We start from the raw sequence: 56,522 nt of genomic DNA on the forward strand, positions 1-56,522 counted from the left end.
GCCCAAGCACGAGCACGCTTCACCACCGAAGCAACCGAAGCAACCGAAGCCACCGAAGCGCAAACACCGGGACCCGAACCCGAACCGCACTCGGGACCTGAACGAGACCCCGAACCGGCCTGCACCGCAACACGATCCGACCCCGGACCGCCCCCATTCTTACCCCGCCCGCCGCGGAAGGCACCCGCGGCGGGGGCCAGCACACACACGACACACCAACCCGAACCCCAAACGGGGATCGGGCCCCTCGCCATGCCCGCACCTGGCACACCACCCGGCCCGCCCCATCTCGCTCCGTCGTTTCCGCAGAGCCGGACCCACGCCACCTTGACGACCTACCATCGACCTCTGCCCGCCGCCTACCTCTCTATCGTTGACGGATTGAACCCCGCCCCGACAGGTCCGCAACCCAGCTGCCGACCCGACTCTCCCACCGGCCTTGTCGTCGCCGCCCGATTGAAGCCGGGCCCCAGCTCTCTCGCGACCCGGGATGGCACCCCGAGCCAATCTCTCACTACCTATGTCGGGTATTTGACACAAATGAGTATGAGAAGCGCAGCAGGGTGATCTTGCACTGAAACACCTGAGCTAGTTACAATCTGTGAGCATGACGGATAGCGACGATGCGAATCCTGGTCCACCCCCACTCATGGAGCTCGCGAGACAGCTCGTCTCAGAACGGACCCGGCCGCGCGACGGCTACCCGAAGGGGTACACCAAGACCGAGGTTCCCACGAACATCTGCTCTGCGAAGACCTTGACGCGCTTGGAATCCGGACGGTACCGGGGCCTCAAGGTCAATACCGTGCTCGGCCTCCTACGCTTCTATCAGACGCCCTATGAGCTGGCCGATCGCATCGCTAGCCTCGCGGAGGCCGCCCGGGCCCGTGACTGGTGCGGCCACTACGCCAGCGCTCTCGATGACGGGGGTTGGTTCTACCAGCAGTGCGAGGACAACGCGAATTACCTGGTATTTCACTCGTATTCGCTGTTCCCTTCGCTCATGCAGAGCCCGGCTTACTACCGAATGCTCAGGGACACCACACAAGTCGATTTCGAAGCGGATCCTGACTGGGTCAAGGGCCTCGAGTACCGGATGGCACGACGCCAGCGATGGATCGAGTCGCAACGACCAGCCATGTTCTTGCTCGGTGAAGCTGCGCTGACCATCAGCCTCGGGTCCGAACGAGACGAGATCTTGGCTGATCTCCGTGAGATCGCGGCTCTTCCATTCGCGGATGTGCAGGTCGTTCCCTTCGCCGCTGGTCGCTACGAGCTTCAACCCTGGACGCTCAGACTGCTGGAATACGATGACGGCGAAGAGACCGTGATCAACGTCGAGTCGCCACGAGGTTCGGGTTTCGTTCCGGTCGACTCGGCGCGAGGTAAGTTCTTCACCGGTGCTCTCAAGGTGGCATCGGGCAAATCGATCTCATTGGAGGACTTCCTAAAGTGACCAGAATCGGGCATTGGCGCAAATCAAGCCGGAGCGCGAATAACCAGAGCGACAACTGTGTCGAGGTGCGCCTCAGCGGCGACACCCCGCAGGTGTCCGACAGTAAACTGGCCGACGATCGCCCCATCCTCACCGTCAACGCCGAGACCTACAAGGGCCTGCTGGCGTGGGTGAAGGACGCCTCCGGACATCCGTAGTAACCGCAGCCCGGCGTGGAGGCCAGCGGGCTGCCGTACCAGCACAACAGGAACATCACGCGTCGGCGGCGGAACCCGAGAGCCCGCCGCCGTTCGCTTCCCCGAACAACCCCGAGCGATCCCAGAGGCGCCCATGAGCAAGCCAGTCCGAGAACATCCCCTCAAGGGGCAGTTCGACACCGCCTCGGCCCGCTGGGTACGCCCGCAGACCGATGACGGCACCCCTGGCGAGCTCGAGATCGGGTTCGCCGACAATGGCCTTGTCGCCATGCGCCGCGTCGACGACCCGGACGGCACAATCCTGATCTACACCCCCGAGGAGTGGGAGGCGTTCGTCGGCGGCGTGCGCGACGGCGAACTCGACCTCAGCGTCCTGGCAGTAGACGCCCGGAACGCGACCTCGCCCGAGGGCGAGTAACCGCCGCCCTTCGACGCCACCATTCCGGCACCACGCCTGGACTTCGCAGTGGACATTATGGCCCGTCGTTTTGTCCAGTCTGCTCGAATCACCCTGAAGTCCGGCATACCCGCCGGCCAGAACAAATTCTTGTCCCGGTGTTCTCCCTGCTCTTAGGCTTATCGCAAGACCTCGGCCGGAACTGTCGTCGTCTACAAACGACCAGTCAACGCCTTCGAGGGAGGACACGGCATGACGCGACGGCAGCAGACACCGCTGGAGCCGGGCCGGGTCTACGGCGAATTCGTCAACGCGGGCGGCACGACCTTCGTGCTGCGGGCCAGCGCGGGCGGCCACCGGATGGCCGTCCACCTCCACCACGACGAGGGCCCGCAGATCGCCGTCGTCTGCTGGCCACTGCATCCCGAGGACCGCATGGTCCGCTGGCAGGGGCGCCTCTGGTCGTCCAACCCCGCCGAGTGGAAGCAGGAGGTGAAGCGCCTCGCCTTCGCCGCCATCGACGCTTCCTGTGCCCGTCCCGGAGTGATCGGCCGGAAGGCGGTCGGGTCATGAGCGACTTCGGCGACTTCCTGGACCGCAGCGTGTTCGTGCTGCACCTCCCCCGCCCCACATCCACAGGCTCCGTCGTCCGCAAGAGCGGCGGCTACCGCGCCGTCGCGTTCTCTCAGCTTGATTCCGACACCCTCGACGGCCGGGGCCTGGTGGAACCCCGGCGCGGCGTCACGGTGTCATGCTGCCTCTGCCCCAGCGTGATCCGTCTCCTGGCCTTGGGATACGGGGAGATGGCGCGCCGGGTCGAGGCGGCCAGGTGGCATTACGCCCCGGGCCGTCACCTCCACGACCGCGCCTGGTGTCCGCGTTGCCGCCCTCACGCCGGGAAGGCCGTCGCTTGATCGCTCGACACGACAGCCGCCCGGCCGGACCGGTCGCCGCGCCTCGCACAGTTGACCCGTTGCGGCGGCCGGTCCGCTCCTCCTGCCTGATCGAGCTGGGACGCATCAAGGTCGACGGCCGCGAGGTCGAACTGGTGTGGTCGACGCTCTCCGACACGGTGCTGGCCGACTTCAGCGAAGTCGAGCCGAGGCGGATCGGCACGGCGGTCATCGGCGGTCCGGCAGAACCGGCCTTCATCGCCCAGCCCAACCACCTCGACTGGCTCGGCTATGAGGACCGCGAGGCCCGAATCCTCCGCGTCGCGGTCCGCCTATACCGTCAGCAGCCAGGAAACTAGCCGTCCGAGTCGTCAGGGGGCCTCGATGCTCACGTCCGCGTTGTAATCGGTCAGGTGGAGGGTGACCGTGGCGTCGCCTTGGGCGAATTCGGCCTTGACCACTTGGAGGGTCTCGGTGTCGAACCAGACGGTGGCCTCGTTCCATTCGCCGTCGGCCGGGATGAAGTCCTGGAAGGTCTCGGGGTCGAAGGTGATCCGGTAGCGGTAGGCGTCGGCGCCGTCGACCTCCTCGGCCTCCTGGGGCTCGGCGGAGTCGTAGGCGGCCAGGAGGGCGGCGATGCCGCGGTCCTCGGACAGGATCACGGTCGGGTCGTACGGGAGCTCGTCGCCGCCGACCTCGATCTGCTGGAAGCCGCCGGTGGGGCCCTTGACCCAGGCGTCCTCGCCGATGACCACGTAGGAGACCTCGACGTCCATCCCGAAGGCGGAGATGACGCCGTCGCCCTCGGCCGAGCCGTCGGCGGTGACGGTGCCTTGGGCCGAGGACACCTCCAGGCCCTCGACCTCCCCTTCGACGTCGAGAGCGAAGTGGACGTTCTCGACCTCGGACATGGCCTGGGCGGCATCGGGGATCGTCTCGTCGGCCGCGGGCGACTCCTCGCCTCCGGAGCAGGAGGCCAGCGCGAGGACGGCCGTTGCGGCAGCGGCGAGAAGTCTGAGTTTCATACTCCGATCTTATTGGAGTGGGGCCAGAAGCCGGGAGTAGTCTGGCGGGAACTGCTGTCACCTTGCGAGCCATGTGCTTCGAGAGGATTACCCCCTGATGAGCCGGACCACCCTCACCGCAAGTGTCATGAACGCCCTCCTCGCCCCCGCCGCGGGCGGGAGGAAGCGGCCGGAGGCCGCGTGGGAGAAGGCCGTCGCCGACCTCGAGCAGTCGACCGGCTGGTCGACCACCGGGGACGAGCAGTTCGCCGCCGACCTCGGATTCACTCTGAGCCGCCTGACCGAGATACCCGGGCTGACCCCCTTCGGTTGGCAGGCGTGCCTTCGGGACGCGAAGGAGCGCCTGGAGAACCGGCTGCGCGTCCGGAACCTGTTGGAGACGCGCCCCGAGATCGCCGACGAGAAGATCGTCGACCCGGTGTTCGTCGTCGGCCTGCCGCGCACCGCCACCACGCTGGCCCACAAGGTCCTCGCGGCCTCCGACGACCACCGCGGGCCGCTACTGTGGGAGATGGTCCGGGCCGACCTGGAGAACCCGGAGGCGGAGGCGAAGATCATCAAGGCGCTCGACGGCGGCGCGAAGATGGTCGCCAAGGTCGCGCCGTCGTGGGAGGTCATCCACCCGATCCGGTCCCGGCAGCCCGAGGAGACGATGTTCGTCCTGCCGCACGGCACCTACCACCTGATCCTGCGCGGGTCCATGCCCGGGTATCGGCGCTGGCTCGGCGAACGGGACACCCTGCCCGATTTCGAGTACCTCAAGCAGACTCTTCAGGTGCTCCAGCACGGACGCGAGCCGAAGCGCTGGATCCTCAAGTACCCGGCGCACCTGAACGACATGGACACCATCCGCGAGGTCTTCCCGGACGCCAGGTTCGTGTGGACCCACCGGGACCCGACCACCGCGATCGGTTCGCTGTGCAGCCTCATGGAGACGTCCTGGTCGATGTACCAGCGCCGCCCGGACCTGCGCCAGATCGGGCAGCTCGCCCTGGAGCTGCTGGTCGAGTCGGTCGAGAAGGGCCGGGCCTCGCGGCTGAACCTGCCGACCGACGCGATCGTCGACGTCCCCTACCACCGGCTCAACTCCGATCCGCACCGCGAGGTGCCCAAGCTCTACGAAGCACTGGGCGCCAAGTGGACCGGGAAGGACGCGATGAACCTGGCGAACGTCCTGGCCCGGCCGCAGACCGACCGCCGACACGAGTACGGCCTCTCGCGCTACGGGCTGGACCTGCCGACCGTGGAGTCCGCGTTCGGCGACTACGTGCGCCTGGTCGACAGCTTCAACACCAAATTAGAGTGAGGACCACCCCTGATGAGCCGCACCACCTTCACCGCATCCGTACTGAACGCCGTGCTCCGGCCCCTCTCGGGAGGCCGGAAGCGGCCGGAGGAGACCTGGGAGAAGACCGTCGCCGAGGTCGAGAAGTCGACCGGATGGTCCACCGCCGGCGACGAGCAGTTCGCCGCCGACCTGGGGTTCCTGCTGCGCTGCCTGGCCGCGCAGCCGGGAGTGGCCCCGTTCGGCTGGACGTCGACCCTCCAGGACGCGAAGTCGCGCGTGGAGAACCGGCTGCGCATCCGGCACCTGCTCGAGACGCGCCCCGAGATCGCCGATGAGAAGATCGTCGACCCGGTGTTCGTCGTCGGCCTGCCGCGCACCGCCACCACGCTGACGCACAAGGTCCTCGCGGCCTCCGACGACCACCGCGGCCCGATGCTCTGGGAGATGATGCACACCGACCTGGAGGGCTCCGCCGAAGCCGCCAAGACGATCAAGCGCCTCGAAGCCAGCGCGCGGCTGCTGACCAGGCTCGCGCCCTCCTGGGAGGTCATCCACCCCATCCGGGTCCGGCAGCCCGAGGAGTCGATCTTCATCCTCCCGCACGACACGTTCCAGCTGGCGCTGAGGACCGAGATGCCCGAGTACCGCGAGTGGCTGACCACGAGGGACTACAAGCCCGACTACGAGTATCTCAAGCAGGCGCTGCAGGTGCTCCAGCACGGACGCGAGCCGAAGCGCTGGATCCTCAAGCACCCGGGGCACCTCAACCACATGGACGTGATCCGCGAGGTCTTCCCGGACGCGTGCTTCGTGTGGACCCACCGCGACCCGATCACGGTGATGGGCTCCTCGTGCAGTCTGATGGAGACCTCGTGGTCGCTCTACCAGCGCCGCCCCGACCTGCACCAGATCGGAAAGCTCACACTGGAGCTGCAGGCCGAGTCGATCGAGAAGGGCCGCCGCTCGCGGCTGAACCTGCCGACCGAGGCGATCATCGACGTCCCCTACCACCGGCTCAACTCCGATCCCCACAACGAGGTCCCCAAGCTCTACGAGTCCCTGGGCGCCAAGTGGACCGACAAGGACGCCGGGAACCTCGAGAAGGTGCTGGCGCGGCCGCTGCCGGACCGCCGCCACGAGTACGGGCTCTCCCGCTACGGGCTGAACGCGCCGCAGGTCGAGGCCGCGTTCGGGGACTACGTGCGGCTGGTCGACAGCTTCAACTCCCGGTGAGCTCCCCGGCGGCGTGCTCGGCTTTCCCCTGGTCGCGCTCGTTCCACTGCTCGGACTGGGTCAGGTAGAACAGGTAGGCCAGGGCCGGACCGACCACGACCGCGGCGATGCCCACGGCCACCAGAAGCCCCTGGAGGGTCGCGCGCGCACCGGCGGCCTCGGCGACGGTGACCTCGTCGACCAGCAGCCACGGGTACTGCCCGAGGCCCCATCCGGCCACGACGGCCGCCACGGCGAGCACCGCGGTGCCCCGCGCCGGGCCGAAGCGGCGCCGGGCCAGCAGGACGAGCGTGGCCGCGCCGCCGAGCGCCGACGCCGCCACCAGCGGCAGAGCCCGCCCGGTGAGACCGGCCGCCAGGGTGGGCGCGTCGTGGTCGATCGGAGCGAGGGCGACGAACACCGCCGCGCCGACCACGACCCCGACGACGAGCGTCCGCGCCCGCAGCCGCGCGGCCAGCTCCGACTTCCCGGCACGGGCCGCGTCGTGGGTCAGGAACGTCCCGGAGACGAACGCGCAGGTGCCGACCGCTATCGCACCGGTCAGCAGCGAGGTCGGATTGATCCACGACCCCCACGGGTCGCCGTGCCCGGCGGCAGGGACGCGCCCGGAGGCGATCGCCCCGGCGACGGTGCCCAGGAAGAACGGGGCGAGGACCGAGGAGGTGGCGAAGACCGCGCCGAACAGCCGGGCCTGGCCGAGGGTCTCGGCGTACTTGCGGAAGGCGAAGCTCGCTCCGCGCAGCACGATCCCCAGCAGCGCCAGCACCAGCGGCACGAACAGCGTGGTCATCGCCGCGGCGAAGGACTCGGGGAAGCCGGTCCACCAGGTGACCAGGATGTAGACGAGCCAGACGTGGTTGGCCTCCCACACCGGGCCGATGCTGGAGTCGATGAGGGTCCGCAGCGGGGCGCCGCGCCGGGTGCCGCCGGCGGTCAGGTCCCAGAAGCCCGAGCCGAAATCGGCGCCGCCGAGGACGGCGTAGGCGATGACCCCGGCGAACAGGGCGCAGGCGACGGCCAGTTCGAGCGTCATCGGGTGGCCTCCTCCTCTTGACGAAGCTTGCGAGCCATAGATTGGCACTCTTGACGAAGCTTGCGAGTCATAAATTGGCAAGGCGGTCGGGCCCGTAGGGGCTGGGCAGGTCGGTCTCGCCCTCCCGCCAGCGCCGCGCCATCGACCGCAGCACCACGATCGCGCCGACGGTCATGGTGCCGTAGACGACCGTGGAGGCGCCCAGGATCCACCACAGCCCCGCGGAGTGCTCGCCGGCGGCCTCGGTGGTGCGCATGACGCCGTAGACGATCCACGGCTGCCTGCCGACCTCGGTGGCGATCCATCCGGCCTGGAGGGCGACCACCGCCAGGGGCCCGCAGACTGCGGCGAACCGCAGAAACCACCGGTTCCGCAGCAGATCGGTGCGCCGCCATCGGAAGAACCAGTACATGACGACGCCGAGCATCAGCAGCAGTCCGATGCCGATCATGGTCTGGAAGGCCCAGTGGGTGAGGTTGACCGGCGGCTCGTCCTCGTCCCGAATCCGGTCGAGGCCGGGCACCGGCTCGCTGAGCGAGCCCATCGAGATGAGCGAGCCGAGGTACGGGATCTCCAGGGCGCCCTTGACCTCGCCGTCGATGAGCACGCCGCCGATGCGCAGCGGCGAGGCGCCGTCGTCGGTGGTCTCGGCCAGCTCGAAGGCGGCCAGCTTGGCGGGCTGGCGCTCGTCGAGGCCGTCGCCGAGGACGTGGCCGACGAAGGGCTGGGCGAGGGCGGCGACGGTGGCGAACACGAACGGGACCGTGAAGCCGAGCCGGTGGTGGCGGTCGCGCCTGCCGCGCAGCATCCCGACCGCGTAGACCCCGGCGATCGAGAACCCGACGACCATGTAGGCGGCGACCCACATGTGCGCGAACTGGAGCGCGGTGTGCTCGTTGAACAGCACCGCCCACGGCCGGATGTCGACGACCTCGCCGTCGACCACGTTGAAGCCGGTCGGGTTGTTCATCCAGGCGTTGACCGCCAGGACGCAGTAGGTGCCGATGACGCCGGTGACCGCCATGGGCGCCACCATGAACAGGTGGACCTTCGGCGGCATGCGGCCCCAGCCGTAGAGGTAGATGCCAAGGAAGATCGCCTCCAGGAAGAACGCGAGCCCTTCGAAGGCGAACGGCAGGCCCAGCACGTCGCCGAAGGTGCCCATCAGGCCCGGCCACAGCAGGCCCATCTCGAAGCTGAGGACGGTGCCGGAGACCACGCCGATGGCGAACAGGACGGCCGAGACCTTGGCCCAGCGCTTGGCCAGTCCGAGCGCGACCGGGTCGTCGCGGCGGATCCCCCGCAGGTGCATCACGAAGATGATCGCGGGGAAGGCCACGCCGAAGCAGGCCAGGATGATGTGCCATCCGAGCGAGAGCGCCATCTGCTGGCGGGCCGGAAGCAGTCCGGCCGGTTCGGCTGAGGCCAGCGTCGAGGTGGCCACATCGGATAGTTGCGTTGCGAGGTCGGCGGGCGACATGCCTTGAACGTACGCGGGCGCCCCGTCCTCCGACAGGTTCTTGTGAAAGCTTTCACAAGCCGTTTCAGGACTCGGAAACTGAACGGAACCCGCAGGTGAGAGCGCCCGCCGTGGTCAGCGGCGCCGTCTAAACTTGAACACGTTCAGTCCTCATCTCGGTCCAGGAAACCGAGGACGTGCCGCAGTCCGCGCTCGCCGGTGCGCTGCTCGGCCGGGAGGATGTAGGCGCGGGCCCCGATCGAGGCCGCGCCGCCGTCGCGGGCGGGGTTGTCGCCGACCATGAGCGCGGCCCGCGGGTCGACGCCGAGCCGGTCGCAGGCGGCCCTGAAGATCTCCGGCGACGGCTTCTCGGCCCCCACCTCGTAGGAGAGGATCCGGGCCGCGACCAGGTCGTCGAGCCCGAAGTGCTTGAGGTGCACGCCCAGGTCCCAGGCGAAGTCGCTGACGATCGCCACCGGCAGGCCCCGCCGGGCCAGCTCCCGCAGCACCGGCTCGGTGTCGGCGTACGGCACCCAGGCGTCCGGGGCGCTGAGCTGCTCGTAGGCCGCCCGTTCGCGGCCGCGCAGGAAGTCGACGCGACGCCACCATTCGAAGGTGGCCTCCCAGTGCCGCCGCGGGTCCAGATCGCGCCCGGCCTGGGCGGCGGCGACCTCGGGAAGGGCGCCGGTCTGCTCGATCTGCGCGATCGTGTCCTCGAAGAAGTCCTCGCGCTCGGTCTCGGCGGCCCGCCCGGTGGCGGCGGCGACGCGCCGCAGCCACATCCGGGCGTCGATCATGCGGAACAGGGTGTTGGAGAAGTCGAAGAGCACCGCCTCGACCGGCGGCACCGGTGCGGCGGCCTGCGCCTCGTCGATCCGGTAGGCCGCGGGTGTGTCGTAGAGTCCTCGCACCCGGCAAGGGTAGCCGCGGATGCCCACCGGGCTCCCGACCCGGTGGGGCCGGGAGCCCCCCTCCCCGCTCGGGAGGCTACTGCTCGGACTCGAACAGGGTCTCGGCCTCGATGAAGAACCGTTCGGCGGCCTCGGCCGTGGTCATCTCCTCGTACTGGACCTGCTCGTGGATCTCCAGGTACTTGGACTCGATGGCGCCGGCGGCCGCGGGCGGGGCCGCGGGCGGCGCCTCCAGGTAGTCGGCGATGCTCTCCTCGTAGTCCATGACCGCCTGCGAGTACTCGTCGAGCTCGATGTTGTCCAGCCCGGACCGGGTTGACGGGACGCCGCGGTTGGTACCGAGGATCGCCACGGCATCGGGGTCGTTGAGCAGGAAGTCGACGAGCTTCGCCGACTCCTCGGGGTACTCGGAGTTGGCGGCGATGACCCACTGCATCGACGGTTTCAGGAAGGTCCCCAGGTTGCCGGGGTCGGACGTGGGCGGGGCGGTGAGCGCCAGGGTCCCGCCGATCTCCTCGACGGTCGGGGCGATGCCGCCCAGGATGCTGTCCCAGCGGATCATCGTGCCCATCACACCCTCGGTCACACCGTCCGACTCCAGTTCGGAGGCGGCGGAGGGCTCGGGCACGTGTCCCGCCTCGACCAGCGGGAAGACCATCTCCCAGTACTCGATGAGCTCCGCCTCGGTGAAGCCGAGCTGATTGGCCTCCACGTCGTAGAAGGCCAGGCCCCTCTGGCGCAGCCACAGCTCCAGGAACAGGTAGGAGTGGGTCCAGTCCTCGGCGCCCCAGAACTCGTCGCCCATCTCGGTGCTCAGCTGAGTGACCAGGTCGGCGTAGTCGTCCCACGAGTAGCCCGCTTCGGGGACCTCGATGCCGAACTGGTCGAACAGGTCGGAGCGGTAGACCAGGCCGAGGGTGTTGGCCGCGACCGGCACGGCGACCAGGTCGCCGTCGATCCTGCCGGTGTCAAGCAGGCTCTGCTCGCGGAAGGCGCCGGTGTCGATCAGGTCGTCGAGCGGGGTGAGCAGTCCGGTGCCGCCGAACTGGCGCAGGCGCGGGTAGTCCATCTGGAAGACGTCCGGCAGGCTCTGCGAGGCCATCCGGCCGGTCAGGCCCTCCCAGTAGGGACCGTAGTCCGCGAAGCTGGTCTGGACGGTGATGCCCTCGTTCTTCTCCTCGAACAGGTCGATGGCTTCTTGGGTGATGTCGGCTCGGACGTCGTTGCCCCACCATTCGAACCCGATCTCGATCGGGTCGTCGGCGGTGCCGGAGGGCCCGTCGTCGCCGCAGGCGGCCGCGGCTCCGAGCGCCGCCGCCGCGGACGCGCCCGTCAGCAGGGTGCGGCGCCTGGCGCGGTGCGGGTGTCTGATCATCGTCGATCTGCTCCTTCGCTGTGAGGGGTCCCGCTCGCGCGGGCCACAGGATCTATTCGGTTGTTCCCTGGAGCGGCCGAGGGATGATGCCGGTGCCGGCCCGCAGAGACTTAAATCGTTTTAACACTTGATTTCGCCACCATAGAACGCGTTTTCCAAAGCTGTCAAGCTCGGCGCGGGCTTTCGGTCCGGGCCCGTCTGCCCGCCGGGGTCGATCCGGCGGGCGGACGGGGTTCGATCAGTAGGTGATGTCGGGCCGCGGCGGGGCGTCCATGTCCCAGCCGAGGAAGTAGTCGACGTGGTGGGACTGCATGTAGCCCTTGACGGTCATGTCGTTGCGGTAGGCCGGGTTGTGCGCGAGGGTGTAGAGCCCGATGTCGGTAGGCCGATCGGTGGTGAAGATGATCAGCTCGTTGCTGTCACCGTCGGGCATGATGACCTCTTCGCGCCAGTCGCCGAACACGTCGGCGATGAGGCCCGGCTGGCCGCGCGGCCCGGTGGACGCGCCGTAGTTCCAGGTGGACTCCAGTCGCGGCAGGCTGTTGCTGGGGCTGGGGTTGTTCCAGTCCCATTTCTCGATCTTGCCGTCGTTGAACAGCTCCATGCCGATGTCGCCGTCCCACCACAGGCCCATCTGCGGCCACGGGTAGAGCGAGGTGTTGGGTTCGGCCAGCTGGTTGGACGGGCCGTTGTAGACCCCGTCGAACGTCCAGACCTCCATGCCCGGGAAGCGCGGGTCGATGTCGCCGGCCATGCCGCGCCCCAGGTCGGTCACGGCGCCGTAGTGCTCCCAGATCATCTCGCCGGTGGCGGCGTCGTAGTAGTACTCGCGCAGTCCGCTCTGGTTGTTCTGCTGGATCCCGTAGCCCTCCAGGCCCGGCCGGCTCGGGTCGATGTCGGCGATGTGCCAGCGGTCGCCGTGCACGACGCCCTCGTCGCCCAGGGAGTACTTCACGGAGCCGTCGCCTTCGAGCACGAACCCGATCTCGGCGAACTCGTCGTCGCCGTCGCCGTCGACGTCGAGGCAGCGGCTGTTGTGCCCGTCCGGGTAGTTCCCGTTGCGCAGCCACTTCCACTGCATGTCGACGCTGCTGCCGTCGAAGTCCCAGGCGCTGACCATGAGGTTGAACCCGCCGTTGCCGACCCGGTTCTTCATGTAGGTCACCAGGCTCGGCGTCTCGCCATCGAGGTAGCAGGCGGCCATCCGGGCGTACATCGGCCCGTCGGAGATGTAGTCGGTCGGCACCATCGCCGCGTCCTCGAGCGCGCCGGTCCGGCCGTCGAGCATGGCGATGAACTGCTCGGTGTTGTTGCCGTGGTTGAAGGTCTGCCCGTCGCCGAAGGTGACGCCGTTGGCGATGCGGACCGCGACCTCGGAGCGTCCGTCGCCGTCGAAGTCGTAGACGGTGACCCCGTCGTTGTGGCCGACGTCGATGGTGGACGAGCCGCCCTCGATGTTGTTCTGATCGGTGCTGTTGTGGCCCATGTCGACCTCCCACAGGAAGTCGCCCTCGCTGGAGTAGGCCTCGATCGACTGCGGGGAGGTCTGCCGGTCCACCACGTAGTCGTAGGCGCCGTCGCCGTCGAGGTCGCCGACCCACACGAATTGGATCGTGCCGCCGTCGCGCAGCGGAATGCGGACGACCGGCTCGACCGCGTTGTTCGCGTCGAGCGTGAACTCACCGCGCGCGGCCTGCTCCTGGCCGTCGATGACCGGCCTGACCCGGTAGGTGTTGTCCTGGGAGAGGTCCGCGCCGGAGTCGGTGAAGTTGGTCGCTCCGGTCACGACCTGGTTGTTGATCCTGGTCTCCGAACCGCCTCCGGTGGAGCGGTAGACGTTGAAGCCGATGCCGTCCGGGTCGAGCCCGAGCAGACGCCAGCTGACCAGCACGTCGCTGCCGCTGGAGCGGACCGCCACGACCCCGCGGTCGAGGTCCTCCATCTGCCGGTCGCCCGGCGTCGGGGGGTCGTCGTCATCGTCATCGTCGTCGTCATCGTCGACGGGGATGAGGCGCCATTGCTGGTTGGCGCCGCCGTTGGAGTCGTACTGGGAGATGCGGCCGCCGACCTCGGTCGACTGTTCCCACACGTCCATGGTCTTCCCGGAGAAGCGGTTGACGAAGGTGGCGTACCCGCCGGACTCGTTGATCTCCCACTGCTGGTTGGTCCCGTCCAGGTCGTCGTACTGGGCGATCGTGGCGCCGTTGTCTTCGTTCCACTCCCACACGTCCAGGACCATCCCGGAGTGGCGGGCCTGGATCCGGTAGTAGCCGTCGCCGGAGTCGAGGAACCGGAACTGCTGGGCCTCCGAGTCGTTGGAGGTCCACTGGACCAGCTCGGCCCCCGCCGCGGTCGAGCCGCCGCTGATGTTGAGGACGAGACCGGAGTGCCGGGATTCGATGGTGTACCACGTGCCGGTCTCGAACGCCTCGGCCTTGGAGGCGCCGGCGACGCTGAGCGTGACCGCCGTCAGTGCGGCGACCGCGAGCGTGACGACGGTCAGGAGCGCGCGTCCGCGCCGGGTTGGAGTGCCGGGCGAATGCCCTCGGTATCGATCTTTAGGAAGCGTTTTCATTGTTCCTCCATGTCTGCCGTTGAACGGAAGAGCTGAACGGTTCGAACCCGCCTCGATCCGCCGAGTGCCGGAGACGGCGGAGCCGATAGCGGGCGGCGGCTCCGGGGCCGGGCGGAGCAGGAGCGCCTTTCCCCATATTTGAACATAGATAATCATGAATGGCAATGACTGTTAAAGCGATTTAACCGGCGGCGTCAGCCTCCCTTGATATGACCGCGCCCGGGCCCCGGGCCGAACCGACGCGCCGCGCCCGCGGCGGTGATCCGGCGCCCGGCTTCGGGACCGACCGGATCACCGCCGCTCGGCCGGGGTCAGTCGTGCTCCTCGCCAGGAGCGTGGGTGTGGTCGTGCTCCTCGGCCGGGCTCTCCTCGTCGTCCGCATCGGAGGGCGCCTGGCTATCGGACGGGGTCTCGCCGGTCGGCTCGTCGGTGCCCATCTCCTCGTCACCGTGATCGTGGTCGTGGCCGTCCCCGCCGCCGTGTCCGCCTTCCTCGCCGTGGCTGTGGCTGTGTTCGAGGGCGCTCACCGAGCCCTGCGCGCCCGCCGCCCCGAAGGCGAGGAACGCGACGACCACCGCCGCCCAGTAGCCGGCCGCCGCGACCCTGCCTTCGCGCTCGCGCGGCAGCAGCGACAGCGACAGGCCCGCCACGACGGCGATCTCGAGAGCGGCGGCCAGCAGGTCGGCGACGCCGACCGCCTCGGGGACGCCCGCCGCGGGACCGAAGGGCATCCCCTGGGCCCGGCTGAGGGCCCACACGCCGAGGAACCCGAGGTTCGCCAGCAGGCCGACGACCCGGATGAAGAGGTTGCCGAACCTGAGGGCGACCAGGCCCCAGACGATCTGGAAGGCCGCGGTCCCGGCGAAGAACAGCCCGGCCATCAGCCACTCCCCCCAGTGGGGCGGTGTGGCGGCGATGTGGATGGCGCCGGCGGCAAGGCTGGCGATCGCCGCGACGGTCCGCAGGAGCGAGGCGTCGGTCCGCCGGCGCCCCTGGGGCTCCGGTTCCTCGGCCTCACCCGGTCCGGGCGGGCGGGGCGGCGTGAGCGGCCGACCGGACTCGGTCGCGCCCAGCGATTCGAGGTAGTCGGCCATCTCGACGTCCACGCGGCGCAGTTGCATGGTCTCGTCGTCCACGCCGCCGGAGGTCGACCGCGGGGCGGACATGCCGGAGGGCGGCCTCCCGGCGGATGGTCGGGGTAGGCCGTTCGGGGATGAATTCATGTGCTTCCTCGGCTTCAGGTCGGGTTGCGGCGCGCGGCGCCGCAGGGGGGTCATGACTCGCGGGGCCGCCTCGGGGAGGCGCGGAATCTAGACCCGGTTGATCTGAAGCACGGTCACGGGATCGGGCGGCGAGCGGCTGTTGCCGACATCGGCGCGGGTGTCACGGCCGACCGACTCGGTCGACTCGGGAAGCGCCCAGGACCCCACCGCGACGTCGGCGGCGGTCTCGCCGGAGTCGGGAGGCAGTACCTGGCCGCAGATCTCGTCGTGATCCCGGTGGCCCGGCTGGTCCCCAGCGGGGGCGTCATGGCCGCCGTGTGCGGCGTGATCGTGATGGGCGGTCTCGAATCCGCCGAACTCGCCGTGCGGATCGAGGAGGTGACCCAGGGCCATGAGGCTGGCGAGGCAGGCGAGCAGTAGTGCCGCTCGCCTGCGATTCTGCACGGGGGTATGCACCTCTCGTCCGGGGGTTGGACCGCTGTCACCTGCGGCGACGATAGCATGCGACGCGAGGGGGGCACACGATTCGTGTCCACCGAGGAACCGAGCCGAGGAGGGGCGTGCGCGCGCCTCGATCCGAAAGCGCTTACCATCGAAGGTACAGGTTGCCGATGAAGGGACTCACCCCCATGGACCGACCCGATGCACGGCCCGCCCCGAAACCGCTCGTCGTCAACGACAACGCCGCGTGGTGCTGGTTTCAGGACGAGCGAGCGCTCGTCGACCCGAAGACGCGGACGCTCGTCGTCGGGTCGATGGCGGTGGCCGAAGGGCCGGGCGGCCACGCCCGCTCGGGCAACGTCGAAGTGGCGGTGGTCGACCTGCGGACGGGCGCGAGCCGCGTCGTCGTGTTGCACGAGCGGCTCGAACCGGACGACCACGACGTGCCGGCACTGTGGCTTCGCGCCGACGGCCGCTGGCTGGCCATGTACACCAGGCACAAGAGCGACGACCTCACTCGCTGGCGGATCAGCGAACCGGGCGACCCCACGCGGTGGGGCCCGGAGCGGACCTTCGACTGGAGCGAGCACACCGGGGGCCGCGGCGTCACCTACTCCAACCTCCACGCCATGGGCGGCCGCCTGTACTGCTTCGCGAGGGCCGTCAACGACGACCAGTGCGCGCTCGTCTCCGACGACGACGGCGACACCTGGTCGTACGCGGGCAAGCTCTTCACCCGGCCCAAGGTCGGCTACGTCAACGGCTACACCCGCTACGCCTCCGGCGGCGGCCGCATCGACCTGGTCACCACCGACCACCACCCCCGCGACTACAACAACTCGATCTACCACGGCTACTTGGAGAACGGCGCGCTGCATCGCAGCGACGGAAGCGTCCTCGACCCCGCCGCGCTCAACGGCGAGTCGCCCTCCCAAGCCGACCTCACCACCGTCCTGGCCGCGGACTCGCGATGGGGCGAGCGCTGGGCCGCCCACTGCTGGACGACCGACATCCGCCGCTCCGGCGACGGCACCCTGGCCGCGATCCTGACCGCACGGGCGGTCGACGCCCCCGCCGGAGACGGCCTCTACGGGCAAGGACCATGGCCCGACCTGCGGTTCTTCTACGCCCGCCTCGCCTTCGGAGGCGAGTGGGAGGTCCACCCGCTGGCGAAGGCGGGCCCGGCGCTGCTGACCCACGAGGAGGACTACACCGGTCTGGTCGCGATCGACCCCTACGACCTCGACTCGGTGTACGTCTCCACCCCGGTCGACCCGCGCGACGGCACCGAGCTGGCGCGTCGCGAGATCTTCAATGGTCGAACCTCCAATGGCGGCGCGACCTGGCGGTGGACGCCCGTCACCGAGGACTCCGAGGTCGACAACATGCGCCCGATAGTGGCACCCGGCGACCCGGACCGGATCCCGCTGCTGTGGTTCCGGGGCGCGATGACCGCCTCGCAGCACTACGACTGCGAGGCCGTCCTGCTCGACCTCCCGCGCCGATAACCGTCCACAGGCCGACGCCCCGGCGCCGGCCGGCCGCAGACGACGAACGGTCCGAACCATCACCGGTTCGGACCGTTTTCCATGCGCTGCAATACCAACTGGCGCCCCCGACAGGATTCGAACCTGCGACACCTGGTCCCGGAAACCAGTGCTCTATCCCCTGAGCTACGGAGGCGAGGACGATGCTACCAGGCTTCAGGTCTGGCAGCGCGGCAGGTTTGGACGTGAGGATCACACCTTCGGGCGGGTCGGCGGTTTCTCGGCCGAAGTGTCGCACCGGGCGCATAGGCTGGCGTCCCGGAAACCCCCGAGCCTAGCGGACACGCTGCGGTTTCACCGCGAGAAACACCACAAAAACTCAACATCTTGGGTCGACCCCGCGAGCCGACCACAACATGTATGATTTCCCGTTGTCGGGTCGACCACCGCCGCCGTCGGCCGCCCACCGCGGTCCGCGGCCGATAGGCCCTCCGGCACACGCCACAGCACAACACGAGGGGATGCAGAGATGACCGGGCTCGCCACCACGCCATCCGCCACCACCACCGCTCCGGCGCAGCGGGGCAATCCAACCGGCGGCGACATCGCCGCGTCCATCGCCGAGAAGGTCCGGCACCACGCTTCCGGCCTCGCCGACGTCGACACCGAGAAGGTGATCGCCCAGATCCAGGGCGGCATCTGGCCCGGCGCGACCCTTCCCGAGCTCCGCGAGCGCGCCATCGAGCTCACCTCGTCCTCGGTCGCCTCCGAGCCGACCTACTCCAAGCTCGCCGCCCGGCTGCTGGCCGAGCACATAGCCGACGAGACCGCCTCCGAGGGCGTGGTGTCCTTCACCACCTCGATCGCGGCCTGCCGGGACAACGGGCTGCTCTCCGAGGACCTGGTCTCCTTCGTCGACGCCCACGGCGCCGAGCTCGACGCCGTCATCGACGAGACCGCCGACGACCGCTTCGAGTACTTCGGGCTGCGGACGGTCTACGACCGCTACCTGCTGCGCCACCCCGAGCACCGCACCGTGCTCGAACGCCCGCAGCACTTCATGCTCCGCGTGGCGTGCGGCCTGAGCCAGTCGGTCGAGGAGGCCGCCGAACTCTACCGCCTGCTGTCGCAACTGGCGTACCTGCCCTCCTCCCCCACGCTGTTCAACTCCGGCACCCGCCGCCCGCAGCTGTCCTCGTGCTTCCTGCTCGACTCGCCCAAGGACGAGCTCGACTCGATCTACGAGCGCTACAGCCAGGTCGCGCGCCTGTCGAAGTACGCCGGGGGCATCGGGATCGCCTGGTCCCGGGTCCGCTCACGCGGCTCGCTCATCCGCGGCACCAACGGCCACTCGAACGGGATCGTGCCGTGGCTGCGCACCCTCGACTCGTCCGTGGCCGCGGTCAACCAGGGCGGGCGGCGCAAGGGAGCCGCCTGCGTGTACCTGGCCACCTGGCACGCCGACATCGAGGAGTTCCTGGAGCTCCGCGACAACACCGGCTCCGAGGACCGCCGCACCCACAACCTCAACCTGGCCAACTGGGTGCCCGACGAGTTCATGCGCCGCGTCGAGGCCGACGCCGACTGGTCCCTGTTCGACCCCAAGGAGACCCCCGAGCTGGTCGACTCCTGGGGCGAGCACTTCGACGCCGCCTACCGGGCCGCCGAGGCCGCCGGGAAGGCCCGCAAGACCATCCCGGCCCGCGAGCTCTACGGCCGCATGATGCGGACCCTGGCGCAGACCGGCAACGGCTGGATGACCTTCTCCGACACCGCCAACCGGACCTCGAACCAGACCGCCAGGCGCGAGAACGTCATCCACCTGTCGAACCTGTGCACCGAGATCCTCGAGGTCACCAGCGACGCCGAGACCGCCGTTTGCAACCTCGGCAGCGTCAACCTCGCCGAGCACTGCACCCCCGACGGCTTCGACTTCGAGCGGCTGCGCCGCACCGTCCGCACCGCCGTCAAGTTCCTCGACCGCACCATCGACCTGGGCTTCTACCCGACCGCCGAGGCCGAGAAGGCCAACCGCAAGTGGCGGCCGATCGGCCTGGGCTGCATGGGACTGGCCGACGTGTTCTTCAAGCTGAAGCTCCCGTTCGACTCGCCCGAGGCCCTCGCGCTGTCGACCGAGATCTCCGAGCACATCGCCCTGGCGGCCTACGAGACCTCCGCCGACCTGGCCGAGCGGCTCGGCGCCCACCCGAACTTCGACGAGACCCGCGCCGCCCAGGGGGACCTGCACCTCGACCACTACGAGCAGGCGCGCGTCACCCGGCCCGAGCGCTGGGCGGCGGTGCGCGAGCGGATCGCCGAGACCGGGCTGCGCAACTCGCTGATGATCGCGATCGCCCCGACCGCGACGATCGCCTCGATCGCCGGCTGCGCCGAGTGCATCGAGCCGGTCGTGTCCAACGTGTTCAAGCGCGAGACGCTTTCGGGTGAGTTCCTTCAGGTCAACCGGCACCTGATCATCGAGCTCAAGGAACGCGGCCTGTGGAACGAGCGGCTGCGGCAGGACATCGTGGTCGCCGAGGGCTCGGTCCAGGACGTCGAGGGCATCCCCGAGGACATCAAGCACCGCTACCGCACTGCCTGGGAGCTGCCGCAGAAGGCCCTGATCGACCTGGCCGCCGCGCGCACGCCGTTCATCGACCAGGCCCAGTCGCTGAACCTGTTCCAGGCCAGCCCCACCATCGGGAAGCTCTCCTCGATGTACCGCTACGCCTGGAAGCAGGGCCTGAAGACGACCTACTACCTGCGCAGCCGCCCGGCCACGCGCATCAACCAGACCACGGTGAGCCGGCAGGCCGAGACGCAGGAGACGCCGCAGACCTCCCCGGAGGCGCTGCCGGTCGTGTCCGAGGACGTGGCCTGCTCGCTGGAGAACCCCGAGACCTGCGAAGCCTGCCAGTAGCGGCCGTGCGGGGAGCGGCCCGAGGGCCGCTCCCCGCTATCCCGCCCCTCGAAAGCCACCGTTCCAATCCAGAGAGGACCGCACCGATGCTGCTCGACCCGGGCATGGACCTGACGCTGCGACCGATGAAATACCCGGACTTCTACGACCAGTACCGGGCCGCCATCAAGAACACCTGGACCGTCGAGGAGGTCGATCTCGCCTCCGACCTGACCGACCTGGCGAAGTTCACGCCGCAGGAACAGCACCTGATCCACCGGCTGGTCGCCTTCTTCGCCACCGGCGACACGATCGTGGCCAACAACCTGGTGCTCAACCTCTACCAGCACGTCAACTCCCCGGAGGGCCGCCTGTACCTGTCGCGGCAGCTGTTCGAGGAGGCCGTGCACGTCCAGTTCTATCTGACGCTGCTGGACACCTACCTGCCCGACCCGGACGAGCGCGCCAAGGCGTTCGACGCGGTCAACAACATCCCCTCGATCAAGCGCAAGGCCGACTTCTGCTTCAAGTGGATCGACTCGATCTTCGAGATCCGGGAGCTGAACTCCGCCGCCGACCGCCGGACGTTCCTGCTCAACCTGATCTGCTTCGCCGCCTGCATCGAGGGCCTGTTCTTCTACGGCGCCTTCGCGTACGTGTACTGGCTGCGCAGCCGCGGCCTGCTCGACGGGCTGGCCACCGGCACCAACTGGGTCTTCCGCGACGAGTCGTGCCACATGAACTTCGCGTTCAGCGTCGTCGACGTGGTCCGCGCCGAGGAGCCGGAGCTGTTCGACGAGGAGATGCGTCGGCAGGTCACGGACATGCTGGAGGAGGCCGTGGAGGCCGAGCTCCAGTTCGCCGAGGACCTCATCGGCGAGGGCATGCCGGGCATGACCGTCAACGACATGAAGTCCTACCTGGAGAACGTCGCCGACCAGCGCCTGGAGCGGCTCGGGATGCCCAAGCGCTTCGGCTCGGAGAACCCGTTCCCGTTCATGGCGCTCCAGGACGTGCAGGAGCTGACGAACTTCTTCGAGCGCAGGCCGACCGCCTATCAGACCGCCGTGGAGGGCAAGGTCGACCTCGACGAGGAATTCTGAGGGGAAGCCTGGCCGCTTTCTCCCCGGAAGGGGAACGGGCCCGGCGCGGAGCGACTCCGCGCCGGGCCCGTTCCCCTATGTCGGGGTGCCGCCTGCTCAGGTGGCGCGGGCGAAGGTGACGCCCTCGACCGAGCTGCCGTCGGCCATCTGCGCCACGCACATGAACGTGCCGTCGCCCGGCAGGTGCAGGTCGGTGGTCCAGTCGACGGCGTCGCCGCCGATCAGCTGCGACAGCGGACCGTCCTCGCGCTGCCCGTTCAGGCAGGCCGAGGCGATGACCTCGTTCTCGCGAGCGGCGTCGAGGTCGCCGTCGGAGACGCCCTCGGGGAGCGCTCCGGTCGCGTAGGCCTCCCACTGGTGGGTCCCGGCGCACTCGGCCGGGCTCAGCGCGTCGATGGCGCCGGTGAAGCAGGTCGGGTCGGGGACGCAGTCGGCGTCCTGCTGTTTGAGCGAGCATTCCTTGACGAACTCGTCGGCCAGGGACTGCTCGGCGAGGTCGGCCGAGTCGTCGTCACCGCCGCCGAACAGGGCGATCCCGCCCCACACCAGCAGGCCGAGGATGACGGCTCCGGCGATGAGCATGCCGACCAGGCGGCCCATGCCGGATGAGTCGTCCTCTTGGAGGCGCCGCTCCCGGCGGGTCGTGACCGGCTCGGGTTCGGCGGCCGGGACCGGCAGCCGCGGGTCGTCGCGCTCGAGCTCGCCGCCGGCGCTGAACGCCCTCCACTGCTCGGTCGGCGCCGCCTCCGGCACCGGTTCGGGCCCCGCCTCGAGAAGCGGCTCCTCGATCTCCTGACGGGCGCGCGGGGGTGCCAGGCGCACCGTCGAGGGATGGTCGGGGGCCTCGGGCGGCGCCGGTGCGGGCACCGTGGCCACCGCGGCCGCGCGGACCGGCTCCGGCTTCCGGGGCCGCTCGCCGCGGCGCGCCCGCGCCGGGGCCAGGCGCAGCGTCGAAGGCGTGTCGGGGACGGTCGCCCGCTCGGGCATCTGGCTCAGGTCCGGTTCGGACGGCTGCGAGTAGGCCGAGAACGTGCCGGCCGGGGAGACGGGGGCGCCCTGGTGCGCCGGCTCGGCGACCTTGGGGATGTACCCGGTCGAGGCCTCGGGGATGCTGACCAGGAACTCGCGGAACTCCTCGGCGGTCGGCCGGCCGTCGGGATTGTTGATCAGGGCCGCGCGCAGCATCTCGAGCAGCAGCGGAGATACGCCGGGAATCTCCGGGACCGGCTGGTTCAGCAGGCCGACGACCTCGTTGATGTCGCGCACGCCCCCGTCGGGGAACCGGGGCGGGGTGCCGCTGAGCATCGTGTAGAGGGTCGCGGCCAGGGAGTAGATGTCGGCGCTGGGGCCGACCTCGCGCATCTGGAAGACCTCCAGGGGCGCGAACGCGGGGGTGGCCGTGGTCGCGATGGGCTCGCCCGGCTGCGGGTCCGCCAGCAGGCAGGAGATGCCGAAGTCCGACAGGACGGCGCGGCCGTACTCGTCGATCAGGATGTTGGCGGGTTTGATGTCGCGGTGGACGATCCCCATCGAGTGGGCGGCCGCGAGCGCCTCTGAGAGGCGGATGCCGATCTCGATGGTGCGCTGGGGCGAGACGACGCCCTGCCGGTCGATCAGTTCGGCGACCGAACCGCGGCAGCGCTCCATGACGATGTACGGGTGGGCCTGCCGGGTGAGCCCGGCGGCGAGCATGCGCACCACGCACGGGTGGTCGGTCAGTCTGACGGCGGTCTCGATGTCGTGGCGGAAGCGCTGCCGCCGGGCCTCGTCGGTCAGCGGTCTGGACTCGATCTTGACCGCGACCTCGGCACCGTCGTCGAAGCGGGTGGCGCTGTACACCACCGAATAGGCACCGCGGTCGATCTCTTTGAAACCGGTGAGACGCTCGATCCCGGCCATGAGGGCCTCGGGGTCGAGTTCGGCCGGAGGAGGGGATACGGGGGCGGTGTGGGAGGGGAATTGACCGGTGGGGGCACCGAAAGCGGCGATGGTGTCCACTAGTTACAGCCTCCTGTCTCGGCGGACTTGCGGGGCGCAGGTCCGTCTAGCCTCAGCGAGCTTCACCAGCCGTGGTTCGGCCTGGGGTCTTCCTTTTGATCGGGGCGGAGTGTGGGTCAGCGGCCGCTGCGCTCCGCCCGGCGATGTCGTCTTCCTACTCGGTCGTAGGACCATTCGGGCGATAACGTTACGGCACCATCTCTCAGAATCTGTATACGCCTGGACGAAAAGCCAGTCACAACTGACCGAACGGATGATGTGTTGCTTCCCGAGTGCGTTGCGGCGGTAGCTCATAGTGAACTCATCCCCCGTGTGGCGCGCGGGCGGCCGGGCGGGCCGGCGACGGTTCAAGGGCCCGCTCGGCCGACCGCCGTCGCCCACTGTGATCCGCGGTCCCGAAGGTGCATTCACGCCAGATAATCCTCGGCCCAGGCCGTGGCCGCCGGGTCCTCGCCGAACGACTTCAGCGCAGCCTGCGCCCACTTGCGGGCCTCCTCGGTCTGGCCGTCCTCGTCGAGCAGCTCGGCGTAGCGGGCCACGATCGCCCGCCGCGGCCGGCCCAGGGCCGGCTCGTCGAAGTGCTCGGCCACCATCGACAGCCGTTGCAGGGCCTCGCGCCGGTCCCCGCGCGCGGCCGCGACCTCGGCGATCAGGGCCTCCCCGGCCGCCCGGCCCGGCTCCAGCACGTCGTCGGTGGCGTGGTCGAGCGCCAGCCGCGCCTCCGACTCGGCCACAAAGGCGTCGCCGGCGGCCAGCGCGCAGCGGCCGCGCAGGTTGTGCGCGAGGCTGACCAGCAGCGGATGCCCGGTCGACTCGGCGTACTCCACGGCCGAGTCGGACAGGTCCGTGGCGTGGGCGAGCGCGCCGATGCGCAGCGCGGCCAGGGCCCGCACGTACTTCGCGAAGCCGCGGCCCCAGTCGTCGTCGATCCGGTCGAAGTCGCGGAAGGACTTGCGCGCCAAAGCGTCGGCGCCGTCGGGACGGCCCAGCCCGATCGAGGCGGCCGCGCTCGTGGCGCGCAGCAGCCCGACCGCGAAGACGTCGCCCGAGCGCTCCCCGATCGGCAGGAACACGTCCGATAGCCGCTTCGCCTCGCTGTAGCGCCCGGCCATGAGCACGGTGAACGCCGAGACGCCGCGCACCCAGGCGCGACCGACCAGGTCCCGTTCGCGCGCGAACGCCTTGGCGGCCTCGCGCAGCACCTCGTCGGCGCCGTCGAAGTCACCGCGGGCGACCAGCACCCAGGCGCGGTGCTGGAGGGCCCAGGCGACGCGCCTGTCGTCGCCGACGCCGACGGCGGTGTCGTAGGCGTCCAGGAACCGCGACTCGGCCTTGGAGAGGTTCCCGGCCAGGTAGTCGAGCAGGCCGATGCGGCACTGGGCGTCGCAGCGGGGCCCGGCCAGGCCCTCGCGGCGGGCCAGCGCCAGCGCGGCCGTCCAAGCGGCGCGCGCCGAGTCGATCTGGCCCTTGTAGCGGTGGAGTCGCCCCCTGAGCAGCAGCAGCTGGGACACCAGCTCGGCCTCGGACTCGGGGAAGTCGTCGCCGAACAACTGGCCCGAGGGGTGCTCCTCGTGCTCGTCGCCGGGCACGACCAGCCCGATGTCGATCGCCAGGTGCTCGATCTCGGCCTCGGCCTCGGCGGTGCGGCCCAGCCGGGTGAGGGCGCGCCCGCGCAGCAGCCGGTCGGCCGCGGTCAGGGACGTGAGCGCCTCGATGCCGTTGAGCAGGGAGACCGCCCGCTCGGGCTCGGAGGTGTCCATGGCGCGCACGGCCTGCTTGCGGACCGCCTCCAACGCCAGCGGGAGGACGTTCCAGACCTCGTCGACCGCCTCGATCTCGACCTCGCGGGCGAGGTTGACCGCGCGCTCGGCGTGGTAGACGACCAGGTCATCGGCGCTCTGGCCCTCCAACTCGGTCTCGGCGGCCCAGCGGGCGATCTCGGCGTGCGCGTGGGCCGCGTCGGCCTTCCCGATGGGCGCGTACGCGGCCTGCCGCAGCAGCGGCGTGACGAACCGGTAGCCGCCGTAGGAGCGACGGCGCAGCATACGCCGGTCCAGCAGCTCCTGGAGGGCCCGCTCGAACTCGCCGGGCACCTCCTTCTCCAGCAGCTGCGAGCCCTCGGGCGGGACGGCGTCGCCGAAGATCGAGGCCGCGCGCAGCAGCTGCCGGGCCGCGGCGCTGAGCGCGTCGATGCGGGCGCCGAGGACCTGCGCGAGGTCGCGCGAGAGGACCCGGCCGGTCAGGGAGCCGGCGGCCAGCTTCCAGTCGTCGCCGTGGTGGGTCAGCAGGCCCTGCTCGGTGAGCAGCGTGACCAGCTCGGCCAGGTAGTAGGGGTTGCCCTGGGCGAAGCCCAGCAGGCGCTCCTCGTCGGGCTTGGGCAGCCGCCCGCCGCCGAGGAAGGCCCGCAGGAGCCGGGCCGCGTCGGCGCCGGCCAGCGGCGGCAGCGGGTGGACCTCCGCCTCGGAGATGCGGGTGAGCACCCCCGAGGAGCGGGTCAGCTCGGGGCGGCCGTAGAGCAGCACCAGCACCGGCCCGGAGACCTTGGACAGGGCCATGCCGAGCGCGTCGATGCCGTCGGCGCTGGCGGTGTGCAGGTCGTCGATGTTGAGCACGAGGGGCCGCTGCGCGGCCATGTGGGTCAGCAGCTCGGAGACCGCCAGCGGGATGGTGTACGCCTCGGACTGGCGGCCGGTGAAGCCGCCGGGCCGGTCGGTCGCGCCGGGGCGCCCGTGCCCGAGCAGGCCGAGCAGGACCTCGACGTTCAGGCCGCACTCGTCGTGGTCGCCGTGGCCGTCGACGATGCGCCGCAGCTTGGACTCGGCGGTGCCGCGGTCGTCGTCGAACTTGAGGCCGGCGGCCTTGCGGACCATGTCCGCCAGGGGCCCGAAGCGGCGGCCCTCCCCGTAGGGGGCGGCGCGCACCGAGAGCACGCGGGCGCCGCGCTCGACGGCGAGGGTGCGGACCTCGCGGGCGAAGCGGGTCTTGCCCATGCCGGCCTCGGCGGTGTGGATGAGGACCAGCGGCTCGGCGCGGTCGATGACGGCGTCGAGGCGGCCGGTGACGCGCCCGATCTCGGCGCCGCGGCCGATGAACGGCGCGGTGTCGCCGAGACTGGCCCGCGTGCCGGGCTCGTCCTCGAGGCCGAGGAGCTGGTAGACCTCGACCGGTTCGCGCTTGCCCTTGAGCCTCACCGGCGCCAGCCGCCTCCAGGCGGCGGCGTGCTCGGTGGCCTTCATGGTCTCCTCGCCGGCCCAGACGGTGCCGACGGCGGCGACGTCGCACAGCCGCGCGGCGGTGTTGACCGTGTCGCCGATGACGGTGTACTCGAGGTCCGCCTGCATCCCGGCCACGACCAGGCCCGAGCGCAACCCGATGCGCAGCCCGATCGGAAGCCCGGAGCCGGACTCGGCTTTGAGCAGGGCCCGGACGCGCTTCTGCATGGCCTGCGCGGCGCGCACGGCCCGCTCGGCGTCGTCCTCGTGCGACAGCGGCGCGCCGAACACGGCCATGAGCCCGTCGCCTGTGAGCTTGTCGACGTGCCCGCCGAACTCGTTGACCGCGCTGACGCACTCGGCCAGCAGCCGGTCGGTCACCGATGAGACGCGCTCGGGGTCGAGGCTCTCCGACCAGGTGGTGAAGTCGGAGAGGTCGCCGAACAGCACCGTGACGTAGCGCCGCTCGGTTTGAGGGGAGCTGGCCTCCGGAGACAGGGGCGCGCCGCAGTGGTGGCAGTAGCGCGCGCCGGGGACGGTCGGCGTGGAACAGAACGGGCAGGTCACAGCAGCACCAACACCGAACCGGGGGTGTGTTGTTCCCCACTCCTTCCGGGAACCGCGGCAATCGTGGCGTTCACGCTCGCAAGGATACGTGTCCTAGCTGACAGATACCTGTGCCCCAGAGCACAACTTCCCGAGATCCCCCGAACGGGAACCGGACGGCAAGCGCTCCCCAGCGGAACCCGCACAGACTGCGAGCGACGATACGATGAGGCGGAACGGCCCCAGAACCGAAGAGAACACCCATGCCCCCAGAAGCCCCCGCCCCACGGGGCAACCCTGAAAACGACCCGCCCCAGCCGCGGGGCCGAATCGACGGCGAACCCCAGCCGGAGGAACTCACGATTCGGTGGAAACGGCACTGGTTCATCAACAAGAAGAGCCAAGTCGGGATCGGCAGCGGCGTCGTGCTTTCCGTGATCGGCGCGTTCCTTCCTCCGATGATGGGCCCTGCCTTGGCCGCAGTGCCTCTGATCCTCAGCTTCGATCCCCAGGCCCCGGCGACCCGCCGATACTTCGCCTACCACCGAATCAGCCGAACGATCACGGCCGTGAACAATTGGGGCCGGTGGACGCAGTACCCGCGCAGACCTGGTTCGCGACTCGCGCTGCGGGAGCACACCGGCGAACTGTTCGAGCTCCGCCCGGACGGCGAGAAGAAGCCGCTGCCCATCAAGCGCAAACTCGCCAACCCCGAAGACTGGAACGCCTTCACGGCCCGCTTCCGGCGGGACCACCCGCACGGCCTTCGCTCACCGGACCCGTTCAGGGAAGGAGCGTGGGCGCCTCGCCATGGGAGGGCCGGACAATGCTGAAATGACGGTGGTCGATCGTGGCGAATTCGCTGACGCCGAGGCGCTCGGCCAGATCGCCGCGACCAGATGAGAACGACCCGATCCACTCGGGCAGATCGGCAACGGAACGGGCGGGATCAGGCATGGCGTAGCGGGCCCGAATCCAAGTGAGCGCCTCGGCCGCCTGCGGCTCACCAAGGTCCTCGACCAGACGGTGCAGCAACTCCTTGGTCGTCATGTCGGTTCCTCCCCGACTGTGCCTGATTCAAAAGTACGGCCTTCAAGGTCGGTGGTCTCGTCTCCGGCCCTGAATACGGGCCGCGGGGTCCGGCGCGCTCTGCGTGCCGGACCCCGCGGGTTCTGGGCTTTGTCAGACGGTCACCAGGCCGGCCCGCTGGAATTCCTTGACCGTGGTGTAGCCGGTCTTGGCCATGGCCCTCCGCAGGCCCCCGAAGAGGTTCTGGCTGCCGTCGCTCGAGTTCGACGGGCCGTAGAGGATCGCCTCCAGGTCCGGGACCTCCACGTCGCCCGAGTCTCCGGGGCGGAAACGGCCCCTCGGGAGCTTCGGGTGGGAGGCCGCCGAGTGCCACCACGCGCCCTGGGCGGGCGATTCGGCGGCGTCGGCCAGGATCGAGCCGAGCATGACCGCGTCGGCGCCGCAGGCGATGGCCTTCGCGATCGCGCCCGAGCCGGTGATCTCGCCGTCGGCGATCAGGTGGACGTAGCGCCCGCCGGTCTCGTCGAGGTAGTCGCGGCGGGCCGCTGCGGCCTCCACGACCGCCGAGGCCATCGGGACGTCGATGCCCAGGACCGAGTCGGTGGTCGACCAGTCGTCCGAGCCGACGCCGACGATGACGCCGGCCGCGCCGGTGCGCATCAGGTGCATCGCGGTCTTGTAGTTGGTGGCCCCACCGACCACGACCGGAACGTCCAGGTCGGCGATGAACTGCTTGAGGTTGAGCACGTCGCCGGTGCTGGAGACGTGCTCGGCCGAGACGATCGTGCCCTGGATGACCAGCAGGTCCACCCCGGCCTCGACGGCCAAGGGCGCCAGCTCGGCGGTGTGCTGCGGGCTCACCCGCACCGCCGTGGTCACCTCGCCGGCGCGGATCTCGGCGATCCGCTCGGCGATCAACTCGGGCTTGACCGGCTCGGAGTAGATCTCCTGGAGCCGCTCGATCGCGGTCTCCGCCGGCGTGTCGGCCAGCTCCTTCAGCAGCGACGTCGGGTCCACGTAGCGGCACCACAGGCCCTCGGCGTTCAGCACGCCGAGCCCGCCGAGCCGTCCGGTCTCGATGACCGAGGCCGGGCTCATCGTCGCGTCCGACGGGTGCCCCATCGCCGGAATCTCGAACCGGTAGGCGTCCAACTGCCACTCGGTGGAGACGTCGTCGATGTCTCTGGTGCGCCGACTGGGCACGAGCGCCACTTCCTCCAGCCGCCAGCCGCGCGCGACGATCTTGCCGGGGCCGATCTCGACCAGTTCCCGCACAGGTCCTCCTCTGGTTCCCACTACCGCGTGTGGTAGTTGGGCGCTTCCACGGTCATCTGAATGTCGTGCGGGTGACTCTCCTTGAGTCCCGCCGCGGTGATCCTGACCAGACGTCCGCGCTCGTGCATCGCCTCGATCGTACCGGCTCCGGTGTAGCCCATAGCACTGCGCAGTCCGCCGACGAGCTGGTAGACCACCTGTGCGAGGGTTCCTCGATACGGAACCTGACCCTCGACGCCCTCGGGCACGAGCTTGTCGTTGGACTCGACGCCGCCCTGGAAGTAGCGGTCCTTGGAGAAGGACTTGGCCTCGCCGCGGGACTGCATGGCGCCCAGCGAACCCATGCCGCGGTAGGACTTGAACTGCTTGCCGTTCATGTAGATCAGCTCGCCGGGGCTCTCGGCGCAGCCGGCGAACAGCTGGCCCATCATGACCGAGGAGGCGCCCGCGACGATCGCCTTGGCGATGTCGCCGGAGTACTGGACGCCGCCGTCGGCGATGGCCGGGACGCCGCGCTCGCGGGCGACGCGGACGGTGTCCATGATCGCCGAGACCTGCGGGGCGCCCACGCCCGCGACCACCCGCGTGGTGCAGATGGCGCCGGGCCCGACCCCGACCTTGACGCCGTCGGCGCCCGCGTCGATCATGGCGTTCGCGGCCTCGGCGGTCACGATGTTGCCGCCGATGATGTCGACCTTGTCGCCGAAGTCCTTGGAGACGCGCGCGATCATGTCGAGCACGCCGCGCGAGTGGCCGTGGGCCGAGTCGACCGAGAGGACGTCGATCCCGGCCTCGACGAGCTGCCCGGCGCGCGCGTACTGGTCGTCGCCGACGCCGATCGCGCCACCGACGCGCAGCCGCCCGGAACCGTCCTTGGACGCGTCCGGGAACTCCTCGCGCTTGGAGAAGTCCTTGACGGTGATCAGGCCCCGCAGGTGACCGTCGCCGTCGACGATCGGGAGCTTCTCGATCTTGTTGCGCTTGAGCAGCTCCAGGGCTTCCTCGCTGGAGACGCCCTCAGGGGCGGTCACCAGGTCGCGGGAGGTCATGACGGAGGCCACCGTGACCGACATGTCGCTCTCGAAGCGCATGTCGCGGTTGGTGACGATGCCGATGAGCTTGCCGTCCTCGTCGGTGACCGGCAGCCCCGAGATGCGGTAGCGGCCGCACAGCTTGTCGACCTGCTCCAGCGTGTCGCGCGGGGAGCAGGTGACCGGGTCGGCCACCATGCCCGACTCCGAGCGCTTGACCAGGTCGACCTGCTGAGCCTGGTCCTCGGCGGACATGTTGCGGTGCAGGATGCCGAGGCCGCCCAGGCGCGCCATGGCGATCGCCATGCGGGCCTCGGTGACGGTGTCCATCGCGGCCGTCAGCAGCGGCACCGCGACGCGAATGTTGCGTGTGAGCTGCGTAGACGTATCGGCCTCGGACGGGACCACGTCGGATTCGCCGGGCAGCAGCAGCACGTCGTCGTAAGTCAGGCCGAGCGGGATCGCGCCGACCGAGCCCAGCGGCACCGTGGTGCCCCCCACTCGGCCGCCGTGTTGGCCCTCGAGCCCTGAAATTCCGAAATCCCCAGAGAACGCCATGCGCCAATGGTAGTGCCGTTACCTGCGTCTCCCCGAATCGCACACGGCTCCGCGCGGTGTGATTCGGGACGGCTACTCGAGCAGCTCTCCGGCCTCGTCGGAAACGGTGTCCCATGCCTCGGAGGACTCCTCGCCCACGGTCTCCCAGACCTCGGCGGCCTCCTCGGGCAGCGCCCCGAGAACGTCCTCGGTGACCTCGGCGCCCCAGTCCACGGCGCTCTCGGCGAACTCGTCCATCGCTGTCTCCTGATGTCGGCAATCGGCTTGAAGCTCATGTTAAGGCGCGCCGGCAAGCCCGCCGCGGCGTGACGGGGGTGGTGATCAGGCGCGCGAGCGATAGTCTGGAGGGGTGCATGAGGAGCCTCGCGACCCGTTCGCCGACGACCCCGAGCACATGGACCGATCCATGGTGTTCGAGCCTGAACTGGACGACGCCGACCGCGCCGACCTCCTGGAGGACCTCCACGAACTCGAGATGTTCGAAAGGGTCCTCGAGCCCGAGGGCTACCGCGGTGTGGTGGTGGACTGCGCCGACTGCGACGAGCCGCACTACTTCACTTGGGGCCTGCTGATGTCGAATCTGCGCGCCCTGTTGAAGGACAACAGCGCGCAGGTCCACGAGCCGGCCTACGACCCCGACCCGACCCACTACGTGACCTGGGACTACGCCCGCGGTTTCTCGGACTGCTGGCTGCGTCGGCACGGTGGAGAAGCCGAGCGGCACGCGACCTAGGGGACCGCTACCGGTTGTCCCGGAGAGTGTCCCGTCCTTCAGGACGGAAGCGAATCCGGGGCGATTGCTTGCTCGCGGTCCTCCGTCAGCGGGACTGCGCTGGGCGGGGCGCTGTTGCCCTTCGATGTACTCGCGTACCACGTTCAGGGGCGCGCCCCGGCGCTGGCCGCGAAGTACGAGCCCAACTACGGCCGCTTAGCCCCAAGTGGCGTTCCAAAGCTGGGAGCTCACGGCGCAGCCTGCGCGAGGAGACACCTATTTTAGAATCCTTACGTGCTCTTGCGGTACCGGTACCGGATCTACCCGACCCGCCCCCAGCGCACCACGCTGGCGGGCGCGTTCGGTTGCGCCCGCGTGGTGTTCAACGACGCCGTGGCCGCGCGGAGGGACGCGCACCGCGAGGGTCTTCCGTATCCGACCACGGCGCGGTTGTCGAAGGCGTTGATCACCGATGCGAAACGCACCTCGAGACGGTCCTGGCTCGCCTCGGTGTCGGCCGTGGTGCTCCAGCAGGCTCTGGCCGACGCCGACCGGGCGTATCGCAACTTCTTCGCTTCCCTGAGCGGGAGACGCGCAGGGGCGCGCATGGGGCCGCCCCGGTTCAAGCGTCGCACGGGCACCCAGGCGATCCGCTTCACCCGCAACGCCCGCTTCAAGGTCCTCGATAATGGCCGGTTGCACCTGCCCAAAATCGGCGACCTCAAGGTCGCCTGGTCGCGGGCACTGCCGGCCGGTCCTTCCTCGGTCACGGTCATCAAGACCGCAACCGGGAAGTACTACGCGAGCTTCGTGGTCGCGGTCGACGAGGACGCCGAGTTGGCCGAGCCGCTGGCCGACCCCGACGCCGAGACCGGAATCGACCTCGGGCTCAAAGACTTCGCGGTCCTGCGCAGCGGCAAGGCCATCGAGTCCCCGAAGTTCTTCCGAAAACTTGAACGCAAGCTCAAGAAAGCCCAACGGGCACTGAGCCGGAAAGCGAAAGGATCGGCCAACCGGGCGAAGGCCCGTGTCAAGGTCGCCAAGATCCACGAGAAGATCAAAGACACCCGCTCAGACTGGGTGAACAAGCAGGTCAAGACGATCGTTGCCGAGAACCAAGGCATCTATGTCGAAGACCTCAACGTTCGCGGGCTCAGTCGCGGCCGGGCAGCCAAGTCGATACAGGACGCGGCGTTCGGGATGTTCCTGACCCGATTGGAGTCGAAGGCGAACCGTGCGGGCCGCACGTTCGCAAAGGTCGACCGGTACTTCCCCTCCACCCGCCTGTGCTCATCGTGCGGTGCTTTGACCGGGCCGACCGGGCTCGACGGTCTCAGCATCCGCCGGTGGCGTTGCGGGTGCGGGGCGGTCCACGACCGCGACGCCAACGCCGAGATCAACATCAGGCGCGAAGGCCAGCGCCTGGTGGCCGCAGGGCATGCGGACACCAGATAAACGCCTGCGGAGGGCTGGTAAGACCAGGCACGCCTGGCTCGGCCCGTCGAAACAGGAAACCACCCGTAACCGGGACGCTTCACGCGGACCGCAAACCGGGGATCCCTGTCCTTCAGGGCATGGAGTATGTCAATGTGGGGCGGTGACCGACCCGTTCGTTGACTGGATCCCCGTCGCCGAGCCCGACATCGCCGCGGCCGGGCCCCTCGCGGGCCTGCGGCTGGCCGTCAAGGACCTGTTCGACGTCGCCGGGATGCCCACCGGCGCGGGCAATCCGCGCTGGCTGGAGACGCACGAGGTCCCGGACTCGGACGCCGCGGCCGTGGCGCGGCTGCTCGCGGCCGGGGCCGGGCTGGTCGGCAAGACCATCACCGACGAACTGGCCTGGAGCCTCAACGGCACCAACGCCCACTACGGCGCGCCCGACAACCCGGCAGCGCCGGGCCGGATGCCCGGAGGCTCGTCGGCCGGGTCGGCCTCGGCGGTGGCGCTCGGGCTCGCCGACATCGGACTCGGCACCGACACCGGCGGCTCGATTCGCGTGCCCGCCTCCTACTGCGGCCTCTACGGGCTGCGCCCCACGCACGGCCGCGTCCCCATGGACGGGGTCGTGCCGCTGGCGCCCACGTTCGACACCGCGGGCGTCCTCGCCCGCGACGCGGCCACGCTCGGCGCGGCGATGCGCGTCCTGCTGGATCCGCCCGCCGAACAGGCGGCTCCGATCACGAGCCTGTATGCGCCCCAGGACATCTGGGACGACCAGACCGCCGAGGTGCGGCGGGCGCTGGAGCCCGCGCTCGAACGGTTCGGCCTCGGAATCGACCGCACGCCGCTGTTCGAGGACATCGGCGAGCTCGAGGCGGCGCGCGTCGCCTACGCGATCCTCCAGGCGCACGAGGCTTGGCTGACCCACGGCGAGTGGATCAGAGCGGCCGAACCCGAGTTCGGGCCCGGTGTGGCGGCGCGGTTCGCGCGCGCGGCCGAGATCGGCCCCGAGGAGCTGGCGCCCGCCGAGCAGCGGCGCGGGCGCCTCTCCCTGCTTCTCTCCGACAGGCTCGCCGACGGCGTCGCCCTCGCGATCCCCGCGGCCCCGGGTCCCTCACCAAGACTCGGCGACCAGCCCGATCGCGAAGCGATCGTCCGACTGACCTGTCCGGCCGGCCTCTCCGGCGCCCCTGCGCTCGCCGTGCCTGCGGGCGAGATCGCGGGTCTGCCGGTCGGTCTGCAGCTCGTCGCCTCCCCTGGCCGCGACGAGGCCCTGCTGGGGCTAGCAGACCAGGCCTGAGCGGAACGCCTCGGCGACCGCGTGCGCCCGGTCCCGGGCGCCGAGCTTGCGGAACATCCTCCTCGCGTGGGTCTTGACGGTGTCCTCGGAGACGAACAGGTCGCGTCCGATCTCGGCGTTGGACTTGCCCTCGCTCATCCCCCGCAGGACCTGGAGCTCGCGCTCGGTCAGCTTCATGCCCGCCAGCTGCGAGCGCTGCCGCGGCAGCACCTCCCCGGGCGGCTTCGGCATCGCCGGCGTGGCGAACATGATCGCCTGCGCCAGCGCGACCAGCAGGTCGTCGGAGTTGTTGCTGGGACTGCGGACGACGCCGCGCGCTCCGGCGGCGACGACCATGGCGGCGGTCCGGGGGTCGGTGGCGCCGGACAGGAGGACTCCGGTGCGGGGGGAGCGGACGCGGACGGTCTTGGTGAACTTGACGGGATCGGGGGCGGCCAGTCCCACGTCGATCAGGACCACGTCGACCTGGCGGCGGCCGAGTTCGACGAACAGCTCGGTGGCCCCTTCGACGCTCTTGACCGACTGGGCCAGACCCATCCGGGTCGCACAGGCCGAGATCTTCTGCCCCGCTTGAGGAGTCTTAACACAGACCAGTATGGTTCTCACGTTGTTCTACCTTTCATGCGGCAGGCCGAGTGTGTGTCTCTCGGTTTGAGAACGCGGCCGCTTCGCCGCCATGACGCGACTTGCGCCAAATTTTTCGAGTGACTTTTCGAGGTTTCCGGGAATGAGGGGCATGCCATACGCTCCAGCCGCGGGTCCGAGCGACCCGGCTGCGCCAATGGGAGACTGGGCGCATGGCACAGCGAAGAGGCGGACGGCACGACAAGACCGAGTACCGCGCGAATGATGATCATCGTTCATATCCACCTCGCCATGACCTGTCTAACGAACTAACGGGCCTGGAGGGTGCGAGTTACGGCCGATACAAATCGTTGCGTGGCAAATGGTGGACATCGGATGCGCTGCTCGAGATCGCGAAGGTGCAGTCTGACCCATTTGCCCCGCCGAGCCGGGTCGAACTGCGCTTCGACCGCGACCAGGCCGATCTCCTCGACTACTGGTACGCCACCGAGGCGAGGCGGCGCGCGATCGCGGTGCTGCTCGCCAAGCGCTTCCGGCGCGCCTGCCGCACTCGGGACCTCCGCATCGACGCCGGCGGCCAGGAGATCCTGCGACGGTCCTCTTGCGAGGTCGGCTCGGACGGCGCGGTCGTGTTCCGGCTCGGCGCCCAGTTGCCGGGCCGCGGGCGGCGCATCGCCGGGCGAGCGGCGGCCCGGCTGCTGTGCGAGGACCTGCCGGACGCGGCCGACCGGGCCCTCAGAGTGGCCGAGGACGAGGCCGAACGGTGGGTCCGCCACGCCGACGACGTCGAGGCCCTCCGAGCGGCCGTGGCCGAGCGCGGCCTGGTCGCCTTCGTGGCCGACGGCTCGATGCTGGCCCGCCGCTCGGGAGTCGACGACCGCCCCATGGACGACGGCGTCCCGTTCACCAGCCCCGACTCGATGGCCGTGACGATCGACCTGCCGAACGCCGGGCCGGTGCGCGGCATGGGCATCGGCCCCGGCGTCACCCTCATCGTCGGCGGCGGCTTCCACGGCAAGTCGACCCTGCTGCGCGCCTTGGAGACCGGAGTGTGGGACCACGTTCCCGGCGACGGCCGCGAACTGGTCGTCGCCGACCCCGCCGCGACCAAGATCCGCGCCGAGGACGGGCGGGCGGCCACCGGAGTCGACGTCCACGCCTTCGTCGACCACCTGCCCTCCGGCGACGACACCCGGCACTTCAGCACCGAGAACGCCTCGGGGTCGACCTCGCAGGCCGCCGCGATCGTGGAGTCCCTGGAGGCCGGTTCGCGACTGCTGCTGATCGACGAGGACACCGCCGCGACCAACCTGATGATCCGCGACGCGCGCATGCAGGAGCTGGTGGCCAAGGACCGCGAGCCGCTGACCCCGCTGGTCGACCTGATCCGCTCCATGGCCGACGACCACGGCGTGGCCACCATCCTGGTCATGGGGGGCTCCGGCGACTACATGGACGTGGCCGACCGGGTCGTGATGATGGACGCCTACCGGCCCGCCGACGTCACCGATCGGGCGCGGACGCTGGCCGCCAAGCCGACCGGGCGCGTGGCCGAGGCCGACTCGTTCGCGATGCCGCACCCGCGCGTGATCGACCCCGGCTCGGTCTCGTCGGAGGCGCGCGGCAAGCAGAAGATCAAGGCCGCCGGCACCGACGGGCTGCGGTTCGGCGAGGCCGACGTCGACGTGCGGGCGGTCGAGCAGATCACCGACCCGTCCATGACCGCCGGGATCGGCCTGGCCGTGGAGGCGGCGGTCCGGCGCGGCTGGATCGACGGCGAGGCGACCGTGGCCGAATCGCTCGACCGGCTCGAGAGGGTGCTGGAGGAGCGCGGCGTGGCCGAGCTGTTGAAGGTGCGGAACGCCGACTTCGCGGTGCCGCGGCGCCACGAGGTGGCGGCGACGCTGAACCGTATGCGGCAGTTGCGGGTCCGCCAGTACGGGGAGTTACGAGCGGGAAAGAAAAGTGCCTTCGCGGCTCCGATCCCCAAAGGCCGCGAAGGCACTTGAACTCTATCGGGTTCCCGACATCGGAGCGAGGAAGTGTCGGGATTTTGACACTTGCCGGTCGCGAAGCGGTCCGGCGAGCGGAAGCGCGGCCCGGCCGCCGGCCGGGGACGCGCCCCGGTCCGGGTACGCGACAGGGCCGCCGACGTGCGTCGGCGGCCCTGTTCGTGCCTTCAAGACCGGCTAGAAGCCCGGTCCGTGCTGGTGGGCGTGGCCGTGTCCATGGCTGTGGCCATGGCCGTCCTCGTCCTCATCCTCAGGCTTTTCGACGATCGTCACCTCGGTGGTGAGCGTCATGCCGACGATCGAACCGGCGTTCAGCAGCGCGTTGCGCGTGACCTTCACCGGGTCGATGATGCCGGCCGCGACCAGGTCCTCGTAGACGCCGGTGAGGGCGTTCCAGCCCTCGCGGGCGCTGGACTTGGCCGCCACGGCCTCCACGATCACGTCGCCGGAGGCGCCGGAGTTGATCGCGATGCGGCGCAGCGGCTCGGTCAGGGCCTCCTTGACGATCTTGAGGCCAACGCGGGCCTCGGGGTCGTCGAGCTCGACCTTGTCGAGCGCCGCGAGCGCGTGGACGAAGGCCGCGCCGCCGCCGGCGACGATGCCCTCCTCGACCGCGGCCTTGGTCGCCGAGACGGCGTCCTCGATGCGGTGCTTGCGCTCCTTGAGCTCGACCTCGGTGGCCGCGCCGACCTGGATGACCGCGACGCCGCCGGAGAGCTTCGCGAGGCGCTCTTCGAGCTTCTCGCGGTCCCAGGAGGAGTCGGTCTGGTCGATCTGGGTCTTGATCTGCGAGATGCGGCCGTCGACCTCTTCCCTGGATCCGGCGCCGTCGACGACGGTGGTCGAGTCCTTGGTGACCGTGATGCGGCGGGCCGAGCCCAGGTGCGACAGGTCGGCGCTCTTGATGTCGAGGCCGACCTCCGAGGAGATCACCTCGGCACCGGTCAGGGCCGCCAGGTCGCCCAGGATGGCCTTGCGGCGGTCGCCGAAGGCCGGGGCCTTGACGGCGCAGACCTTCAGGGTCCCGCGCAGGGCGTTCACCGACAACGTGGCCAGAGCCTGGCCGTCGACGTCCTCGGCGACGATCAGCAGCGGCTTGGAGGCGTCGATGACCTTCTCCAGCACCGGCAGCAGGTCCTCGACCGAGGAGATCTTGGAGTCGACGATGAGGATGTAAGGGTCCTCGAAGACCGTCTCGCGGGCCTCGGAGTCGGTGACGAAGTTCGGCGAGATGTAGCCCTTGTCGAACTGCATGCCCTCGGTCACCTCGAGCACGGTCTCCAGGCTGGAGCCGTCCTCGATCGAGATGACGCCCTCGGCACCGACCACGTCCATGGCCTTGGCGATGAGCTCCCCGATCTCCGGGTCCTGCGCCGAGATCGAGGCGACCTGGGCGATGCTCTCGTGGTCGGAGATCTCGATGGACTGGCCCAGGAGCTCGTCGGAGACCGCCTGGGTGGCGACCTCGATGCCCTTGCGGATCGCGACCGGGTTGCCCCCGGCGGCGACGGCCCGGACGCCGGCCCGGCTCATCTTCTGGGCCAGCACCGTGGCGGTGGTGGTCCCGTCACCGGCGACGTCGTTGGTCTTGGTGGCGACCTCCTTCACCAGCTGGGCGCCCAGGTTGGCGTACGGGTCCTTGAGCTCGATCTCCTTGGCGATGGTGACGCCGTCGTTGGTGATGATCGGCGCGCCGAAGGATCGTTCGAGGACCACGTTGCGGCCCTTGGGGCCGAGCGTGACCTTGACGGTGTCGGCGAGTTCGTCGATGCCGCGCAGCAGTGCGCCGCGCGCCTCTTCGGCGAAGTTGAGAATCTTCGGCATGGTTTCCCTTCCTACTCGAGCGAGAACACGGATGGGCCCCTTGAGTCAGGGGCCCAGGTAGCGCTACTGCTCGACGACGGCGAGAACGTCGCGGGACGAGAGCACCAGGTACTCCTCGCCGGCGTACTTGACTTCGGTGCCGCCGTACTTGGAGTAGATGACCACGTCGCCGACGTTGACGTCGACGGGGATGCGGTTGCCCTTGTCGTCGAAGTTGCCCGGGCCCACGGCCAGGACGGTCCCCTCCTGGGGCTTCTCCTTGGCGGTGTCGGGAATGACGATGCCGGAAGCGGTGGTGGTCTCGGCCTCGTTGGTCTGGACCACGATGCGGTCGCCGAGCGGCTTGATAGCAGCCTTGCTCACTTGGTCTCTCCTTGCGTTACCGTTCTTTGGTGTGAACCGCCACGACGGCACGGGTCTCGTCGTCGCGGGTGCCGAGGCACCGGCCCGTGGCTTCTGGCACTCTCACGATGAGAGTGCCAAGCTGATTCTAACGCTTAGCAATCTCGACGTGCGAGTGCTAAGGGAAAGGTTAGTTCGCCCAGGTGGGAGCGTCAACGGCGGGGTCTGTGAACTCATAGGGAATCATGGGTGGCGTGGATACCAGCCTGTTCGAGGCGCTGCGAGCCGACAAGCCCCTGCAAGAGCGAGCGGCGGCGGCGCTGGCCGAGAAGGGCGACAGGGCGGCCCTGGAACTGCGCAAGGACGGCACCGCCCCGGAACTTGCGGCGGCGGCGCTGACGCTGGCGGAACTGCGCGAGAAGGCGAAGGCGAAATTCGGCGCCCGCGCGGCGCGCCTCTACTTCACCAGGCCGACCCTGGAGCAGGCCACGAGATGGCCGGTGGCCGAGCGCCGGGCGGCGAGGCTGGCCCGGCACGCCGACGAGGTGACGGACTTGTGCTGCGGCCTCGGCACGGACGCGCTGGCCTTCGCGGAGGCGGGCTTGAAGGTGACGGCCGTGGACGCGGACGAGGAGACGGCCGCGCTGGCAAGAGCCAATGCCGAATCCCTGGGATTGGACATCGATATCCGAGTAGGCGACGCCCTGCAATCGAGACTCGCAGGAGCGGTCTTCGCCGACCCGGCCCGCCGCTCAGGAGGCACGAGGGCCTTCAACCCGGCCGACTACTCACCGCCCCTGGACGCCCTGCTGGATCGCCTGAAGGGAACCGAATCGGCGGCGGTGAAGCTGGGCCCGGGAATCAAGCACGATTGGCTGCCGGAGGGAGCCGAGGCCGAATGGGTATCGGTGGACCGGGACGTGGTCGAGGCATGCCTGTGGCTGGGGAAGACTGCGGAAGTGCCGCGCCGGGCGAGTGTGTGCAAGGAAGGCCGGTGGCACGAACTGAAGGGCGACGGAAAGGCCCGAACCGAGACCGGCGAGGTGGCGGCCTACCTGTACGAACCGGACGGAGCGGTGATCAGAGCGGGACTGGTGGCCGACCTGGCGACCCGGTTGGACGCCCGCACGGCCCACCCGGACATCGCCTACCTCTATACCGACCGATTGACAGAAACCCCGTTCGCAAGGGCCTGGAAGGTGGAAGAGGTCTGGCCCCTCCACCCGAAGAAGCTCCGCGCGCTCCTGGCCGAACGAGAAATTGGCAACCTCACGATCAAGCAGAGAGGAACTGGCGTAGACCCAGCCGAACTCCGCAAGAAACTCAAACTCAAGGGCCCGAACAAGGCAACGATGGTGGCGACCCGAATCAGAGAAGCCCACGCGGCGATTCTCTGCCAAGAGGTCTAGGCAGCCGCGAACGGCTTGATCCGACTTAGGTCGTTCCCGAGGCGGTCGCGCTCGATTTCGAGGTCGTAGCGGTTCTGGAGGTTCATCCAGAACCGGTCCGAGGTGCCGAAGTACCGTGCGAGTCTGAGCGCGGTGTCGGCGCTGATGCGCCGCTTGCCGTGCACGATCTCGTTGATCCGCCGCGGCGGGGCCCCGAGCGCCATCGCGAGCCGGTACTGCGAAATACCCAAGGGCTCCAGGAACTCTTCAGCGAGGATCTCTCCCGGATGCATCGGTGGTATCAAGACTTCCACCTTCCACTCCACTTCCCGAGACCCGACAATCGCGGTATAAGCCCTCGTCCCGGTCCCGAATCGCGTCCGCCGTGCGCCTGATGACGCCGAAGATGAGTTCCTCCAGTGATACCCCTTGACGCTTTGCGGCTCCGGCGAGGAGCACTAGGTCTTCATCCTCGATATCTATGCCGATTCGCCGCTTAGCCACAGGTACCATCCATAAGCTCAAAGCTCGATCGCGACGACACCCGGAAGCGAACCGAAGCCCGCGCGCTTGTCGAGCGTCACGACCACCCTGCTGGTGGCAAGGGATGTCGCCGCGATGATGAGGTCGAGTTCGCCCCTCGGTTTCCCGATCTTGCGACAATGAACCTGCAGTTCAGCGTGATACTCACTGGTCGCATCAGTGAAGTTCTCGACCACACACAGTTCCCGAGCTGCTCTAACCGCAGCTTCACGGCCGGGGCGCTTATCAGAGTCAGCCAGTTTCACCCCCATCAGGAGTTCCGAGAGCGTCACCGCCGAAATCGCGACATCATCGTCGGGCTGAAGAATCGACGCGGGCTCAATCGCCCTGCGCTCGAACCCGATGAGCACCCCGGTGTCGAGAATCAGTCGTCTAGCCACGGATCCCGCGCCTCCACCGGCGTGTTCATCTGCTCATGCACCTCTTCGAGCACGTCGGCGAAGTCCTCGTCGGGCTCCCGCGCGGCGTAAGCCGCGATAATCGCGGCACCGTTGGCGTGGTGCGGCGGCATGATCGTCGCGACGTGCTGGCCGCCGCGCATGACCTCGAATACCTTGCCATGCAGCGATTCGTCCAGCACCCACGAGAAGCGCCTTGCAGCCTCGGTTGCAGTAATCATGGTCATGCCATCATAGTAGCCGGAAAATCATACACCGAGCTAGGTCTGATTATCGGATCCAATCAGATCCTTGCCGGGTTACGAATCATTCGCGTGTATCACACGTGGAGGCGGGCGGTGAGGTCTACTTCCACTCGTTGGTCCCTGTAGCCGAGGGCGGTCACTCCTACTACCGTGCTCGCCGCCTTGAAGGCCGGGCCGAGCTCCTGGTGGTCGGCCAGTTTGTGCCAGGTTCGGCCTACCTCCCCGCTGTCGGTGCTGACCACGTAGACCACCGAGCGGACCGCATCCTCCGGGGTCGCTCCCACCGAGGCCAGGGCCGCCAGGCAGTTGGCCGCCACCTGTTCGATCTGGCGGTCCAGGTCGCCTACGCCGACCACGTTCTCCTCGGCGTCGAGCGGGCACTGCCCGGCCAGGTAGGCGGTCGGACCGGCCTCGACCACGGTCACGTGCTCGTATCCCGCCGTGGGGTGCAAGGGTTCGCTCATGCGCCGAGGCTATTCGGCGGCCGGGTCCGACGCGACCGGTTTTCACCGAGCCCGCCGCCGGGCTCCTGGTCAGTGCGTGAGCTTGTAGCGCAGGTTCGCGTCCTTCTCCGAGACCATGCGCTCCAGGTCGACCTGGTAGTTGGCCATCTTGTCCCGCAGGGCCTCGTCGCTGGCACCGAGGATGCGGACGGCCAGCAGCCCCGCGTTGCGGGCGCCGCCGATCGAGACCGTGGCGACCGGGACACCCGCGGGCATCTGGGCGATCGAGAGCAGGGAGTCCATCCCGTCCAGGTGCTTCAGCGGCACCGGGACCCCGATCACAGGGAGAGGGGTCGCGCTCGCGACCATGCCCGGCAGGTGCGCCGCGCCCCCGGCTCCGGCGATGATGACCTGGATGCCCCTGGAGGCGGCCGAACCGGCATAACTCAGCATGCTGTGGGGGGTGCGGTGGGCCGAGACCACCCGGACCTCGAAGGAGATCCCGAACTCCTCGAGCGCCCCAGTGGCGGGCTCCATGGTCGGCCAGTCCGAATCGGAACCCATGATCACGCCGACATGGGCGCGTTCGTTGTCACTCATGCCGACAGACTACTTGCCTTCCGTGAGCCGACGGGCCGCTCGCCGGGCGCGTTCACGCAGTTCGGCCACGTCGTCGCCGCACACGGTCACGTGCCCGATCTTGCGGCCGGGCCGAACGGCCTTGCCGTAGAGGTGGACGCGCGCGGCCGTGTCGTCGGCCATCAGGTGCTGGAGCCGCTCGTCGAGGCGCGGGCCTCCGGCCTCGCCGCCGAGGACGTTGGCCATCACCGTCACCGGGGCCGCGGTCTCGGCCGAGCCGAGCGGGTAGTCCAGGACGGCCCGCAGGTGCTGCTCGAACTGGCTGGTCACCGCGCCTTCGATGGTCCAGTGCCCGGAGTTGTGGGCGCGCATGGCCAGTTCGTTGACGCTGAGCCTTTGAGAACCGTCGCCCTCCTCGGTCTGGAACAGCTCGACGGCGAGCATCCCGCACACGCCCAGCTCCTCGGCGACGGTGCGGGCGATGGCGGCGGCCTCGGCGGCGGTCGCCTCGTCGAGGTCCTGCGCCGGAGCGATGACCTCGGTGCAGATCCCGCCGACCTGCACGGTCTCGACCACCGGGTAGACGGCCGTCTCGCCGCGCGGCGAGCGGGCGACCTGGACGGCGAGCTCCCTGACCAGGGGCATCCGCTCCTCGGCGATGAGCCGGATGCCGGAGGCGAGGACCTCCTCGGCGTCGGCGGCCGAATCGACCATCCACACGCCCTTGCCGTCGTAGCCGCCGGTGGCGGCCTTGAGCACACACGGCGTCCCGAACTCGGCGACGTCGGCGGCCGCGGCGACCGGCGCCCAGCGCGGCTGCGGCAGGCCGAGCTTGCCGAGCCGCTCCCGCATGGCCTGCTTGTCCTGGGCGAACAGGAGTGCCTCGGGCCTGGGCTGCACCTCGACGCCCTCGGCGACGAGGGCCCGCAGGGCCTCCTGCGGCACGTGCTCGTGGTCGAAGGTGACCACGGTGGCGCCGGAGGCGAACTCGCGCAGGGCGTCGAGGTCGCGGTAGTCGCCGATCCGCACCTGGGAGGCGACGGCGGCCGCGCTCTCGGCGGGGTCGGCGGCGAGGATCTTGAGGCTCTGGCCGAGGGCTATCGCGGCCTGGTGGGTCATGCGGGCGAGCTGCCCGGCGCCGATCATGGCCACGGTCGGAAGTTGGGTCGCTGCGTCCACGCCGGAGAGCTTAACGCGAGGTCGGGCGCGGGCTCCGGCAGCTGAGGGCGAGCGTGAGGAAGGTCCTCACGGCCGCGGAGAGGCGTCGGCGGCGAGTTCGGCGATCGAGAGGCCGAGCACGCGGCACAGGGAGGCGACGGTGAAGAAGGCGGGCGCGGCGATGCGGCCGGTCTCGATCTTGCGGAGGGTCTCGGGCGAGACGCCCGCGGCGTAGGCGACCTCGCCGAGGGCACGGTCACCGCGGGCTTCGCGGAGCGTGCGGCCGAGCGCGCGCCCGCGAGCGCGTTCGGCGGGAGTCAGCGTCGGCCGGATCATGACGGTATTATAGTACCGGTATAAAAATACCAACATTTTCGCGCGAGGAGGAAGCCCCATGATCGAGCTGCACACCCCCGAGGAGATCGCCCGAATGCGCCCGGCCGGGCGCTTCGTGGCCCAGACGCTCACCGAGCTGTCCGAGGTCGCCGACATCGGCGTCAACCTCCTGGACCTCGACGACCTGGCCCACCGCCGCATCAAAGAGGCCGGCGCGACCTCCTGCTACATCGACTACCACCCCTCGTTCGGGGCGCGGCCGTTCGGGAAGGTCCTGTGCACCTCGGTCAACGACGCGGTCCTGCACGGCCTGCCGTTCGACTACAAGCTCCGCGACGGCGACCTGGTGAGCCTCGACTTCGCCGTCTCGGTCGACGGCTGGGTGGCCGACTCGGCCCTCAGCTTCACCGTCGGCACGCCCCGCGAGGAGGACCTGAGACTCATCGACACCGCCGCCCGCGCTCTGGAGGCCGGAATCGGCGCGGCCCGCGCCGACAACAAGATCGGCGACATCTCCGCGGCGATCGCCGAGGTCGCCCGCGCCGAGGGTCTGGGCATCAACACCGAGTTCGGCGGCCACGGCGTGGGACGCGAGATGCACGGCGACCCGCACATCCCCAACGACGGCCGCCCCGGCCGCGGCATGCGGCTGAGGCCCGGCCTGGTCATCGCGATCGAGCCGTGGTTCCTGCAGAGCACCGACAAGATCCGCTACGACACCGACGGCTGGACGCTGCGCAGCGCCGACGGCTCGCGCGGGGCGCACATGGAGCACACGATCGCGGTCACCGAAGGCGACCCGGTCGTCCTGACCGACCGCGCCGATCTGCCGAAGCGGCGCTAACTCCCGGTCTCGGCGCGCCGCAGCCGCTCGAAGCGGTCGACCATGCGCTCGGTGCGGATCTCCTCGGCGGTGACGGCGTAGCCGTAGTGGTCGCGCCAGTCGCCGTCGATGTAGAGGTAGCGCTTGTGCAGGCCCTCGCGCCGCAGCCCCAGCTTCTCGGCGACCCGGTTCGACGGCCCGTTCTCGGGCCGGATGTTGACCTCGATGCGGTGCAGACGCCCCACGGTCAGCGCGTGGTCGATCACCATCGCCAGCGCGGTCGCGGTGATGCCCTTCCCGGCGTGGCCCTGGTCGATCCAGTACCCGGCGTAGGCCGAGCCGAAGGCGCGCCGCACGATGTTGCCGACGGTCAGCCCCCCGCACAGCGCCCCGCGGTAGCAGACGGCGAGCGGCCAGCTCGTGCCCTCCTTGACCGAGCGTTTGAGCCCGCGCATCATCGAGCGGAAGGCGGCGGGCGAATGCGCCTCGTGCCAAGTGGTTCCGGTGCCGGGCTCCCATGGGGCGAGCCAGGCCTCGTTGGCGCGGCGCAACTCGCTCCACCGCCGCGCGTCGCCGCGGCGGAACGGCCGAACGCTCACCTCGCCGTGTTCGAGGTGCACCGGCCATCCGGGGTTGGAAAGGGTCATCTAGTGCGGTCCAATAGCAGTACGTCTACGGTCGACCCGGCGGGCACTCGGGTCGCGTTCTCGCCGATCGTCATCAGACCGGTCGCTTCGGCCAGTCCGGTGAGAGTGTAGGAGGAGGTCCCCAGCGGGGCCACGGTGTAGCCGCCGCCGCGCCGTTCGGCGACGCGGACCGGGCGGAATTCGCGCAGTCCGTTCGGTGAGGATACGGGCTCGGTCAGGTTGGCGCGCACGCTGGGCCGGAAGACCGGCTCCGCCCCGGCCAGACGCTGGATGAGCGGGCGCGCGAACATCTCGAACGCGACCTGCGCGGCGACCGGGTCGCCCGGCAGGCACACGATCGGGACCTCCTCGGGCCCGATGGTGCCGAAGCCCATCGTCTCGCACAGGTAGACCGCGACCGGTTCGAACGAGACCGCGCCGTCACGGGAGAGCGTGCGCCGCACCATGTCTCCGGGACCGGTGCCGGTGCCGCCGGTCGTGACGACCAGGTCGGCGCGGAGGATCTGGTCGTCGAGGACGGCCCGCAGCGCGTCGGGGTCGTCGTCGCAGATGCCGACCCGGTAGGCGTGGGCGCCGGCCTCGGAGGCGGCGGCGGTGACCACGTGGGAGTCGACGTCGACCAGCTGCCCGGGCTGGGAGGGCCGGCCGGTGTCGACCAGTTCGTCGCCGGTGGCGATGACGACCACGCGCGGGGTCGGGCGGACCACCACGTCGGCGATCCCGGCCCCGGCCAGCAGCGCGATCAGCTGCGGGGTGACGCGGCGGCCCTCGTGGGCCAGGACCTCGCCGGAGGTGCGCTCCGAGCCGAGGCGCCGGACGCCGTGGCCGCGGCGCGGCACCTGCCTCACCTCGACGGTGGCCATGCCCTCGTCGGTCCAGGTCAGGGGCACGACGATGTCGGCGCCGACCGGGAGCGGGGCCCCGGCGGCGACCGAGAAGCAGGTGCCCGAGACCAGGCGCACCGGCCGCCATGAGGAGGCGGCCAGGTCGCCGAGGACTTTGAGGTTGACCCCGCGCTCGGGGCTGGCCCCGGACAGGTCGTCGGCGTTGGCGGCGTAGCCGTCGATGGCGGCGTAGTCGAACGCGGGGAGCGGCCCGGGGCCGGTGACGTCCTCGGCGAGGACCGAGCCGGTCGACCGGGTCATGTCGACGTCGACCGGCGGCAGCGGGCGGACCAGGGCCAGAGCCTTGGACAGGAAATCCGCCAGTGGCGTCGCCTCGCCGCTCCCCTTCACTGATTCAGCCCCCCGTGTGTCGAGTCCCCGCCGTGCGTCGGCACTGCCTGTCTCGGCGAAGCCCGTGAGAGGTCACTTCACCCTGCCGCGTTCACGTCAACCCAGTGTCGCACTGAAATCGCGCAGCCAGGCGTTGAAGCCGGGCAAGTCGTCCCTCTCAGTGGCGAGTTCTATGAGGGTCTGGAGGTATGCGGCCGGTTCGCCGGTGTCGTACCGGCGGCCCCGGAACACCACCCCGTGGACGGGGGTTCCGTTGGCGCGCATGGTGTCCATGGCGTCGGTCAGCTGGATCTCGCCGCCGCGCCCGGGCGGGGTGTCGGCCAGGACGGGGAAGATGGACCCGGGCAGGACGTAGCGTCCGATGAGGATGAGGTTGCTGGGCGCGTCGTCGACGGCCGGCTTCTCGACCATGCCGGTGACCTCGACGACGTCGTCCCGGTCGGTCTCGCGGACGGCGGCCACGCCGTACCTGGAGACGTCCTCGCGCGGGACCTCCATGAGCGCCAGGACGATCCCGCCGGTCTCGGCCTGGAGTTCGGTCATGCGCGGCAGGAGCTTGTCGTCGAGGTGGCAGAACTCGTCGCCGAGCAGGACCGCGAACGGCTCGTCGCCGACGCTGGCCTCGGCGCGGCCGACCGCGTGGCCCAGGCCCTTGGCCCCGCCCTGGCGGATCGCGGCGATCTCGGCGATGGACTCGGGGGCCTTGACCTTGGCGAGCATGGCGTCCTTGCCCTTGGCCTCGAGCGCGTTGTCGAGGTCGGCGCGGGCGTCGAAGTAGTCGATCATCGAGTCCTTGCCGGGGGCGGTGACGAGGGTGACCTCGCCCAGGCCCGCGGCGGCGGCCTCTTCGACGATGTACTGGAGGACCGGCTTGTCGACGATCGGCAGGAGTTCCTTCGGCACGGCCTTGGTGACCGGTAGGAATCGCGTGGCGAAGCCGGCTGCGGGAATGACGGCCTTGGTGGCGCGGCGCGAGGTAGATGACATAGGCCGAGCGTAGCGTGACTACCGAAGGTCACATCTCGGCCACCCTGGTCTTCCCTGGTGGTCGGCTTAGGTCGCGGCTATCTTCCAGGTGTCGCGCCCGGCCGCCTTGGCGGCGTAGAGGGCCTCGTCGGCCGCGGCCATCACGCCGGAGGCGGTGTCGGCGTGCTCGCCGAGGACGGCGATGCCGAGCGAGACGGTGATGCGCAGTTCCAGGCCGCCTTCGGCGGCGTTGACCTTGAACGGCTTGCCGGCCACGGCCCGGCCGAGCCGCTCGGCCACGGCCGAGGCGCCGGCGGCGTCGGTCTCGGGCAGCAGCACCATGAACTCCTCGCCGCCGTGCCTGAAGGCCAGGTCGACCTCTCTGATCTGGCCGGTGATGCGGCGGGCCAGCTCGGTCAGGACCTGGTCGCCCACGGGGTGACCGTAGGTGTCGTTGACGGCCTTGAACAGGTCGAGGTCGATCGCCAGCAGCGCCGAGGGCCGCCGGTGGCGGCGGGCCCGCTCGGCCTCCCGGCGCAGGGAGGTCTGGAGGAACCGGTAGTTCCACAGCCCGGTGAGCGGGTCGGTCAGGCTCAGCCGCTGCGCCTGGCGGTGCAGCAGCACGTTCTCCACGGCCACGGCGACCTGGCCGGCGAAGGTCTTGAGGGTCTCGACGTCGCCGTCGTCGAAGTCCTGCCCGGCGATCCGGTCGTAGAGGACCAGCACGCCCAGGACTCCGTCGTCGGTGTCGGCGGACGCGGAGGCGGGGTCGTCGGAGAGGATCCGCCGGGCCGACCACTGGTCGGACTCGACGGCGCGGCGGCCGCTGAAGGGCACGGCGACGACGGTGCGCGCGTCGGGTTCGGTCTCGGCGCGCTTCCACCGGCCGAGCCGTCCGGCCTCGATGCGGCCGCGCGCGGGCACGCCGCCGGCGGCGATGGCGCCGATGACGCCCTCCCCGAGCCGGACCGAGGCCGGGCCGTCCATGCCGAGTTCGCCTTCGCCGGCCCGCTGCCGCAGCAGCTGGGAGTCCTCGACGTCGACGAGCATGATCACTCCGGCCTCGGCATTGGTGGTGACCATGGCGGTGTCGAGGATGACCTCGAGGATGCGGTCGAGGTCGAGCGTGGCGGTCAGGGTCTGGCCGAGCCAGCCCAGCTGGCCGCGCATCTGGTCCCGGGAGGCGGTCAGGGCCTGCACGTACGCCTGGGTCTGGGCGGTCATGCGGTTGAAGTTGAGGGCCAGGTTGGCGAGTTCGTCGGTGCCGTGGACGGGGACGCGGACGTCCAGGTCGCCGTCGCTGACGCGCTCGGCCGCGGCGGTGACCTCGGCCAGGGGCCGGGTGGTCGAGCGCGAGAGCCAGGCGGCCAGGGCCATCGCGCACACCGCCGAGGCCAGGACCATGGCGGCCAGCGTCCAGTACATGGGGGTGATCTCGGTGGAGGGGATGCCGATGCGCAGCGGCAGGAACGCCTCGGTGGCGGTCCAGCGCCCGGCGTCCTCGTTCCCGGCCGCGAGCGGGGCGGCGCGGCCGTCGAGGAGGACCAGGTCGGCGTCGGCGGCGCTGGCCACGGAGGTCAGGAAGCGGTCGTCGACCACGCGGTAGGCGGTGAAGCGGGAGTCGGTGCCGTCGGCGTTCTGGACGGTGGCCTCGGCGGCGAGGGCGACGATCGAGCCCTGGGCGTCGGCCTCGTGCTCGGCGCCGCATTCGACCCAGGAGCCCTCGGGGGCGGCCGCGCCGACTCCGGAGGCCCCGGCGGCGGCGTCCATGCCGACGAAGACGACGCCGTCGACCACGGCGCGCCGGACGGCCAGATCGGCCATCTCGCGCGCGTTGTCGTGGCCGCCGCTACGGTAGTTCATGGCCACCGCCGCCACGGAGGCCTGAACCCGTTCGCAGATGGTCCCGAGAGTGGAGTCGACATTGGTGACCGCCGACTGCTCCAGCGCCTGGGTGCGGGATTCGGACAGATGCGACATGATGGCAGCCACGAAGACGGCTCCCACCAGTACCGGCCCGAGCACGACGACAAGGAACGCCGTGGTGAGCCGTGAGCGCAGCGACACCGAAGCCCCCTCAAGTTCACTCCCTAGAAGACTACCTAGAGCGACCGACCGGACACGACACGGTGCAGGGTTTCCCGGATAACTTGCCCGAAAGTATGAGATGGACTGACTGTTCAGTGGAAACAGTCGAGGTCACATGCGATGACAGTGAGGAATACAGTGACAGCGTCGAAGCGTACCGTCCGTGACCGGCTCCTGTCCGGCCGCCAGTCGATGCCGCGCCCGGACCGCGAGACCGCCGACCGGGCAACGTGGAATGCCTTGCGAGACTTCCTGAACGAGCATCTCAAGGAGGGCGCCACTGTCGCGGCCTACCGGCCGTTCGGCGCCGAGCCCGGCGCCACGCTCGTCCCGGAGCTGCCCGAGCGGCTCTCCGAGACCTACCGGGTGCTGCTGCCGGTCACCTTGCCCGACAACGACCTCGACTGGACGGTCCTGGGCTCCAAGCCCTTGGACGGCGAACGGTCCACGATGGCCCTGACCGGCCCCAAGGGCACCGAGGAGCTCGCCACGACCTGCGGCCCGGAGGCCGTCGAGCAGGCCGCGGCCGTGATCGTCCCGGCCCTGGGCGTCACCGGCGCCGGACTGCGGCTCGGCCGCGGCGGCGGCTGCTACGACCGGGCCCTGGCCCGCGTCGCGGCCGGCGTGCCGGTGGTGGCGCTGCTGCGCGACGGCGAGATCGGCGTCGAGATCCCGGCCGAGGCCCACGACCGGTCCGTCACGGCCATCGTCACCCCGGCCGAGGGCCTGGTCACGCTCGCGTGATGCGTCACGCGCAGGGGAAGCGATTAGCACTCCACGGCGTTGACTGCTAATGTTCATCGGGGTCCACGCGACCCCTGCTCACGGCGATGCTTGCGAGCCGAAAATTAGCACTCACGGCGATGCTTGCGAGCCGTAAATTAGCACTCACGGCGATGCTTGCGAGCCGTAAATTAGCGTTGACTTCGCTGGAGGAAATACCGTGCCTACGTACGAATACCGCTGCAAGGAGTGCGGGTACGAGTTCGACAAGCACCAGTCGTTCGCCGAGCCCCGCCTCACCGACTGCCCCGACTGCGGCACCGCCGGAAGCCTGCGAAAGGTCTTCGGCAACGTCGGTGTGACCTTCAAGGGCAGCGGCTTCTACCGCACCGACTCGCGGTCGACCGACTCCAGCTCGCTCGGCTCGAACGCCTCCCAGAACGGCGCGAAGTCCGAGACCAAGAGCGAGACGAAGTCCGACTCGAAGTCGAGCACCTCGACCAAGGCCGCCGCCGACTCCAAGGCCGCCTAGCGCCCGGTCAGGAGATCGCGAGCGCGACCACCGTGGTCAGCACCAGCTGGGCCAGCGCCACCGGCACCAGGCCCTTCCAGCACAGCGCCTGGATCTGGTCGACCCGCAGCCGCGGCCAGGCCACGCGCAGCCAGATCACCACCACCGACAGCGCGCCGGTCTTGAGCAGCGTCCACAGCCAGCCCAGCCACTCCGGTCCCGGGCCCTTCCAGCCTCCCAGGAACAGGACGCTGGTGAGCGCGGCGATCACGACGATCCCGGCGTACTCGGCCAGCAGCAGCAGCGCGAACCGCAGCCCCGTGTACTCGGTGAGGTACCCGAAGACCAGCTCGGAGTCGGCCACCGGCGCGTCGAACGGCGGGCGGCGGATCTCGGCGACCCCGGCGGTGAAGAACACCAGCGCCGCCGGCAGCTGCCACAGCAGCCACCACGGATTCCAGGCCTCGACGATCCCCTGGAGGTTCAGCGTCCCGGCCGCCACCGGGACCGAGGCCGCGGCCAGGACCAGCGGCAGCTCGTAGGCCATCAGCTGCGCGGCCCCGCGCAGCGCCCCCACGAGCGTGTACTTGTTGGCCGAGGCCCAGCCGGCCATGAGCACCGCCAGCACGCCGACGCCGACCAGCGCCAGCACCACGAACAGGCCCATGTCCAGGCTCGATCCGACCAGGTCGCCGGGCCCGAGAGGAATGAACAAGAGCACCAGCAGGTAAGGCACGAGCGCGACGGCCGGGGCGAGCCTGAACACCGGCTTGTCGGCCGCGGCCGGAACCACGTCCTCCTTCTGCGCGAACTTGACGCCGTCGGCGATCAGCTGCGCCCAGCCGTGGAACCGCCCGGCGTGCATCGGGCCCAGGCGCCCCTGCATGTGGGCCATGAGCTTGTGCTCGGTCTGCCCGACCAGGAGCGGCAGCACCAGGAACGCGGCCATCACCCCGGCCAGGCGGAGCACGATCTCAAACACCATCGGCATCACCTCGGCGAGCTTGCGAGCTGTAAATCGGCACTGTCCATCCAGCCCTCGGGCACGCCCGGCGGACGCTTGGGGGCGCGCTTGCGGGGTCCGGGGCGGCCGCCTCCGGGCTCCTTCTCGCCCGGCCAGGGCTTGACCACGCGGGAGGCCAGCACGAAGTCCTTGCGCAGCGGGTGCCCCTCGAACTCAGGCGGCAGCAGCAGCGGATCCAGGCCCGGATGCCCGGTGAAGCCGACGCCGAACATCTCGTGGGTCTCGCGCTCGTGCCAGGCCGCGCCCGGGTAGAGATCGGTGACCGACGGCAGCGGCCCCGAAGCGTGCGTCTTGAGCAGGACCCCGCGCCGCTCGGCGATCGACCACAGGTGGGCGACGATCCGCATGCCCCGACCGTCGGCGATGGCGCTCTCGTCGACCGCCGAGAGCCAGTCGAAGAAGTCGCACCCGAGCCGGTCGCGGCAGGCCCGGACGCTCTCGTGCCAGCGCTCCGCCGGGACCTCGGCGACCGCCCGCGCCGCGTCCGCGGCGGCCTCGGCTCCGAGCGCGGCCCCGACCCGCTCCAGCCAGTCCTCAGCCATCGCGCCTCCGCAGCGGCGCCCGCAGGCTCGCCGCGCTCCGCCGCCCCAGCGGCTCGTCGCCGATCTTGCGCTGCAGCTCGGTGATGCCGTACAGCAGCGCCTCGGGCCGGGGCGGGCAGCCGGGGACGTACACGTCGACCGGGATGATCTGGTCGACGCCCTTGGTGACGCAGTAGGAGTCCCAGTAGGGCCCGCCCGAGTTCGAGCAGGCCCCGAAGGAGATGACGTACTTCGGTTCGGGCATCTGGTCGTAGAGCCGCTTGATCGCCGGGGCCATCTTGTCGGTGACCGTGCCCGAGACGACCATCAGGTCGGACTGGCGCGGCGAGTGCGCGAAGGGGATGACGCCGAGCCGGATGAAGTCGTGGCGGCTCATCGAGGCGGCGATGAACTCGATGGCGCAGCAGGCCAACCCGAAGTTGAACACCCACAGCGAATAGCGTCGCCCCCAGTTGAGGATGAACCGGATCGGCTCCCCGAGCACCCCGGCTCCCTCCCCGCCCTTGGACGGGAACGGCAGTTTCACCGCCACTTCAATACCCCCTTCCGCCAGGCGTAGGCCAGGCCCAGCGCCAGGACGCCGACGAACACGCCCATCTCGGCCGCCGCGGCGGCGCCGAAGGAGGCGAACACGGCCGCCCACGGGAACAGGAACAGCGCCTCGACCGCGAACAGCACGAACAGGAACGCGTAGACGTAGTAGCGGATCTGGACCTGCGCCCAGTCCCCGCCGACCGGGTCGACCCCGCACTCGTAGGTCATCGACTTCGCCGCTGAAGGTGCACTGGGCCGCAGCGCCCGGTTCGCGAGCATCGCGAACGCCACGAACGCGAATCCGGCCAGCAACAGCACCCCGAAGACGGCGTAGTCGCCGAGTAGGGATGAGCTCATGGTCACACCATAGTGCGCGGCCGTCCCGGAAGGAAGCTCCGCGCCTCCGGATCGTCGAGCGGCAAAGAAATACCCGCGGCCCGCAACCGCGCGCCGCGCCGATGCGTGTAGGTGTTCGAAGAGGAACGCAGCCGAAGTCCGCGCGAGCGGAACGAGGCCCCTGAACGCTGAGAGTGAACCGCCCATGACCGTCGCCAGCGCACCGACGCAGCGCCGCGGCCGGCCCCTGCCCGCCGCGCCGCGCCCGCGACCCTGCGCGCATCGCGATCACGCGGCGGCCGCACGTGAGACGACCCCGCCTCCGCCCCGCCCCGGAGACAACGCGACAATAGGGGCCGCCGGGTTCGCCCGATCGGCGCCGGAAGCTGCCCTTATCCCCCCTACCTGTGCTGGAGCGGATGTGCGAACGGAGGCGGACTTCACCGACCTCTATGAGAGTCACTTCTCAGAACTCGCTGCGCAGATCTGCGCCTACCTCGGCGACGCCACCGAATCCCAGGACCTCGTCCAGGAGGCCTTCCTACGGGCCTGGCAGCGCTGGGACAAGGTCGGCGGCTACGAGGAGCCGGTCGCCTGGGTCCGCCGCGTCGCCTGGAACCTGGCCACCAGCCGCCACCGCCGCAACCAGGTGGTGCGCAAGTTCCTCCAGAAGTCTGGCCCGCCCGAGAACGCCCCCGCCGCCTCCCCCGACCACGTGGCCCTGGTCGACGCGCTCCAGAAGGTCCCGGCCAAGCGCCGCAAGGCCCTGGTGCTGCACTACATGGCCGACCTGTCGATCGCCTCGATCGCGCAGGCCACCGGCGCCCGCGAGGGCACCGTCAAGTCCTGGCTCCACCGGGGCCGCAAGGAACTGGCCGCGCTGCTCACCGACGACTCCGAGGCCGAGAACCGGACCGAGGCCGACGACCCCGACACCATGCCGATCCGGCTGCGCCCGCGCCGGACCCGCGGCACCGCGAAGGTCCCCGCGCCCGGGGACCGCGCATCGGTGAAGGAGGACCGCCGATGAACACCGAATACCGCGGCGACGACCCCGCCGAGACCGGCGACGAGCCGATCCGGTCCGCCTTCGACGCCTACCGGGCCGAAGCGCCGGCGAACTTCCCGCCCGGGTCGGTCGACGACCTGCTCATGTCCGGTCCGGCCAAGCTGCGCCGCCGCCGCATCGTCTCCATGGCCGCGGTCGTCGGCGCCTGCACCGCCCTCACCGCCGGCGGCTTCGCCGTCGCCCAGACCCTCGGTTCGATCCCCAAGCAGACCGCCCAGGAGGAGCCGCCGGCCGCCTCCCAGGGCACCGTCGAGGCCACCGACGACGAGCCCGAACTGGGCGACCCGTTCAGCCCCGAGGTCAGCGAGGAGACCGACGAGGGCACCGACGACGAAACCGGCGACCAGGTCGAGACCACCATCGTCCTGGACGAATGGGGCGAGGACTGCGAAGGCGGCGAATACCTCCTGGACTTCTCGACCTGGGAGTTCGGCGAGGACACCGAGTGGACCGTCCGGCAGAGCGTCGTCGCCGACGTCTCCGGCGGCGAGGCCCGGGAAGCCGTGCTCGCCCTCACCTGCGGCGAGCGGACGGCCGTGGCCGTCTTCAGCCCCGACGGCAACGCCCTGGAGCACCTGGGCTGGGTGTGGCGGCAGCCAGACGAGTCACAGGAGCTGTCCGAGATCGAGGACGTCGACGACGGGGTGATTACACTCCAGGGGCTCGGCGAGGCCTCCGAGACCTGGACGGCGCGCTATGAGTGGGACGGCGCGGCCTTCGTCGAGATCGACGACGAGCCGACGTCCGACCCGAGTCCGTCCGAGGAAACGGACACCCCCGATACGGACGAGACTCAGACTCCCTCGACCGACAGCACGAACGAGTCGCCCGAGTCCTGAGCGGACCCCGAGAGCCTCGCGATCCCGCATAATGTGACCAGCGATACACGAGGGTGTCACCCGTATCGCCCAGTGGACGCACCGTTGGCAACCGGACGCGCCTCCCGCGTAGCATCGCAAGTGAAGAACACATGGCGGAGCAGGCTCCGGCATCCCGAACACACACCGCCAGCACACCCGTGCTCGTAAACCCGCATGAGGAGAACTAGGTGAATACCGTCCGGCAGCTCGACCGGGTCGTCATCCGCTTCGCAGGGGACTCCGGCGACGGGATGCAACTCACCGGCGACAGATTCACGGCGGAGACCGCCAAGCTCGGCAACGACCTGTCCACCCTGCCCAACTACCCTGCCGAGATCCGCGCCCCCGCCGGCACCCTCCCCGGCGTCTCGAGCTTCCAGATCCACTTCGCCGACTCCGACATCCTCACCCCCGGCGACGAGCCCGAGGTCCTGGTCGCGATGAACCCGGCCGCCCTCAAGGCCAACCTGCGCGACCTCAAGTCCAGCGGCGTCATCATCGTCAACACCGACGAGTTCACCAAGCGCAACCTCTCCAAGGTCGGCTACGCCGCCAACCCCCTCGAAGACGGCTCCCTCGACGACTACCAGGTCATCGAGGTCCCGCTGACCAGCCTGACCATCGGCGCGCTCGAAGAGTACGAGATCGGCAAGAAGGACGCGGCCCGCTCCAAGAACATGTTCGCCCTCGGCGTGCTGTCCTGGATGTACTCGCGGTCGACCGAGGTCACCGAGGACTTCCTGCGCAAGAAGTTCGCGAAGAAGCCCGAGATCGCCGAGGCCAACATCGCCGCGCTCCGGTCCGGCTGGAACTACGGCGAGACCGCCGAGTCCTTCGCCGTCCAGTACGAGATCCCCCCGGCGACGCTCCCGGCCGGCACCTACCGGAACATCACCGGCAACACCGCCCTGGCCTGGGGCGTCATCGCCGCCGGCGTCGCCTCCGACCTGCCGGTGTTCCTGGGCGCCTACCCGATCACCCCGGCCAGCGACATCCTCCACGAACTGAGCAGGCACAAGAAGTTCGGCGTCACCACCATGCAGGCCGAGGACGAGATCGCCGCCGCCGGCGCCGCCCTCGGCGCCTCCTACGGCGGAGCGCTCGGCATCACCACCTCCTCGGGCCCGGGAGTCGCGCTCAAGTCCGAGACGATCTCGCTGGGCGTCTCCCTCGAACTGCCGCTGATCGTCATCGACGTCCAGCGCGCCGGCCCGA

The 56,522-nt window shown here is 69.8% G+C and carries 53 protein-coding genes, 1 tRNA gene and 1 pseudogene (1 of these 55 running past the window's edge); 22 read left to right on the forward strand and 33 right to left on the reverse strand.

The features are described from left to right. Positions 1 to 607: 607 nt before the first annotated feature. From JFB92_RS08975 to JFB92_RS09000, 6 genes are all read left to right on the forward strand, one after another. Complete coding sequence (locus JFB92_RS08975; protein ID WP_199037212.1) at positions 608 to 1,456, forward strand: Scr1 family TA system antitoxin-like transcriptional regulator; 849 nt, start codon at positions 608 to 610, stop codon at positions 1,454 to 1,456. Next, positions 1,453 to 1,653, forward strand: a complete 201-nt coding sequence (locus tag JFB92_RS08980; RefSeq protein WP_307789071.1) for a DUF397 domain-containing protein — start codon at positions 1,453 to 1,455, stop codon at positions 1,651 to 1,653. Before JFB92_RS08975 ends, JFB92_RS08980 begins: the two co-directional genes overlap by 4 nt. Before the next feature lie 133 nt (positions 1,654 to 1,786). Next, a complete protein-coding gene (locus JFB92_RS08985) occupies positions 1,787 to 2,071 on the forward strand; it encodes a DUF397 domain-containing protein (protein WP_199037214.1) in 285 nt (94 codons plus the stop codon). A 231-nt stretch (positions 2,072 to 2,302) separates the two neighbouring features. After that, on the forward strand, positions 2,303 to 2,623 hold the full coding sequence (locus JFB92_RS08990; RefSeq protein WP_199037216.1) for a hypothetical protein: 321 nt from the start codon (positions 2,303 to 2,305) through the stop codon (positions 2,621 to 2,623). Then, positions 2,620 to 2,964, forward strand: a complete 345-nt coding sequence (locus tag JFB92_RS08995; RefSeq protein ID WP_199037217.1) for a hypothetical protein — start codon at positions 2,620 to 2,622, stop codon at positions 2,962 to 2,964. The genes JFB92_RS08990 and JFB92_RS08995 overlap by 4 nt, the downstream gene beginning before the upstream one ends. A 59-nt stretch (positions 2,965 to 3,023) precedes the next feature. Further along, on the forward strand, positions 3,024 to 3,302 hold the full coding sequence (locus JFB92_RS09000) for a hypothetical protein (protein ID WP_199037219.1): 279 nt from the start codon (positions 3,024 to 3,026) through the stop codon (positions 3,300 to 3,302). 12 nt (positions 3,303 to 3,314) lie between these two features. Here JFB92_RS09000 and JFB92_RS09005 read toward each other — a convergent pair whose 3' ends face one another. Then, positions 3,315 to 3,968, reverse strand: a complete 654-nt coding sequence (locus JFB92_RS09005) for an LppX_LprAFG lipoprotein (protein ID WP_199037225.1) — start codon at positions 3,966 to 3,968, stop codon at positions 3,315 to 3,317. 97 nt (positions 3,969 to 4,065) lie between these two features. Between JFB92_RS09005 and JFB92_RS09010 the strand changes: the two genes are divergently transcribed. After that, on the forward strand, positions 4,066 to 5,274 hold the full coding sequence (locus JFB92_RS09010) for a sulfotransferase family protein (RefSeq protein WP_199037227.1): 1,209 nt from the start codon (positions 4,066 to 4,068) through the stop codon (positions 5,272 to 5,274). Between the two features lie 12 nt (positions 5,275 to 5,286). After that, positions 5,287 to 6,489 (forward strand): sulfotransferase family protein, encoded by a 1,203-nt coding sequence (locus JFB92_RS09015; protein ID WP_199037229.1) that lies wholly within the window; start codon positions 5,287 to 5,289, stop codon positions 6,487 to 6,489. Here the strand turns inward: JFB92_RS09015 and JFB92_RS09020 are convergent. From JFB92_RS09020 to JFB92_RS09050, 7 genes are all read right to left on the reverse strand, one after another. Beyond that, on the reverse strand, positions 6,476 to 7,522 hold the full coding sequence (locus JFB92_RS09020; RefSeq protein ID WP_199037231.1) for a cytochrome d ubiquinol oxidase subunit II: 1,047 nt from the start codon (positions 7,520 to 7,522) through the stop codon (positions 6,476 to 6,478). The two genes, JFB92_RS09015 and JFB92_RS09020, sit on opposite strands and share 14 nt — an antisense overlap. A 67-nt stretch (positions 7,523 to 7,589) precedes the next feature. Continuing rightward, positions 7,590 to 9,002 carry a cytochrome ubiquinol oxidase subunit I gene (locus JFB92_RS09025; protein WP_199037233.1) on the reverse strand — a complete coding sequence of 471 codons (1,413 nt, stop codon included), beginning with the start codon at positions 9,000 to 9,002 and terminating at the stop codon, positions 7,590 to 7,592. Between the two features lie 143 nt (positions 9,003 to 9,145). After that, on the reverse strand, positions 9,146 to 9,892 hold the full coding sequence (locus JFB92_RS09030) for an HAD family hydrolase (RefSeq protein ID WP_199037235.1): 747 nt from the start codon (positions 9,890 to 9,892) through the stop codon (positions 9,146 to 9,148). 76 nt (positions 9,893 to 9,968) lie between these two features. Further along, the gene (locus JFB92_RS09035) at positions 9,969 to 11,267 is read right to left on the reverse strand and encodes an ABC transporter substrate-binding protein (protein ID WP_199037237.1); all 1,299 of its coding nucleotides are present in this window, start codon (positions 11,265 to 11,267) and stop codon (positions 9,969 to 9,971) included. Positions 11,268 to 11,505: 238 nt separating this feature from the next. Beyond that, positions 11,506 to 13,842: a rhamnogalacturonan lyase family protein gene (locus JFB92_RS09040; RefSeq protein WP_199037239.1), complete on the reverse strand. Its 2,337-nt coding sequence runs from the start codon at positions 13,840 to 13,842 to the stop codon at positions 11,506 to 11,508. A gap of 311 nt (positions 13,843 to 14,153) precedes the next feature. Continuing rightward, positions 14,154 to 15,008, reverse strand: a complete 855-nt coding sequence (locus JFB92_RS09045) for an MFS transporter (RefSeq protein WP_199037241.1) — start codon at positions 15,006 to 15,008, stop codon at positions 14,154 to 14,156. A 144-nt stretch (positions 15,009 to 15,152) separates the two neighbouring features. Next, positions 15,153 to 15,509, reverse strand: coding sequence for a hypothetical protein (locus tag JFB92_RS09050; RefSeq protein WP_199037243.1), 357 nt, complete (start codon positions 15,507 to 15,509; stop codon positions 15,153 to 15,155). Between the two features lie 185 nt (positions 15,510 to 15,694). Here JFB92_RS09050 and JFB92_RS09055 point away from each other — a divergent pair, with 185 nt between their 5' ends. Continuing rightward, the gene (locus JFB92_RS09055; RefSeq protein WP_199037245.1) at positions 15,695 to 17,014 is read left to right on the forward strand and encodes a BNR-4 repeat-containing protein; all 1,320 of its coding nucleotides are present in this window, start codon (positions 15,695 to 15,697) and stop codon (positions 17,012 to 17,014) included. Between the two features lie 99 nt (positions 17,015 to 17,113). Here the strand turns inward: JFB92_RS09055 and JFB92_RS09060 are convergent. Then, positions 17,114 to 17,189 (reverse strand) — tRNA-Arg (locus JFB92_RS09060). Positions 17,190 to 17,522: 333 nt separating this feature from the next. Here JFB92_RS09060 and JFB92_RS09065 point away from each other — a divergent pair. Next, the gene (locus JFB92_RS09065; RefSeq protein ID WP_199037247.1) at positions 17,523 to 19,913 is read left to right on the forward strand and encodes a ribonucleoside-diphosphate reductase subunit alpha; all 2,391 of its coding nucleotides are present in this window, start codon (positions 17,523 to 17,525) and stop codon (positions 19,911 to 19,913) included. A gap of 86 nt (positions 19,914 to 19,999) precedes the next feature. After that, on the forward strand, positions 20,000 to 20,995 hold the full coding sequence (locus tag JFB92_RS09070; protein WP_199037249.1) for a ribonucleotide-diphosphate reductase subunit beta: 996 nt from the start codon (positions 20,000 to 20,002) through the stop codon (positions 20,993 to 20,995). A gap of 96 nt (positions 20,996 to 21,091) precedes the next feature. Here JFB92_RS09070 and JFB92_RS09075 read toward each other — a convergent pair whose 3' ends face one another. From JFB92_RS09075 to JFB92_RS09100, 6 genes and pseudogenes are all read right to left on the reverse strand, one after another. Further along, the gene (locus tag JFB92_RS09075; RefSeq protein ID WP_199037251.1) at positions 21,092 to 22,993 is read right to left on the reverse strand and encodes a serine/threonine-protein kinase; all 1,902 of its coding nucleotides are present in this window, start codon (positions 22,991 to 22,993) and stop codon (positions 21,092 to 21,094) included. Positions 22,994 to 25,194: 2,201 nt separating this feature from the next. After that, a pseudogene (locus JFB92_RS27170) lies at positions 25,195 to 26,772 on the reverse strand (adenylate/guanylate cyclase domain-containing protein); the annotation flags it as partial. Positions 26,773 to 27,534: 762 nt separating this feature from the next. Then, a complete protein-coding gene (locus JFB92_RS09085) occupies positions 27,535 to 27,801 on the reverse strand; it encodes a hypothetical protein (protein ID WP_199037254.1) in 267 nt (88 codons plus the stop codon). A gap of 132 nt (positions 27,802 to 27,933) precedes the next feature. Continuing rightward, positions 27,934 to 29,055, reverse strand: coding sequence for a GuaB3 family IMP dehydrogenase-related protein (locus tag JFB92_RS09090; RefSeq protein ID WP_199037256.1), 1,122 nt, complete (start codon positions 29,053 to 29,055; stop codon positions 27,934 to 27,936). Positions 29,056 to 29,075: 20 nt separating this feature from the next. Beyond that, positions 29,076 to 30,644, reverse strand: a complete 1,569-nt coding sequence (guaB, locus tag JFB92_RS09095) for an IMP dehydrogenase (RefSeq protein ID WP_199037258.1) — start codon at positions 30,642 to 30,644, stop codon at positions 29,076 to 29,078. Between the two features lie 72 nt (positions 30,645 to 30,716). Next, positions 30,717 to 30,881 carry a hypothetical protein gene (locus JFB92_RS09100; RefSeq protein ID WP_199037260.1) on the reverse strand — a complete coding sequence of 55 codons (165 nt, stop codon included), beginning with the start codon at positions 30,879 to 30,881 and terminating at the stop codon, positions 30,717 to 30,719. 112 nt (positions 30,882 to 30,993) lie between these two features. On the opposite strand from JFB92_RS09100, the gene JFB92_RS09105 reads away from it, so the two are divergent. From JFB92_RS09105 to JFB92_RS09115, 3 genes are all read left to right on the forward strand, one after another. Next, the gene (locus tag JFB92_RS09105) at positions 30,994 to 31,377 is read left to right on the forward strand and encodes a DUF5319 family protein (protein ID WP_199037262.1); all 384 of its coding nucleotides are present in this window, start codon (positions 30,994 to 30,996) and stop codon (positions 31,375 to 31,377) included. Positions 31,378 to 31,650: 273 nt separating this feature from the next. Further along, a complete protein-coding gene (locus tag JFB92_RS09110; protein WP_199037264.1) occupies positions 31,651 to 32,811 on the forward strand; it encodes an RNA-guided endonuclease InsQ/TnpB family protein in 1,161 nt (386 codons plus the stop codon). Positions 32,812 to 32,953: 142 nt separating this feature from the next. Next, the gene (locus JFB92_RS09115) at positions 32,954 to 34,096 is read left to right on the forward strand and encodes an amidase (RefSeq protein ID WP_199037266.1); all 1,143 of its coding nucleotides are present in this window, start codon (positions 32,954 to 32,956) and stop codon (positions 34,094 to 34,096) included. Here the strand turns inward: JFB92_RS09115 and JFB92_RS26545 are convergent. Beyond that, positions 34,079 to 34,702, reverse strand: a complete 624-nt coding sequence (locus JFB92_RS26545; protein ID WP_307789072.1) for a helix-turn-helix transcriptional regulator — start codon at positions 34,700 to 34,702, stop codon at positions 34,079 to 34,081. The two genes, JFB92_RS09115 and JFB92_RS26545, sit on opposite strands and share 18 nt — an antisense overlap. Positions 34,703 to 34,893: 191 nt before the next feature. Between JFB92_RS26545 and JFB92_RS09125 the strand changes: the two genes are divergently transcribed. Then, positions 34,894 to 36,690: an ABC-ATPase domain-containing protein gene (locus JFB92_RS09125; RefSeq protein WP_199037268.1), complete on the forward strand. Its 1,797-nt coding sequence runs from the start codon at positions 34,894 to 34,896 to the stop codon at positions 36,688 to 36,690. 180 nt (positions 36,691 to 36,870) lie between these two features. On the opposite strand, the gene groL is transcribed toward JFB92_RS09125, so the two are convergent. Beyond that, positions 36,871 to 38,517 (reverse strand): chaperonin GroEL, encoded by a 1,647-nt coding sequence (groL, locus tag JFB92_RS09130; protein WP_199037270.1) that lies wholly within the window; start codon positions 38,515 to 38,517, stop codon positions 36,871 to 36,873. A 63-nt stretch (positions 38,518 to 38,580) separates the two neighbouring features. Further along, positions 38,581 to 38,880, reverse strand: coding sequence for a co-chaperone GroES (gene groES, locus JFB92_RS09135; protein WP_199037272.1), 300 nt, complete (start codon positions 38,878 to 38,880; stop codon positions 38,581 to 38,583). 233 nt (positions 38,881 to 39,113) lie between these two features. On the opposite strand from groES, the gene JFB92_RS09140 reads away from it, so the two are divergent. Beyond that, complete coding sequence (locus tag JFB92_RS09140; protein WP_199037274.1) at positions 39,114 to 40,268, forward strand: class I SAM-dependent methyltransferase; 1,155 nt, start codon at positions 39,114 to 39,116, stop codon at positions 40,266 to 40,268. On the opposite strand, the gene JFB92_RS09145 is transcribed toward JFB92_RS09140, so the two are convergent. From JFB92_RS09145 to JFB92_RS09175, 7 genes are all read right to left on the reverse strand, one after another. Continuing rightward, entirely contained in the window at positions 40,265 to 40,540 is a 276-nt protein-coding gene (locus JFB92_RS09145; protein ID WP_199037421.1) for a HigA family addiction module antitoxin, read from the reverse strand. The genes JFB92_RS09140 and JFB92_RS09145 overlap by 4 nt on opposite strands. 228 nt (positions 40,541 to 40,768) lie before the next feature. Beyond that, positions 40,769 to 41,170: a type II toxin-antitoxin system VapC family toxin gene (locus tag JFB92_RS09150; RefSeq protein WP_199037276.1), complete on the reverse strand. Its 402-nt coding sequence runs from the start codon at positions 41,168 to 41,170 to the stop codon at positions 40,769 to 40,771. Continuing rightward, complete coding sequence (locus JFB92_RS09155) at positions 41,155 to 41,415, reverse strand: hypothetical protein (protein WP_199037278.1); 261 nt, start codon at positions 41,413 to 41,415, stop codon at positions 41,155 to 41,157. The genes JFB92_RS09150 and JFB92_RS09155 overlap by 16 nt, the downstream gene beginning before the upstream one ends. Before the next feature lie 92 nt (positions 41,416 to 41,507). Next, positions 41,508 to 41,897: a RidA family protein gene (locus JFB92_RS09160; RefSeq protein ID WP_199037280.1), complete on the reverse strand. Its 390-nt coding sequence runs from the start codon at positions 41,895 to 41,897 to the stop codon at positions 41,508 to 41,510. Between the two features lie 69 nt (positions 41,898 to 41,966). After that, the gene (purE, locus tag JFB92_RS09165) at positions 41,967 to 42,476 is read right to left on the reverse strand and encodes a 5-(carboxyamino)imidazole ribonucleotide mutase (RefSeq protein WP_199037282.1); all 510 of its coding nucleotides are present in this window, start codon (positions 42,474 to 42,476) and stop codon (positions 41,967 to 41,969) included. Positions 42,477 to 42,485: 9 nt separating this feature from the next. Then, positions 42,486 to 43,634 (reverse strand): 5-(carboxyamino)imidazole ribonucleotide synthase, encoded by a 1,149-nt coding sequence (locus tag JFB92_RS09170; protein WP_199037284.1) that lies wholly within the window; start codon positions 43,632 to 43,634, stop codon positions 42,486 to 42,488. A 66-nt stretch (positions 43,635 to 43,700) separates the two neighbouring features. Then, positions 43,701 to 43,949: a helix-turn-helix domain-containing protein gene (locus JFB92_RS09175; protein ID WP_199037286.1), complete on the reverse strand. Its 249-nt coding sequence runs from the start codon at positions 43,947 to 43,949 to the stop codon at positions 43,701 to 43,703. A 58-nt stretch (positions 43,950 to 44,007) separates the two neighbouring features. Here JFB92_RS09175 and map point away from each other — a divergent pair, with 58 nt between their 5' ends. Then, a complete protein-coding gene (map, locus tag JFB92_RS09180) occupies positions 44,008 to 44,793 on the forward strand; it encodes a type I methionyl aminopeptidase (protein ID WP_199037288.1) in 786 nt (261 codons plus the stop codon). Here the strand turns inward: map and JFB92_RS09185 are convergent. From JFB92_RS09185 to JFB92_RS09200, 4 genes are all read right to left on the reverse strand, one after another. Beyond that, positions 44,790 to 45,419, reverse strand: coding sequence for a GNAT family N-acetyltransferase (locus JFB92_RS09185; protein ID WP_199037290.1), 630 nt, complete (start codon positions 45,417 to 45,419; stop codon positions 44,790 to 44,792). The genes map and JFB92_RS09185 overlap by 4 nt on opposite strands. Further along, positions 45,416 to 46,654, reverse strand: a complete 1,239-nt coding sequence (locus JFB92_RS09190; protein ID WP_307789074.1) for a molybdopterin molybdotransferase MoeA — start codon at positions 46,652 to 46,654, stop codon at positions 45,416 to 45,418. Before JFB92_RS09190 ends, JFB92_RS09185 begins: the two co-directional genes overlap by 4 nt. A 96-nt stretch (positions 46,655 to 46,750) precedes the next feature. Then, the gene (locus JFB92_RS09195) at positions 46,751 to 47,641 is read right to left on the reverse strand and encodes a UTP--glucose-1-phosphate uridylyltransferase (protein WP_199037292.1); all 891 of its coding nucleotides are present in this window, start codon (positions 47,639 to 47,641) and stop codon (positions 46,751 to 46,753) included. 66 nt (positions 47,642 to 47,707) lie between these two features. Continuing rightward, complete coding sequence (locus JFB92_RS09200; RefSeq protein ID WP_199037297.1) at positions 47,708 to 49,687, reverse strand: diguanylate cyclase; 1,980 nt, start codon at positions 49,685 to 49,687, stop codon at positions 47,708 to 47,710. Positions 49,688 to 49,846: 159 nt separating this feature from the next. On the opposite strand from JFB92_RS09200, the gene JFB92_RS09205 reads away from it, so the two are divergent. Then, positions 49,847 to 50,452: a 5-formyltetrahydrofolate cyclo-ligase gene (locus tag JFB92_RS09205; protein ID WP_199037299.1), complete on the forward strand. Its 606-nt coding sequence runs from the start codon at positions 49,847 to 49,849 to the stop codon at positions 50,450 to 50,452. A gap of 199 nt (positions 50,453 to 50,651) precedes the next feature. Then, positions 50,652 to 50,963 carry an FmdB family zinc ribbon protein gene (locus JFB92_RS09210; RefSeq protein WP_199037301.1) on the forward strand — a complete coding sequence of 104 codons (312 nt, stop codon included), beginning with the start codon at positions 50,652 to 50,654 and terminating at the stop codon, positions 50,961 to 50,963. Between the two features lie 7 nt (positions 50,964 to 50,970). Here JFB92_RS09210 and JFB92_RS09215 read toward each other — a convergent pair whose 3' ends face one another. The 4 genes from JFB92_RS09215 to JFB92_RS09230 are packed head-to-tail and all read right to left on the reverse strand — an operon-like array spanning position 50,971 to position 53,399. After that, positions 50,971 to 51,933, reverse strand: a complete 963-nt coding sequence (locus JFB92_RS09215) for a complex I subunit 1/NuoH family protein (RefSeq protein WP_199037303.1) — start codon at positions 51,931 to 51,933, stop codon at positions 50,971 to 50,973. Beyond that, complete coding sequence (locus tag JFB92_RS09220; protein ID WP_199037305.1) at positions 51,933 to 52,508, reverse strand: NADH-quinone oxidoreductase subunit C; 576 nt, start codon at positions 52,506 to 52,508, stop codon at positions 51,933 to 51,935. Before JFB92_RS09220 ends, JFB92_RS09215 begins: the two co-directional genes overlap by 1 nt. Then, entirely contained in the window at positions 52,501 to 52,992 is a 492-nt protein-coding gene (locus JFB92_RS09225; RefSeq protein WP_199037423.1) for an NADH-quinone oxidoreductase subunit B, read from the reverse strand. Before JFB92_RS09225 ends, JFB92_RS09220 begins: the two co-directional genes overlap by 8 nt. Before the next feature lie 38 nt (positions 52,993 to 53,030). Next, entirely contained in the window at positions 53,031 to 53,399 is a 369-nt protein-coding gene (locus JFB92_RS09230) for an NADH-quinone oxidoreductase subunit A (protein ID WP_199037307.1), read from the reverse strand. A 400-nt stretch (positions 53,400 to 53,799) separates the two neighbouring features. Here JFB92_RS09230 and JFB92_RS09235 point away from each other — a divergent pair, with 400 nt between their 5' ends. The 3 genes from JFB92_RS09235 to JFB92_RS09245 form a co-directional block, all read left to right on the forward strand. Beyond that, positions 53,800 to 54,408 (forward strand): RNA polymerase sigma factor, encoded by a 609-nt coding sequence (locus JFB92_RS09235; protein ID WP_199037308.1) that lies wholly within the window; start codon positions 53,800 to 53,802, stop codon positions 54,406 to 54,408. Then, positions 54,405 to 55,286 carry a hypothetical protein gene (locus JFB92_RS09240; protein ID WP_199037315.1) on the forward strand — a complete coding sequence of 294 codons (882 nt, stop codon included), beginning with the start codon at positions 54,405 to 54,407 and terminating at the stop codon, positions 55,284 to 55,286. The genes JFB92_RS09235 and JFB92_RS09240 overlap by 4 nt, the downstream gene beginning before the upstream one ends. Positions 55,287 to 55,495: 209 nt before the next feature. Further along, positions 55,496 to 56,522, forward strand: partial view of a 2-oxoacid:acceptor oxidoreductase subunit alpha gene (locus JFB92_RS09245; protein WP_307789075.1) — the 5' portion only. Its footprint extends 830 nt past the window's final position; the window shows 1,027 of its 1,857 coding nt (coding positions 1–1,027); the start codon lies at positions 55,496 to 55,498; the stop codon falls past the right edge of the window.

The sequence above is a fragment of the Glycomyces salinus genome (assembly GCF_016428645.1).
GTDB classification, from domain to species: Bacteria; Actinomycetota; Actinomycetes; order Mycobacteriales; family Micromonosporaceae; genus Glycomyces; species Glycomyces salinus.

Excerpts from the sequence above, each read along its gene's own strand:
- JFB92_RS08975 (WP_199037212.1), top strand. The coding sequence starts at position 608 with ATGACGGATAGCGACGATGCGAATCCTGGTCCACCCCCACTCATGGAG.
- JFB92_RS08985 (WP_199037214.1), top strand. The coding sequence starts at position 1,787 with ATGAGCAAGCCAGTCCGAGAACATCCCCTCAAGGGGCAGTTCGACACC.
- JFB92_RS08990 (WP_199037216.1), top strand. The coding sequence starts at position 2,303 with ATGACGCGACGGCAGCAGACACCGCTGGAGCCGGGCCGGGTCTACGGC.
- JFB92_RS08995 (WP_199037217.1), top strand. The coding sequence starts at position 2,620 with ATGAGCGACTTCGGCGACTTCCTGGACCGCAGCGTGTTCGTGCTGCAC.
- JFB92_RS09005 (WP_199037225.1), bottom strand. The coding sequence starts at position 3,968 with ATGAAACTCAGACTTCTCGCCGCTGCCGCAACGGCCGTCCTCGCGCTG.
- JFB92_RS09010 (WP_199037227.1), top strand. The coding sequence starts at position 4,066 with ATGAGCCGGACCACCCTCACCGCAAGTGTCATGAACGCCCTCCTCGCC.
- JFB92_RS09015 (WP_199037229.1), top strand. The coding sequence starts at position 5,287 with ATGAGCCGCACCACCTTCACCGCATCCGTACTGAACGCCGTGCTCCGG.
- JFB92_RS09020 (WP_199037231.1), bottom strand. The coding sequence starts at position 7,522 with ATGACGCTCGAACTGGCCGTCGCCTGCGCCCTGTTCGCCGGGGTCATC.
- JFB92_RS09025 (WP_199037233.1), bottom strand. The coding sequence starts at position 9,002 with ATGTCGCCCGCCGACCTCGCAACGCAACTATCCGATGTGGCCACCTCG.
- JFB92_RS09035 (WP_199037237.1), bottom strand. The coding sequence starts at position 11,267 with ATGATCAGACACCCGCACCGCGCCAGGCGCCGCACCCTGCTGACGGGC.
- JFB92_RS09040 (WP_199037239.1), bottom strand. The coding sequence starts at position 13,842 with ATGAAAACGCTTCCTAAAGATCGATACCGAGGGCATTCGCCCGGCACT.
- JFB92_RS09045 (WP_199037241.1), bottom strand. The coding sequence starts at position 15,008 with ATGTCCGCCCCGCGGTCGACCTCCGGCGGCGTGGACGACGAGACCATG.
- JFB92_RS09055 (WP_199037245.1), top strand. The coding sequence starts at position 15,695 with ATGGACCGACCCGATGCACGGCCCGCCCCGAAACCGCTCGTCGTCAAC.
- JFB92_RS09065 (WP_199037247.1), top strand. The coding sequence starts at position 17,523 with ATGACCGGGCTCGCCACCACGCCATCCGCCACCACCACCGCTCCGGCG.
- JFB92_RS09070 (WP_199037249.1), top strand. The coding sequence starts at position 20,000 with ATGCTGCTCGACCCGGGCATGGACCTGACGCTGCGACCGATGAAATAC.
- JFB92_RS09085 (WP_199037254.1), bottom strand. The coding sequence starts at position 27,801 with ATGACGACCAAGGAGTTGCTGCACCGTCTGGTCGAGGACCTTGGTGAG.
- guaB (WP_199037258.1), bottom strand. The coding sequence starts at position 30,644 with ATGGCGTTCTCTGGGGATTTCGGAATTTCAGGGCTCGAGGGCCAACAC.
- JFB92_RS09100 (WP_199037260.1), bottom strand. The coding sequence starts at position 30,881 with ATGGACGAGTTCGCCGAGAGCGCCGTGGACTGGGGCGCCGAGGTCACC.
- JFB92_RS09125 (WP_199037268.1), top strand. The coding sequence starts at position 34,894 with ATGGCACAGCGAAGAGGCGGACGGCACGACAAGACCGAGTACCGCGCG.
- groL (WP_199037270.1), bottom strand. The coding sequence starts at position 38,517 with ATGCCGAAGATTCTCAACTTCGCCGAAGAGGCGCGCGGCGCACTGCTG.
- JFB92_RS09145 (WP_199037421.1), bottom strand. The coding sequence starts at position 40,540 with ATGCATCCGGGAGAGATCCTCGCTGAAGAGTTCCTGGAGCCCTTGGGT.
- JFB92_RS09155 (WP_199037278.1), bottom strand. The coding sequence starts at position 41,415 with ATGACCATGATTACTGCAACCGAGGCTGCAAGGCGCTTCTCGTGGGTG.
- JFB92_RS09160 (WP_199037280.1), bottom strand. The coding sequence starts at position 41,897 with ATGAGCGAACCCTTGCACCCCACGGCGGGATACGAGCACGTGACCGTG.
- purE (WP_199037282.1), bottom strand. The coding sequence starts at position 42,476 with ATGAGTGACAACGAACGCGCCCATGTCGGCGTGATCATGGGTTCCGAT.
- JFB92_RS09175 (WP_199037286.1), bottom strand. The coding sequence starts at position 43,949 with ATGATCCGGCCGACGCTGACTCCCGCCGAACGCGCTCGCGGGCGCGCG.
- map (WP_199037288.1), top strand. The coding sequence starts at position 44,008 with ATGATCGAGCTGCACACCCCCGAGGAGATCGCCCGAATGCGCCCGGCC.
- JFB92_RS09185 (WP_199037290.1), bottom strand. The coding sequence starts at position 45,419 with ATGACCCTTTCCAACCCCGGATGGCCGGTGCACCTCGAACACGGCGAG.
- JFB92_RS09195 (WP_199037292.1), bottom strand. The coding sequence starts at position 47,641 with ATGTCATCTACCTCGCGCCGCGCCACCAAGGCCGTCATTCCCGCAGCC.
- JFB92_RS09215 (WP_199037303.1), bottom strand. The coding sequence starts at position 51,933 with ATGCCGATGGTGTTTGAGATCGTGCTCCGCCTGGCCGGGGTGATGGCC.
- JFB92_RS09220 (WP_199037305.1), bottom strand. The coding sequence starts at position 52,508 with ATGGCTGAGGACTGGCTGGAGCGGGTCGGGGCCGCGCTCGGAGCCGAG.
- JFB92_RS09230 (WP_199037307.1), bottom strand. The coding sequence starts at position 53,399 with ATGAGCTCATCCCTACTCGGCGACTACGCCGTCTTCGGGGTGCTGTTG.
- JFB92_RS09240 (WP_199037315.1), top strand. The coding sequence starts at position 54,405 with ATGAACACCGAATACCGCGGCGACGACCCCGCCGAGACCGGCGACGAG.